Below are 57479 nucleotides of genomic sequence, written 5' to 3' on the forward strand. Positions count from 1 at the left end.
CCGCCCATGAAGATTCCGGCATGACTCTCCTTGCCGCGGATATTGAAGAATACCACGTCACCAGGCTGTAACTGCTCCGGTGGCACGCGGTTCCCCTGGGCCAACATCTGTGAGGTGGTGCGGGGCAGTTCCATGCCAAAGGCTTCCTGGTAGGCCTTGTTAATAAAACCCGAACAGTCGAAACCCCGGGCGGTGGTACCGCCGTACCGGTAGGGGGTGCCCTCGTAACGGGCGTACACATCCTGCAGTCGGGTGACGCGGTCACTGTCGGCATCGGTGACGGGCTGGTACACCGGCGTGTATTCCTGACCACTCCTGTGGCCGACGTCCGGTCCGGATGCACAGCCCGTCAAAAACAGGGCAAGCATCAGCAGAAGGCCTGTGGGCTGGTGGAACAAACGCATCGGTCGAATCCTCGAAACTGCTTCAGTAAAAACTGTACAACCTGCCGGCTGGCCTGTCAGGCGCCGGATGCCAGATTTGCGCCGTATTTACAGTTCCGGCGCCAAATACCGCTAAAACCGCAAAGCCAGCCCCGCGCTGGCCTCAACCTGGCCGTAGCCGCTGCTGTCGAAGCGCACGGCGCAGCCGCCATCGCAGAACACCGCGCCGCCGCTGTCGAGCACAGTATAGAGTCCACGCAGGTCGAACCGGGCCAGCAGGTTGTCCGTCAGTGCCAGCTTGTAACCACCGCCGATGGCAATGGCGGCACGATGGTGGTCATCCAGCCCGGAGGGCTTTGGCTCCAGACGCGTCACACCCAGTACGCCCGACACGAAACCACCGGTATTTCTGCCACCCGGAAAATAAAGGCCTCCGAACTGTAGCTGGTAGATGGTGACATCCACGGAATAGCTGTTTTCCGTCAGCAGACGGTCCGAAGTAGAGGCTGTGGTTTCCTGGCGGCCAAAGTACAGTTCCGCCTGTTTGCCCGCTTCTTCCAGGTCAAAGTTCATGACCACGCCAAAGGCTTCCGAGTCCTTGAACTTCAGCGTATCCGACTCATCGGTGTCCCGGTCGTTCACACTGAACTCACCGCCCATCCGGAAACCGGCGAAGGGAGCAATTTCCACCTCGGCACGGGCCTGGGTGGCGGTCGCCACGAATACAAGGATAAGCAGGCAACGGACAATCGCTGACATGGTTCAGGTTCCTGTTCAGGCGCTGATGAGACCGGACAGAGTATAGCGGACCGGGCATTGCCGGTCCGGTCCGCACTTGCTGACAGATCAGCCCCGCAGCGCACCCATCAGCTTGTCGACGGATTCCTTGGCGTCGCCAAACAGCATCAGGCTGTTGTCCTTGAAGAACAGGGGGTTTTCCACACCGGAATACCCCGTGGCCATGCCCCGTTTGAGGATCACCACCTGACGCGCTTTCCACACCTCCAGTACCGGCATGCCGGCAATGGGGCTGGTCGGGTCCTCTGCCGCGGCCGGGTTGACGGTGTCGTTGGCGCCGATCACCAGTACCACATCGGTTTCCGGGAAGTCGTCATTGATCTCATCCATTTCCAGCACGATGTCGTAGGGCACATGGGCCTCGGCCAGCAATACGTTCATATGCCCGGGCAGCCGACCAGCCACCGGGTGTATGCCGAAGCGGACCTTTACGCCCCTGTCCCGCAGCGATTTGGTGATTTCGCTGACACCATTCTGGGCCTGGGCCACGGCCATGCCATACCCGGGCACAATGATGACCGAGTCGGCGTTGCGAAGCTCTTCCGCCAATTCATCAACGCTGGTCTCGTGCACGGTCTGGTCGCCGTCGCTGGCGGTGGAGCTGGACGAGGTCTGGCCAAAACCGCCCAGGATTACACTGATGAAGGAGCGATTCATGGCCTTGCACATGATGTAGCTGAGAATGGCACCACTGCTGCCCACCAGGGCGCCAGTGACAATCAGCAGATCATTGCCCAGCATGAAGCCGATGGCGGCGGCGGCCCAGCCGGAGTAACTGTTGAGCATGGATACCACCACCGGCATGTCGGCGCCACCGATGGCCATGATCAGGTGAACACCAAGCGCGGCGGCGATCAGCGTCATCACCACCAGCAGGATGATGCCAACGACCATGCTGTCAGTGCCCAGGAACCAGCCACCGAGAATGACAGCAACCACCACGGCAGCCAGATTCATCCAGTGGCGTCCCGGCAGGGTCAGCGCCTTGCTGTCGATGCGACCATCCAGCTTGCCGCAGGCTACCAGCGAACCGGTGAAGGTCACGGCGCCGATAAAGATGCCGAGATAGACTTCCACCAGTTTGATAACGTGCTCGGCACCCACCATGATGACCAGTGGTTCAATGTAACTGGAGAAGCCTACCAGTACAGCGGCCAGCCCCACAAAGCTGTGCAGCAGCGCCACCAGCTGGGGCATCTGGGTCATTTCCACCTTGTTGGCCATGGGCAGCCCGATGGCAATGCCCAGCACCATGGCCACGATGACTGCGGTCAGATCCCCCAGGCCAAAACCGGCGATGGTGGCGCCAATGGCAATAATGATGCCGGCCACTCCGTACCAGTTGCCCCGGCGAGCGGATTCCTGGTGGCTGAGGCCACCCAGGCTGAGAATAAACAATATGCTGGCCGCCACATAGGCGACACTGATCAATCCTGGACTCATGTTGGTCGCCTCCTTACCTGTGGAACATCTTGAGCATGCGATGGGTGACCCGGAAGCCCCCGGACACGTTGATCATGGCAATCAGTACCGCGATAAACGACAGTACACTGACCGCTGCGTTTTCCGCCTGTGCCAGATGAAGCAGGGCGCCGATTACGATGATGCCACTGATTGCGTTGGTCACACTCATCAGCGGTGTGTGCAGTGAGGCGGTCACGTTCCAGATCACCTGCCAACCGATAAAACAGGCCAGTACAAAGACCGTGAAGTGGCTGAGAAAGCTTTCAGGCGCATAGGCGCCGACACCGTATAGCGCCAGTACCGTTACCGCCAGAAGGGTCAGTTTGCCCGCAAGCTTGCGACCAGGGGAGGGCGCCGGCTTGGCTTGCGCTTTCGGTGACGGTTCCTCGGTACCTGGTGCTGGCTTGTTGGCTGGCTCCTCCGGCTGGGGTGGTGGCCAGGTGACGTCTCCCTGATGGCTTACGGTCAGCCCCCGTATGACCGCATCGTCCATATTGACCGACGGCTGGCCATCTTTCTCGGGGGTCAGTTCCGTCATCAGATGGACAAGGTTGGTGGCGTACAGGTCACTGGCTACCTTGGCCATGCGGCTGGGCAGGTCGGTGTAGCCGATCAGTTTGACGCCGTGGTGTTCTGATACTTTGCCCGGCTCTGTCAGTTCGCAGTTGCCCCCGCGTTCCGAGGCCAGGTCCACGATCACGCTGCCGGGCTTCATGGATTTCACCATATCGGCGGTGATCAGCTTGGGGGCCGGCTTGCCGGGGATCAGCGCCGTGGTGATGATGATGTCCACCTCTTTCGCCTGCTCGGCGAACAGGGCCATCTCGGCCTTGATGAACTCGTCGCTCATCTGCTTGGCGTAACCGCCGCCACCGCTGCCTTCCTCGTCGCCGAAGTCCAGTTCCAGGAATTCGGCGCCCATGCTTTCCACCTGTTCCTTTACCTCCAGCCGCGTATCAAAGGCACGCACCACCGCACCCATGCTGTTAGCGGTGCCGATGGCTGCCAGGCCGGCCACCCCGGCGCCAATCACCAGTACCTTGGCTGGCGGTACCTTGCCCGCAGCGGTCACCTGGCCGGTGAAGAAACGGCCAAACTGGTTGGCGGCCTCGATCACAGCTCGGTAACCGGCAATGTTGGCCATGGCGCTGAGAGCGTCCATCTTCTGGGCCCGGCTGATGCGGGGCAGGGCGTCGATGGCGAAGCTGGTCACCTTCCGGTCTGCCAGCCTCTGTAGTAGCTCGGGGTTCTGGGCTGGCCATATATAACCTGCCAGATGGGCACCCTCAGGGATCATGTCCAACTCGTGCTTATGGGTGCCCGGGTGGTCCATGGGGGCACGTACTTTCAGCACGATGTCGGACTCCTTCCAGAGCGCCGTGGTATCCAGCGCAATGGCCGCGCCTGCCTCCCGGTAGGCGTCGTCGCTATAGTCGGCCGCCTCGCCGGCACCGGTTTCAACGGCCACTTCATAGCCCAGCCTGATCAGTTTCTCGACGGCGGCTGGCGTGGTTGCCACCCGCCGTTCGTCCGGGAAGACTTCTTTGGGCACACCGATTTTCATGGTTATGACTCCTGTCGAGCGCTATTGGGATTACTTCGCTTGTAATGTCAGTATCAGGAACGCTGTATCAGCCAGTCTGTCAGGTGATTACATGGGCACCGGAGGTACACCGATCAGCCACTGGTGAATCCACAGGACAAACAGCACATAGATCACCAGCCCGCCGATCACGGCAATGGCATCATTGGCGGGGCTGGCAGGAAGCGTGGGAACCGGGTGGCCTGTCCGGCGCTTGAGGGAGATGCGGTCAACCACGGCCCAGGCGAGGAAGGCACCGAACAGCACTACGTCGTGGAGCATACCGTTGGCCAACAGGTGAGCGACGGCCCAGAGTTTTACCGCCACCAGCATGGGGTGCTTCAGCGTACGGCTGATCCGGCCGGGAAAATAGGCGGCTACCAACAACGGGAACACCGGCACCAGTAACAGCATGGCCACATGCCGCAGCCAGGTGGGTGGCATGTAGAGTACAGTGGGGTCTGTACGGGCCATGCCGTAACCCACAACAATCAGTACGAGACCAATGGCGGAGACCAGCGAGAAGACGCCCTTGAAGGCCCCTTCGCCCATGGAACCCAACAGGCGGTTACGAAACGGTTCGTTGACGATGGAGAGCGAGTGAACGCCCAGGAAAATGACCAGTCCAAGGATCATTATCAGCATAGATTCCGTTCTCCCTGAATTATTTACAGCGAGTATAGTGCCCCGTTCGGGGAATATGCCAATCTGGCGAGTCATTATTGAACGTATCAAACGTTTTGAACGCATCGAAGTGGGACGGTTCAGGTTAGCGAGTTGCCTGGACAGCACACCAGTCCACAGCCATGGCATCTGCGTAACCAGCCGCGCCACTTCGGCCCGGATTGACTACACTGACAGTGTCTCTGTCGTTGTCTGACAGAACGGCAGGGTCCTCCGTCGCCTTATCGGGAGCCATACCATGCAGATTGCCTACCATGCCCGGGACCTTCCCGAGGCCCACATCATCGCCGGATTGCTGCGTGCCAACGGCATCGACAGTCATGTTGGCGGTCATTATCTTCAGGGAGCCCTGGGGGAAATCGGCGCCGCCGGCTTCACCAACGTGCATGTGGATGACGACGACTATCTGGAAGCCCGGCGCCTGATTGCCGAATACGAGGGCGCTGCCACCAATAATGGGGACCGCATACCATCGGGCAATGACTCCGGCGAGTTCTACGCTCGCTGGTTCCTGCTGCTTGTGCTGGCGGTGGCACTGGGGTTTGCCCTGGCATTCTGACAATGGCGTTGCTCGTCACATCCCTGTCCATCGTCCTGCTGGTAACCGCTTGTGGTACCGTAGATGGTCGTTATCCCGGTGATGCCAGTGAGTGTGATAGCCTGCCTCTGTATGAACGGATGGAGTGCCGCGAACGGCACCCCCCACTCCATGACCCCATCGATCCGGGAAGGTAAGCCGTGCGCATCAGGGTTACCCACCAGAGAATCACCTTTTTCCTGCAGTTTGTGCTTTTCCTTGAGGTGATGGCTGCGATGTGGACCGGACGCTGGTTCACCGGTTTTTTCACCGCGCTGATCATCGTTGTCACCTTTCTCCCGGTGCTGTTGGAGCGGCGCTTCCGGATACATATACCACCGGAGCTCCAGCTGATGGCCATCGGTTTTGTGTTCGCGTCGCTGTTCCTTGGGGAAGTGCGCGACTACTACACCCGTTTCTGGTGGTGGGATATTGCCCTGCATATTTCCTCCGGTGTTCTGCTGGGGATCCTGGGTTTCCTGCTGGTGCACATCATGAACGAAGTCGAGCGTATCGAGGTCCACATGAAGCCTGGCTTCGTGGCGTTCTTTGCGTTCCTGTTCGCTCTGGGCGTGGGCGCCCTGTGGGAGATCTTCGAGTTCACAATGGACTCACTGTTCGGTATGAACATGCAGAAGGCCATGCTGGAGGACCCGTCGGGGCTGACCGACACCATGTGGGACCTGATTGTCGACGCCCTCGGCGCCCTGGTGATTTCTCTGCTTGGCTGGCGTTACCTGAGGAATCCACAACAAGCCTCTTATCTGGAACGATGGATTGGTGGGTTTGTCGAACGTAACCCGAGGTTTTTCAGTCGATAGGACAAGGAGGGACACAGGGTGCAATCATCACTGCCGGATCAGTCCGTCATTCGCCGGGCTGATGACCGAATAGGGGACAAGATCGTCCGGACCCCGCTCTGGCAGTCGGTGGATCTGGATCAGGCCACCGGCCATTCCCTGTTACTGAAATGTGAGAACCTGCAACGCACTGGCAGCTTCAAACTCCGGGGCGCACTCAACTGGGTAATGACAGCATCGGAGGAGGAGCTGGCGGGTGGCCTGGTAACGGTGTCCGCCGGCAACCATGCCATTGCACTGGCCCGGGCCGCTGCCAGCACCGATACACCACTGACGGTGGTGATGCCGGAGGGCTCCAGTGAAATGAAAATCCAGCGCACCAGAGCGCTCGGAGCCGAGGTGAAGGTTCACGGTCACATTCAGGATGCCGTCGCCCTCTGTCACCAACTGGTGGAAGAGCGGGGTCTGACTCTGGTGCATCCCTACAATGATCTGCGCGTCATGACCGGACAGGGCACCGTGGGGCTGGAGTTGCTCGGGCAGTGCCCGGATATGCGCCGCATACTGTGCCCGGTGGGTGGTGGTGGCCTGATATCCGGGCTGGGCCTTGCGATCAAGGCCAGCCGGCCGGACGTGGAGGTCATTGGTATCGAACCGGAAGGTGCGGCCGCCATGGGCAATGCCTGGCAGCGGAATGACCCCGCTGCAAGCCTTGCCACCGTGGATACCTGGGCGGCCAGTCTGGCCCCGGCGATTGTGGGTGAGCATACCTTTGCTGCGACCCGCCAGGTGGTGGACCGGATGGTGACCGTGTCGGAACCGGCAATCCGGGAGGCCACCCGGTTGTTGCTGACGGAGGCCCGGCTCTACGTGGAACCCGGTGCTGCCGTTGGCCTGGCAGCCCTCTTGGACGGGGTGGTGGAACCATCACCGGCAAGCGCGGACCTGCTGGTGATCACCGGCGGTAACCTGGATCCGGACCAGGTTCATCACTGCGAGTCGTCGGCATGATCTGGCAGTGGCTGGCGGATGGGGTGCTGGCCCTGCATATGGCCGTGGTCGTGTTTGTGGTGCTTGGGCTTGTGCTGGTGCTGGCGGGCAACGGGTTAGGCTGGCACTGGGTGAACCACCTATGGTTTCGGCTGGCCCACCTGGCGGCGATTTTCGTCGTTGTGGCCCAGGCCTGGCTGGGCGTGATCTGCCCGCTCACCACCCTGGAGATGTGGTTGCGGCGCCGGGCCGGACAATCCGGCTACGAGGGCAGCTTTATTGAACACTGGCTGCAGCAGGTGCTTTACTACGACGCCCCGGCCTGGGTCTTCATTGCCCTGTATACCGGCTTCGGACTGCTGGTACTGGCCAGCTGGTGGTGGTTCCCGCCACGTCGACATCCGTCCTGAGGAGATTGCCTTGCCACGAGTGTTTCTGGGGCTGGCCCTGCCCGAACCGGTGAAAGACTGCCTGCTGACCTGGAATGCCGACATTGTCGGCGCCCGCTGGCAACGGCGGGACCAGCTACACCTGACATTGTGCTTCCTGGGTGAGGTGGCGCCAGAACGAATGCCGGTGGTGTTCCGGGCACTGGAGGATCTGGATGCCCCGGCGTTCGTCCTGGAGCCGGCAGGTGTGGATTGCTTCGGGGATCCGGGCAAACCCCGTAACCTGTGGGCGGGGGTAAGGCCCGAAGAGCCGGTGCGGGCCTTGTATGAGGCGCTTTGCCAGCGTCTCGGCCGGTCCGGCTTCCCGATGGACACTCGCCGCTTCCACCCGCACATTACCCTGGCCAGGTTTGGTCGACGTCAGGCCGGTCCCGCCAATGCTTTTCTGGACCAGTATCGTGATCACGTGGCACCGGGTTTCACGGTTGACGGGGTAAGTCTGTTCCTCAGTCAACCGGGGCCGGATGGGTCCCGGTATCAGCGGCTGGCACTGTTCCAGTTGAAAGACACCAGAACGTGACCCATCAATAGAAGTAAGAGGGTAAGCCACGGCTACCAGAGGAGGCACCATGGTGGATTCCAGCGACAGACTTCGCGTCTACTACGACGGCTCTTGCCCGAGTTGCATCCGTGATCGTCAGCAATATGAAAAGCTGGCCGGCAAGGCCGCCGACAACGTGGAGTGGGTGGACATCACCGGCCGGGACGAAGAGCTCAAGGCCGTTGGCATTGATCCCGACGCCGCCCTGCAGGAGTTGCACGTGCAGGACGGCGACGGGCGCGTACACCGGGAGCTGGACGCCTATATCCTGCTGATGTCCCGGGTGCCCGTGCTCAAGCCCCTGGCATGGCTGATTGGCCTGCCGGTGATCCGGCCCCTGCTGGCCAAAGCCTACCACCGGATGGTGACCCGCCGCCTGGAACGTACCGGGCGTATGCCGGGGAAGTAGGCGTCTGCACGGCAGAAAGACCCGGATTCCCGGGCCTCAGCCATCAGTCGGTCCGATGGCTGCCAGCGCCTGACGCAGATTGTCCACGGTGCGGTCGATATTGTTGAGCTTCTCCAGCCCGAACAGGCCGACACGGAAGCTGCGGAAATTCTCCGGCTCGTCGCACATCATGGGCACGCCGGCGGCGGTCTGGATACCCTGTTCCCTAAACAGGCGGGTGTTGTGGATATCGATATTGTCGGTATGCAGCACGACCACCCCGGGTGCTTTGAACCCTTCGGCGGCAACGCTGCGAAACCCGGCTTCATTGAAGAGTGCCCGCACCTGATTGCCAAGGTCCCACTGTCTGGCCTTGAGGGTGCCGAGCCCTGTTCTCTCGGTCTCCTTCATGGCATCGCGCAGAACCGCCAGGGTGTCCGTGGGCATGGTGGCGTGGTACGCGTGGCCGCCGTCCTCGTATGCCCGCATGATGTTGAGCCATTTCCTGAGGTCGGCGGCAAAGCTGCTGCTTGTGGTCTGCTCGATACGCTCCAGGGCACGGCTGCCCAGGCCAATCAGCGCAGCACAGGGGGAAGCGCTCCAGCCCTTTTGCGGGGCACTGATCAGCACGTCCACGCCGCAGGCTTTCATGTCCACCCAGAGCGCACCGGAGGCCACGCAGTCCAGCACGAAGAGCCCGCCGATCTGACTGACCGCATCACCGATTGCCTTCAGGTAGTTATCCGGCAGAACCATACCCGAGGCGGTTTCCACATGGGGAGCAAAGACCACCTCCGGCTTTTCCGAAAGGATGGTGGCCACGACCTCATCGACAGAGGCCGGGGCATAGGCAGCCTGATGACCGTCGCTGACGGGTGCGGCTTTCATGACCGTTGCCCGTGCGGGAATGCGCCCCATGTCGAAGATCTGGCTCCACCGGTAGCTGAACCAGCCGTTGCGGATGACCAGGCAGTGGCGGTCATGGGCAAACTGACGTGCCACCGCTTCCATGCCAAAGCTGCCACCGCCGGGCACAACCACGGCACCATCGGCCTGGTAGGTGCGTTTGAGAGTGGCCGAGATGTCGCGCATGACCTGCTGGAACACGGTTGACATATGATTCAGGGAGCGGTCATTGAAGACCACCGAATATTCGAGCAACCCTTCCGGGTCAACCTGCGGGACCTGTCTGGACATGGAGGATCCTGTGTTTGGCGTGTCCCCGGGCTCAGGCACACGGGACAACAGCTTGTTGTTTATCAGCTAACAATAACAATATTTTCATTTCTTCTGCCCATGACGCAATCCGCATTTCCACGGGCCTGACAGATTCTTCATGAGCAGTCCTGTCGGTGCTGGGGACGGAGGCTGTAAAGTCAGTCAGAAATGTGTTGTGAATGCAGGGGGCAGGCTTGCGCGTATACCCCTGTCTCAATCAATCGATTTTCGGTGCAGGTGACATGAAGCGTCTGGTCATTCTGATTTTCATTCTGAACGCGCTTCTGCTGGCCCTGGTGGTGCCGGGTGGTGCCAGTGTGCCGTGGATTGCCATCGAGGGGCTGGTGCTGGCGGGGCTGTTCCTGTGGTTACCAGCTCCCTGGCTGAGGCGCGGGCTGGCGTGGGGGGCTGGGCTGCTATACGGCCTTTCGGCCATGTTTGTCATGCTCGACACCTTGGTCCGGGCGAGCCTGGGCCGCCCACTGAACCTGTACCTGGATACGTCGATCATGGGTGCCAGTGTTGACCTTCTGGAAGCCAACCTGGGTTGGATGACCACGCTGCTTGTCTTCATTCTGGCCCTTGCCCTGTGCTTGGTGCTGGCGTCGCTGGTGGCGGGCCTGTTAGTGCGAATTGGTGATCTGGGCCATCATGTGGCCGGTCGTCATCTGGCGGCCGGGCTGGCCGGTATGGCCGTTATTGGTCTGATACTGCCGGTACAGCTGGTGGGGGCAACCGCAGTAAGGATCGGAGCCGTGCATGCCGGCGAGGCACTGGATGCCCGTCAGGCCAGCCAGCGTTTCCGGGAGCGGATAACCACAGGAACCGGGGGGCAGGCTGGCGATGCCATGGCGCTTGCCGGCCTTGCCGAGACAACGGTTGTGCTGGCTTTCGTGGAGTCCTATGGCGTATCGGCGTTGTTTGACGAGCGTTATCGCCCGATGGTGCAGGAATCCCTGACCGGCCTGGAAGCTGCCGTGGAAGAACGCGGGTTTCATGCTGTCTCCGGTCGTCTGCGCTCACCGGTTCAGGGCGGTCAGTCCTGGCTCGCCCATGGCACTTTGCTGAGCGGACTCTGGATTGACAGTCAGCAGGACTATGATGCGCTGCTGTCCAGCCAGAGCCCGACCCTGATCAATGACTTCCAGGCGACCGGACACCAGTCCGTTGCGGTAATGCCAGCGATCACCATGGCCTGGCCGGAAGGACGGGCACTGGGCTATGACCGGATCCTGGACGCCGATGCCATGGGCTACCTGGGGCCGGCCCTTAACTGGGTGACAATGCCCGACCAGTACACCTGGTCACGGCTGCACGACACCATCCTGGGGCCGTCGCGGGAGCCCGTCTTTGCGGAGCTGTCGCTGATCAGCAGCCACGCTCCATGGGTGCCGGTACTGCCAGTGCTGGAAGACTGGCAGTCCATCGGCCGGGGCGAAGTGTTCGAGCCCTGGCGGGGTGCCGGTGAAACGCCGTCGTCATTGTGGCAGGACCCGGAGCGGGTGAGGGCGCAGTATGCACGGTCGGTCGCCTACAGTATCGACGTAGTGGCCAGTTACCTCGAGAACCGCATGGATCAGCGAACACTGCTGGTTGTGCTCGGGGATCACCAGCCAGCACCTCTGGTGACCGGAGAGGGCGCGAGCCGGGACGTCCCGGTGCACCTGATCAGTGCGAATCCTGCGCTGATCGAGCCATTTGTGGGCACTGAAGACGAGCCGGGAAACGGCCTGGAGGGGTTCCGCAGGGGCATCTGGCCCGGTGATCAGCCGGGCCCCGCCATGGATGTCTTGCGGCCGTTCCTGCATCGGTATTTTGGGGTGCGTGGCAATATATCGCACCCGTGAGGCTTGCCCGCGGTAACCGTTCAGGGAACACTGGCGCCTGACTTCAGACAGACCAGGAGAGTATTCATGTCGCCCAAAGCCTGTATTCTGGCCCTCGGATTTCTTGCCCTGTCAGCACCCGCTCTGGCCCAGGATTATCAGCATGGCAGTCTGACCATCAGTCAGCCGTGGTCCCGGCCCACACCGCCGGGTACTCCGGTTGGCGTGGGCTATATGGCCATCAGCAACCAGGGACAGGTGCCCGTCACCCTGGTAGCGGGCCAGACGCCGGCGGCGGCGCGGGTTTCCATTCATGAAACCACCATGCAGGATGGCGTGATGAAGATGCGGCCGCTCAAGGAAGGCCTGACCGTGCCCGCCGGCGAAACCGTGACCCTGAAGCCGCACAGCTACCACCTGATGCTGGAGCAGCTGGAACAGCGCCTGAAGGAAGGCGACGAAGTCCCGTTGTCACTGACCTTTGACGGCATGGATCCGATTGAAGTCAAGCTTCAGGTACAGCAGCGCTAGTGTGCGGTGCGGTCGTTGATGGTTGCGATGCCCCGGCGCCGACCGGGGCTGGCTCCCCCCTGACAGAAGCCCGCTCCGGGTTCCCCCTCTGCTGATGCGTCACCAGTGAATGTGATGAATATCTCATAACCTCGCAGTCATGTTCTGTTGGTAGCATTAAAAGTGCTATTAAAACATGTGTTTATGCCTTCCGGTGGGCTATCTATACATTGCTGCGACACGTTGATGATGCCGCAGATAGGTGCGCATAATAGTTGCTCTTCCGGTCGCCGCAAGGCCTTGGAAATCAAGGCCGGCAGCGTGTCTGCGAGTGTGTGATCAGATCGAGTTCTTACCCGGGTCCGGTCTCCACGGGCCCAGCAATTGCATGGAACAGCTCAGGCTTGGCCGCCCGGCGCGCCTGACGTGCTGACGCTCCAACAAGGGATGGATTGGGATGATGAAGAGCATGACTTTCCGGAGACTGATTCCGGTCGTGGCCCTGATGCTGCTGACGGCCATGATGGCTCAGGCGCAGGACGCCTACGAACTGGGGATCGGTGACCGGGTGGATATTTCCGTTTATGGCCAGGATGACATGAGCACCACCACGGAAGTGGCAGCGGATGGCACCATCACCATGGCATTGATCGGGCGTGTGAACGTGGAGGGCCTGACGCCGCCGGCCGTCAGCCGTCTGCTGGAAGCCCGACTGGAAAACGAAGGCTACCTCCGCAACGCCAACGTCAACGTGGTGGTGGAGGAATACCGCAGTAACACCGTATCGGTACTGGGGCATGTCAACCAGCCGGGCAAGATCGCCCTCAAGGGAAACACCAGCCTGACCGAGATTCTGGCCCTGGCGGGGGGCATCAAGAGTGGCGGTGGCGAACGGCTGGTGCTGATACGTGAGGACGAGGACGGCCAGCAGACCCGCCAGGAGTACTTCCTGACCGAACTGCTGGACGGGCAGGCGGGCAACAGGCCTGCGGTCCGGGTTCGCAAAGGAGACACTCTGTTCGTACCCAAGGCGGAACAATTCTATGTTCATGGCCAGGTCCAGAAGCCCGGCACCTATACCCTGGACCGGCCTCTGAACGTCATGCAGGCCCTGTCGGTCAGCGGGGGCTTCAATCCCCGGGCCAATACCCGCGGTGTCGTGCTATACCGCAAGCAACCCGATGGCACGGTAAAAACGCTGGATGTGGATCTGTCTGATCCGATCCGCGACGGCGATGTTCTGTTCGTCAAGGAAAGCTTGTTCTGAAATCGCTTCCAGGGAGAGAGGCATGAGCCTGAGCAGTCTGTTGAGAATCCTGTTGGCTCGATGGTGGATCACCGCCGCGCTGGTTGTCGTGTGCGTTGGTGCCATCAGCGTGGTATCCATGTTCATGCCACAGAAGTACGTTGCGACCACCGAGCTGATCATGGAGGGCAAGGTACAGGACCGGGTGACCGGCGAGTCGGTCTCCGCGCGCTCGGGTTATATGTCGACCCAGACGGAGATCATCCGCAGCCGTCGGGTATCTGCACGCGTCTACGAATACCTGCCTGAGGACATCCGCGCGCTGGTGGATCAGCGGGCAGCTGAAGAGCAGAGTGAAGGCAGCGTGAACCCTGCTGGCTGGTTGTCAGGCTACATTCGCCGGAACCTTACCGTCGAACCCGGCAAGGACAGCAGCGTGATGACCATTTCACTGATGGCCGAGGATCCGGAGGTGGCCGCTGGGGCTCTCAACAGTCTGTCAGCAGCCTATATCGACACCAGTATTGAGCTGCGCACAGACCCGGCACGACGCTTTTCCAGGTGGTACCAGGACCAGCTGGACGTACTCAGGGCCAACCTGAGGGAGGCCCGTCAGAAGTTCTCCGGGTTCCAGCAGGAGCATGGCATTGTCGGCATGAATGAACAGCTGGACCTGGAGAATACCCGGTTGGCGGAGCTGTCTTCCCGCCTGGTGGAAGCCCAGGACCAGAGCACACAGGATCAGTTGCGCCAGGGCGAGGGAGCCGATTCGTCGATTCCCAACGGTGCCACGATCCAGAAGCTGCGGTCTGAACTGTCCAGCGCCCAGGCGGAACTGGAGGACATGTCAACCCGCTATGGCGAACGCCACCCTGAATACCGTCGCCAGCTTTCCGAAGTGCAGGCCCTGCGTGGGAGTCTGGCCAGAGAGCGCGGCATCGCTGCCCGTAGTCTCGAGTCGACAGCTGACGTATCGGAGAGCCGGCTGCAGGAACTGCAGCAGGCATTTGACCGGCAAAAGCAGCGGGTGCTGTCGCTGAAGGCCAAACGGGACGAACTGGATCTTCTGCAACAGGAGGTCCAGATGGCCCAGGAGGCCTACAACGCCGCCTCTGGCCGGGCCCAGTCGAATTCCCTGGAAAGCCGGCTGGCGGAGACCAGCGTGACTGTGCTCAATGAGGCTATTCCCCCGTCGTTGCCCTCGTCACCCAACATCAAACTCAACCTGGTCATTGCCACGGTACTGGGCTTTTTGCTGGGTGTTGCGCTGTCGTTGCTGCTGGAGCTTGCCAATCGCCGGGTGCGGAGTCGCTTTGATATCGAGGAAACCCTGGGCATCCCGGTGCTGGCCTATCTTCCTGATACCGCAGGGACCTATCGCCAGAAAGAGGCTCGAACAGTATGACTGAAATAGCGCTTCCGCTGTTCCGGGACGGCTCCCATATCCCGAATCACACCGATCTGATGGGACGGCTGATGGTTCAGAAGGGCCTGATCCATGGTGATGAACTGGACCGGATTCTGGGGCTGCAGAAACAAAAGGGCATTCGCTTTGGTGAGGCGGCCCAGTCGCTTGGGCTGGCAACCGCGGAAGACGTGAAGGCGGTGCTTGCCGAGCAGTTTGCCTACCCTGTGGTGGCGCGACCGGCCAGCGAGGTGAGCCTGCACCCACGGGTGATTGCGGCCTATCAGCCGACCCATCCCCGGGTTGAGGCTCTGCGAAGTCTGCGCAGCGAATTGATGCTGCGCTATTTCAACCAGCCCGACAACAAGGTGCTGGCCGTGGTTGGCGTGGATGATGAATCCGGTATCCGGGACCTGGCAACCAACCTCGCGGTGGTTATCGCGCAGACGGGAGCCCGTACCCTGCTGATTGATGGCAACCTGCGCGACCCGTCGCTCCATGAATGGTTCGGTCTTCCGAACCTGCGAGGGTTGTCGGATGCCCTGGCCGGGCGTTCGTCCGCCATTCCCCGTCACTGCCCTCCGCTGGATTCCCTGTGGCTCCTGAATGGCGGCACGGTAGCGCCAAACCCCCAGGAACTGCTGGCACACAAGCGTTACCAGACCCTGATGACCCAGCTGGTGCCGAAGTTCGATGCGGTACTGATCAACACGCCAGCGCTCGGCAGCAACCTGGATGCCCAGCTGGTGGCAGCGCGTTCGGGCGCGGCCCTGATGGTCGCCCGCGAGAACCATACGCCCCTGAGGGCCCTGGACAAGGCCACACATCGCCTCAGGGACCTGGGGGTCGCCATTACCGGCGTTGCCCTCTCGCACTGATGTCAGGCCCGGAAGCCGCGCTGTAGCCGGGGTAACAGGTAACGGGTTCCGCCGGATCGGCGGCCGCCCAGACAGGAACGATCATGCCAGCAGAGTATCCGGCTCAACATGTGTTGCTGAGGCCACTTGGTGTGGCCATTGTCGTCGGTGCGGTGTGCTACCAGGTGGTGTTGTGTCTGGTTAATACGCATCTGTTTCCTGCGTCGAGGGCGATGGTAGGCCTCGCCGAAGTCATGCTGATGCTGGCCTGTCTTCCGTTACTGTTGCCCCGGCTGCTGCCCGGGGTGGTGATTCTGGCATCGTTGACCGGGGCAGCCCTGTGCCTGCTGGCCCTGTTTCGTGGTGGCCTGGACATCAAGGGGTTTCGGGATGTTCTGATTCCGCTCTGGTTCTTCTGGCTGGGCAGGAATGTCGGTGATATCAGGCTGGCGGACCGGGTGCTGAAGATAGTAATCGGGGTGGTGCTGGTCGTGGGCTTCTATGAGCTGTTTGCTCTGGAGAGCTTCACCGGTTTCCTGGATATCTTCGGTTATTACGTCAACATTGGCAATCTGCAGGAAATCACCGAATACGATCGCGAAAGCCGGCTGCAAATGAATGGCATACGGCCCGAGGATATTGGCCGCACCCTGCTGCCATGGTTGCTGGACAACCATCGGGTGTCATCGGTCTTTCTGGAGCCGGTGTCGCTCGGTAACCTTGCCACCCTGGTGGTGGCCTGGGGGCTCAGCAAGGGCCGTGATGAGAATGCCCTGATGTGGCTGTTCGTCGGTGCCGGCCTGACCATGATGGTACTGGCAGATTCCCGTTTCGCGCTGCTGTCGGTCAGCCTTCTGATCATTGTCCGGGTTGCCTTCCGGGACTGGATGCTGTACCTGCCAGCTGCCATGCCATTCATTGTTATCGGGGCTCTGGTGGCCCTGGGCATGTTCAGCAACATGGGCTACAGCGACAGCTTCATCGGTCGTCTTGTCATCAGTGGCCGGGCATTGATCAGCTTTGATGTACCGATGCTGATGGGTGCTGACGGCGGCGCCTGGTTCCCGGACCAGGGCTATGCGCACCTTCTCTCCAGTTTCGGCATTGTGCTGGTACTGGGGTTCTGGCTGACCATCTGGATGATGCCAGTGCCGGATGAACGGGCCGCCCGGTTCCGCTGCTTTGCGGCCATTTATATTTCACTGATTCTTACGGTCAGCGGAACCTCGTTGTTTGCCATGAAGACGTCGGCGCTGCTGTGGTTCCTGTTTGGTGTCATTCTCGCCGATCCCGCCCGTCTGCCGGTGCCCAGGTATCTCAGGTCGGGCTGGGCCGGCTGGAGTGGCGTGGTGACTCATCGCAAGGAGGCAGACGCATGAGTCTGAATGTTGTGCATGTAATCCGGCAGTATTATCCGTCCGTGGGTGGCATGGAGGATGTGGTGCGGAATATTGCGTCCTGTCAGCAGGCGTCCCGGCGGCAGAATGCGTCCATCGTCACTCTGAACCGCCTGTTCCGCAATTCGGACGAGTTACTGGCTGCTGACGATGTGGTGGACGGCGTTCCGGTCACCCGGCTTCCTTATCAGGGTTCCAGCCGCTATCCACTGTGCCCATCGGTGCTGAGCAAGATTGACCGCGCCGACGTGGTTCACGTCCATGGGGTGGACTTTTTCTTTGATTACCTGGCGCTGACCCGGCTGATGCATCGCCGGCCCTTGCTGGTATCGACCCATGGCGGTTTTTTCCATACCGAGTTTGCCAGCCGCCTGAAGGAACTCTGGTTCAACACCATTACCCGGGCTTCCTCCTTCGCTTACGACCGTATCGTAGCCACCAGTGAAAATGACGGCCGCCGTTTTCGTGACATTGTTCCCGAAAGCAGGCTGGAGGTCATCGAGAATGGCGTAAACACTGACAAGTATGCGGACAAGGGCTGTCGGGAGCTCAACCGTACCCTGATCTATTTTGGCCGCTGGTCGTCCAACAAGGGGCTGCTCGAGGCACTGAATCTCATGCAGGCACTGCGCAGGCAGGATCCTCGCTGGCAACTGATCATTGCCGGTCGTGAGTACGACTTCAACCTGCAGATGCTGGATCAGGAGGTCGGCCGCCGGGGCCTCACGGGCGGCGCGGTGATCCTGGAAGCCAGTCCCTCCGACCAGCGGCTGTCGGAGCTGATCGGGCAAGCCGCCTGGTTTCTGTGTCTGTCACGCCACGAAGGCTTCGGACTTGCAGCGATTGAAGCCATGAGTGCGGGGCTTACGCCGGTGCTGAGCGATATACCCCCGTTTCGCAAACTGACGGAGGCGTCGGGTGTTGGTATCGCCGCCGACGCTACGTCACCGGAAACTCTGGTTGCACCACTCCAGGGGCTCTATGAGCAGGGGCAGGCTGCCCACGAGGAGCGGCGGGAAAGGGCGATGGCGTTTGCCCGTCAGTACAGCTGGCCACGCATTGCCGACCGCTACATTCAGCTTTACGAGACACTGGGAGAATCCCGATGATCCCTGACAGACTTCCCCGCGTGATCAGCTCCCGATGGGCTGCCCGGCATCTGCTGCCCTGGTTTGCCGGGCTTGTGCTGGCATTCTCCGCTCTATCGCCGGCATCAGCGATCTGTCTGCAGGAGGCGCCTCTGCGTGGGGTCAACCTATCGGGTGCCGAGTTCAACAGCAAGAGCATTCCTGGCCAGTTGTTCACTGATTACACCTACCCGTCGCCGTCGGATTTCGAGTACTTTGCCGAAAAAGGGGCCAATCTGATTCGCCTTCCCGTGCGCTGGGAAAGGGTGCAGCGAGAGCTGGGCGGCGAGCTGCACGATGGCGAGCTGAACCAGATACGCAAGGCGGTGGCCAATGCCCGCAACAATGGGCAGTGCCTGTTGATAGATCTGCACAACTACGGCGGTTATGAAGGGGATATTATCGGAAAGGGCAGGGTAACCACCGCCCATCTGGTGGATGTCTGGTCACGACTCGCGTCGGCGCTGAATGATACCGGGCATGTTGCCCTGGGCCTGATGAATGAACCCTTTACCATGGATATTGCCGACTGGGCCACGGTTGCCCAGGACACGGTGACCGCGCTGCGCGATCAGGGTGCTTCACACCTGATCCTGGTGTCCGGTGGTCGCTGGAGCGGTGTGCACGAATGGTTCAAGGACAAGACCGGCAGCAGTAACGCGGTGGAGTTCGCCGATTTCAGCGATCCGCTTGATCGCAGCGTACTCGAGGTTCACCAGTACCTGAACGAGGGATACTCCGGGACCAGGGCCGATTGCCTGCCCCCCGAGCACTTTGACGACATGTTCAGCAATATTTCCCGGTGGGCGGATGACAATGAACAGCGGCTGTTCCTCGGCGAATTCGGTTCGCCGCCACGGGAAGAATGCCTGGCATCGCTGGAACGGCTTCTGGAGCTGAGCAATGATCCTCTGACGTGGCGGGGTTGGGCTTACTGGGCGGCTGGCGCATGGTGGGGCGACTATTTTCTGACCGTACACCCCGACAATGGCCAGGACCGTCCGCAGATGAGCGTCCTTGAGGACTACTTCCAGGGCTGGTCATGCGCCGATGTCGACAGTGGCCGCTGCCCCAAGCCTCCGGAAAACCTGGCTGCGGACTGAAACAGAAAAAGGATACATACGCCATGGAATCAGCAATACACAAACCTGTTGCGCGTGCGGGCAGTAACGGAACACCATCCGGCCCGGCCCGGGCACGACATATTGGCGCAGGCCTGCGCTACCTGGTGCTCTCGGCTCACGACTACCGCTCGCCCCGCAAGGCGAATATTCACTTTATTGCCCGGGAACTGGCAAAGCGCGGTGAGACCCGTTTCTTCTCGCTGCGTTATAGCCTGTTGTCCCGTCACAAGAGGGATCCACGGTTATCGCTGGACGACCACGCCAACCGGGTCGAGAAACGCGACGGTGTCGAGTGCTACCTGTGGAAGACGCCGATCCATCCGTTCAATACCCGCCGTCCCGATCTCCGCAAGCTCGAGGACCTGATGTTCCGGGGCTATGTGGCGCTGGCCAGCAGGGTCCTTAAGCGCTGGCTGTCGGAGGCCGACGTCGTGGTATTCGAAAGTGGCGTGTCACCGGTGTTCTTCGAGCTTGCCAAACGCCTCAACCCCCGTGTCAGAACCGTCTACATCGCGTCCGATGATCTGGATACCATTGAGGTGGCAGACTTCGTCAAAGAGGCATTCCGCAAGGCGGCAACGCGCATGGACACCATTCGCGTGCCCTCCCGTACACTGGTGGATACGATACCTTCGCAAGGCAATATTGCCCTGGTTCCCCATGGAATTGACCATACCCTTGCCTCGAATGGGGCTCCATCACCCTATCGGGATGCCCTGAATGCCGTGTCGGTGGGATCGATGCTGTTTGATTCCACGTTTTTTGCCGAGGCCTCTCACCGGTTCCCCAATGTGCATTTTCATATCATCGGATGTGGCCAGCCCCACCATCCCTCCTATGGCCCCAATATAACCGTGTACGACGAGATGCCCCACGAGGAAACTGTCCGCTATATACGCCACGCGGATATCGGTATCGCCCCCTATCGGTCGGAGGCGGTTCCGGCCTATCTGGCGGATACGTCCATGAAGCTCATCCAGTACGATTTCTTCGGTGTGCCAGCGGTTTGCCCTCACGCGGTGGTCGGGGGCTATGCCAGCCGGTTCGGCTACAAGCCGGGAGACGGCGTGTCGGTAGAGCAGGCCATCAATCAGGCTCTGCAGGCGCCCCACGAGTCGGCCCGTCAGCATCTGAGCTGGTCCGAGGTAACTGACCGGATTCTGGCCCCTGCCGAGTTTGACGATGTCCGGGTAGCACCATGACCGCTTACCAGAAGCCTGACCTTTTGCCACTCCTGCCGCTGGCCGGCTATCCGGTGGCCGCACTGACCACGGAACAACTGAAAGCGCAACTGATTCAGGATCTGGATCAGGGCCGGACACGGATGCTGTTCTTCGTAAACACCAATTTTGTCAACCAGTGCGCGGCCCTGAAGGCAGACCTCAAGCGCCCCGAGGTCATTCTGGTGAATGATGGCATTGGTATGGATATCGCCGCCATGCTGATTCATCGGCGCCGCTTTCCGGATAACCTGAACGGGACCGATTTTGTACCAATACTGCTTGAGACCCTGGTGGCTCGTTACCACAACCAGGCGCAACGACCTGTTGCCTTGCCTTCGGTATTTCTGCTGGGTGCCGGGCCGGATGTGGCACGGCAGGCTGCAAAGGTGCTGGAGGGCATGGGCGTGGTGGTCGCCGGTACACTGGACGGTTATGGGGAGTCCGCGGATAACACCCGGGTGATCGAGACAATGAGGTCGACTGACGCTGACATTATTCTGGTTGCCACTGGTAATCCACGTCAGGAAACCTGGATTCTGGAAAACGCGTCGTCACTGGATGCCCGGCTGCTTATCGGCGTCGGCGCTCTGCTGGACTTCCTGGCCGGTGACAAGCCCCGGGCGCCGGAGACCATTCGCCGCCTGCACCTGGAGTGGCTTTACCGCCTGAGTCTGGAGCCACGGCGACTGGCCCGTCGCTATACCGTCGACATCGGCCACTTTCTGATCCGTTGTTTCCGGGAAAGAGAGCAGGGGAAATAACCGGACCAAGGTGGGGCCCGGATTCACGTATTGCCCCGGCAGCCGCTGACGTTCTCAGAGTGTGAGATTCAGTCCCACCTTCACGATGGTTGCGTCGAACTCCCGCTCATCCAGTGGGGAACTCCGGCTTACCCAGGTACTGCGAAGGTAAAATGCCAGAGCTTCGTTCATCTGATAGCGGGCAATCAAAGGGTTGACCACCTGGAGTTCCTCGGTCCGTGAGTTGCGGAGGGCGTTGCCATCAAAACTGCTGTTCGCCCAGGAATAGCCGCTGCTGAGAAGGATCTTCGGGGTGACCTGCCAGTCGAGGTCCAGGTAGAGGCGCTCGATTTCGGAGGGGCTGTCCGAAGTTTCGCCGATAGGGGGTTCGGTATACTGTACACCGGTGGTCAGTCCGGTCTTGTAGGTGGGCTTCCAGCGCGCCTCCACCAGGGCGTATCCTCCTGAGCCGTCGTTGGCCTCACCGTCCCTTTCAAAGAATCCCAGGCGTCCTTCCAGCTGGGTTTTCGGGCTGACCACCCAGTTGGTTTCGAGTTCCACGGTCACATAGTCGTAATCAAGGTCGTCCCGCTCCGGAATGTCCTCCGGTCGCGTTCGATCCTGGTTGGGGTAGCCCCGATCACCGCTGATCAGGTTGATACCCGCCGTGGAATTGCGGTCACTGGTATAGGATGCCCCGATGGAAACCTGCTCGTCGACATAGTTCAGCGCCGTCTGGCTGTCGTTGGAGTGCTCCTGCTCAAGACGTTGCGCTCTGACGGGGATGTTCCAGTGTGGTCCCAGCGAGTAGACCAGGCCACCGCGGATAGTCTCGTCCGTGAGGATGTCTCTTTCCTCGAACTCGGCGCGATCGACCAGGCGTTCAGTCTGGCTCCAGGAAAGATAGGGTTTCAGTCTGCTACCGATGTTGCCCTGCCAGCCCAGGCCACCGGTCCAGGTAGACGTGTCCAGCTCATCCCGTTCATCAAACCTGTAGCGGGTAACGGCGGCCCTCGCGTTGAAGTCCTGTCGGCTCAGAGTCTGGTTCAGGCGCACACCTACCGTTCCGGTTGTAATCTGTTCCGGATCGTCGTCAGGGAGACGGTCATAATTGCTGTCGCGGGTGTGGCCGAGGTCGGCATTGAACCGGAACCGGTCCGGTCGCTCCGATTGCTGGGCGATAACCGGGAGTGACATACCCAGGAGCATGACCACCATCAGCAGCGGGTGACCACAACGTGCAGCGGCAGAGAAACCAGACAGCGGTTGAGGCATGTTCGTCCGTGTACCCATATGGAAAGTCCTTTACCTGACGGAAAGTCGGCTGGAGGGACCTATGCTTGCCTGCGGGGCGCAGCTCAGTGGTGAACGTCCCGGAGGCCGCTTGCCGTCGCCCAGCCAGCGAAAAGGAACTGCCGCCGCGGTGGCAGTCGCCCTGGGCGACCGCGCAGGTGCCGCGGACAATCAGTAGGCCTGCTGCCCCGCAAACCCCCGGAATACCGTCCACCACAGGATCTTGATATCCAGCCATAGTGACCAGTTACGGATGTATTCCAGGTCGTAGGCAATCCTTCCCACCATCTTGTCCATGGTTTCGGTTTCGCCCCTGAAACCGTTGACCTGAGCCAGCCCGGTGATACCGGGTTTGACCTTGTGACGCAGCATATAGCCCTGGATGTGGTTGCGATAGAACTCATTATGGGCCACAGCGTGTGGACGCGGGCCGATCAGTGACATGCTGCCGCTGATCACATTGAACAGTTGCGGCAGCTCGTCCAGCGAGGTGCGCCGTAACATGGCCCCCAGGGGCGTGATACGTGGGTCGCCCCGCCTGGCCTGGGGAACGTCCGGTCCGTCCTCGCACACCGACATGGAGCGGAATTTCCATACCTTGATTTTCTCGCCCCTGACGCCGTAACGGGTCTGCTTGAAGAACACCGGTCCAGGAGAACTGAGCTTGACGCTCATGGCGATGGCCAGCATGGGGATGGCAACAATAGCCAGGATCGCCAGACTGCCAAAGAGGTCGAACAATCGTTTGGTCCAGGCCTGATCGGCCAGGGGTGAATCATAGATGCTGACGGCCGGAATGCCCTGAATGCCAGTCAGACGGGAATGCAGCAGATCGAAGCTGAAGATATCCGGTATCAGGTAGGCGGATACGGTGGTATCCGCCAGATCATGCACCAGTTCGCGAACCCGGCGCTCGGCCGCCATGGGCAGGGTAATGAATACCATGTCGATGTCACCGTTGCGGGCGGCCTGCTTGAGCTGTTCGAGATTGCCTGATACCTGCACCTGATCGTCATCGAGCCGCCGGCTCCGGTCTTCAGTCAGCAGGCGGTCATCGTAGTAACCGGCAATCTGGTAGCCCATCCAGGGCAGGTTGCGGATGGCCTTGGTGACCCGCTGGCTGAGGGAGGTGGCTCCGACAATGCCCACCCGTCGCTGGGCCGACTGTCGGCGAAAGCGCGTCAGCACCAGCCGCCGCAACCAATGGCAGACGATGATGGTGATGGGGGTCAGGGCAAGCCACAGGGCAACGGCGCGGACATTGATGCTGGCCAGCAGTTCCATGGCCGCCGCGAAGGCACCGAGAACCATGGCGGTGCCGGCCCATGCCAGGGTCAGTCGGTGGGCGAGGGCGGGTGTCGAGAACCCCTGCCAGAGGTGATAGACCTCATTGTTTTCGGCAAAGAATACGAAGGCAATAATGGCCAGTACCCCCAGCCAGGTATAGGCATGGCTCCAGGCCGTACCCCAGAACTGGAGAACCCCCCATAGAACGAGGATGACCAGCAAACTGTCAAAAGCCCGGAAAAACGCCAGGATGTTGGAGCGCTGCAGACGAATCGAGGCTGTGGTCCCGGAAGCTGGCGGAAGCACGGTGGCCTTCTGCTCCTTTTGCTGACTACCCATAAATCCCTCCGTGAATATCCCTGGGTCACCAAACAGCCAAAGACGATTCAGTCCTGCATTAAGCGGGCCATGAATCATCAGGTGGAAATCCGTATTGGTATGTCCTTGGGATTCTAAAAGAAAACCTCCGGCAAAAGACATGTAATTAAGATGGATACAATGACGTGAGGGGGTCTGAGTTGCACCGAAATAAAGCAACTATTTCAATAACGCACAGGCTTGTGGCGTACTGCCTCGGGTGTCATTCCGATCGATTAAAGTATTTTAAGATTCTGTTTTTATGCCATTTAATTAAATCGTCAACAAGGATGAAGTATTGTTTCTGACTTTTTGGTTTTCATGGCTCTGGTTTCATGAGTTAACACGCCATTACATATATCTTTATATATATGTAATGGTAATGTCCACATACTGCCATTTATGGTATGTCAATTTTCTGTTGCGATTATGGTGGACGAGTCCCACGCGCGGTAACAAAAGTGCCAGAAGAGGGCATGGAAGTATGGCATATCAGCTTCGTGCTGAAGATCAGTGCGTATCCTGCTGTATCAGCGTGTTTAGAATTGTAACATGACGGGTATATGGGCACATTTGTTCTGGCTATTCTGTGATCTGTTGTTATCTTTGGGGTTAAATTCAAGAAATATGTATGGAACCTGGACGGATAAAGTGTCATGAGCAGCCAAACACCCTCTGATAACAACGTTTCCCAACAAACCGCCGACGATCAGGAGAGCCAGTCCGCTGTTGCGTCTGACGCGAGGGTGGTCAAGAAATCCGGGGATGCCCGAAACGGAGCCAGGAACGCCGATGGAAGGTCACGGACCAGGGCTGCAACGCGAAAAACCTCGCGGACACCGGCCACAAAAAAGGCGGTTTCGGACGCTCAGGAGTCCTTCATGTATTTCACTGAGCGGGACCTGGACCAGATCCTGTCCAATCTTGACCATCTTCGGGAGTCTGTCTTCCCCAGGGTGTTTTCAGACAGCCAGAGAGACGAGGGCAAGCAGCAGTTCTTCCCGTCGGTGTGTCTGATCGGACTGGGGCGCTGCGGCTCCAACATCGCCCTGGATGTGGCCGAGCTGGTGCATAGTGCCCGTGCCTACTATCTGCAGGAGCTGGACAACGAGCAGCGCCGCAGCCGGGAAAAGGAAATCGGCCCGATGCGCTGGATCCGCAAGAGTCTGAATATGCCCAAGGCCAACAGCGTGAAGCCGGTGTTCCTGATCGAGCCCATGGTGATGCTGGGGGACCTGGACAAGGACATTGAGGGGCGCATCCGTTTTTCCCGCCGGGCGGACGAAAGCACCTTCCTGGAAGACTACAACAAGATGAAGATCATGGACCTCTCCGAGGTCCATGCCGGTGGTGCCGGTAACGCGCCGATCCTGGGCCAGTACCTGGCGCGGATCATCCTCAACAAGGATACCGACCACTTCTCCAACGAAGACTGGAAGTTCATCCACTCCTATCTGATTGATTCCTGTGGCATCAAGGCCAACCAGTCCCGGCTGTATTTCTACATCTTCAGCGCTGGTGGCGGTACCGGTTCCGGCATGGCCTCGGAGTTTGGTCTGGCGCAGCAGTATTCCTACATGCGCAAGACCTTCGATCCGAAGCTGGAAGACCGGGAGATGGAAAACCGGGACCATTCCTTCGTGTTCGAGCCCATTTTTACCAGCGGCATCTGCATTCTGCCCAACATCCAGGACAACCGGGTGGAAATGTCCGAGGCCCTGCACATCAACGCCGGCCGTCTGCTGTGCAAGTATCTGGCGGAGGAGTGGGACTTTTCCTATAACTTTGACGCCGACGAGACCCGCGATGCTGACATGATGCATCGCATCCGGCCCTGGAATGCGATGATGCTGATTTCCAACGACATCATGCGCTACGCGGAGCAGCAGGACGAAGGCAAGATCCGCGACGTGGATGTGAATGCCATGGAGAAGTACGCCAACCAGTACATCTCCCAGCAGATCTTCAACATCCTGACCGCCCAGGCAGTAACCACGGACTATGACGAGGACTACTTCCGTCGCGCCGGGGTGGATATCGGCGAGACCATTCGCCTGGACGCCAACGACCTGTTCATGAGTCTGGCGGGCCCGGTGGCCGTGGCCTATGCCGAATCCGTGGTGCCCACCGAGGCCCATGCCACCGAGTTCCGCAGCATCAACGAGGATTCGCGGCTGGATATCGATGACCTCTTCTTCCGTTCCATCGACCTGCCGCACTTCAACAAGGTGACCGAGGCCATCGAGGGTGTGAGCCTGCTGCCCATCGAGGCGTCCCGCTACCGGGATGCCCTGAGGCAGTACAAGGAGTCCGGTTATGACGCCACCCAGCTGAAGGACCTGCACTTCTTCAAGAATTGCTCGTCCATTGTGTCCATCGTGTCGCTGCCCAAGGACTACAAGCTGTCCTATATGGACCTGAACCGGTTGAAGACGCACCTGAATGCGCTCTTCCCCAACACCACACTCAAGCGTTATGCGCTGGTAATCGGGGCTTCAGCGAACCTGTCACTGACCACCCTGGTGGTGAAGAGCCCGTGCCTGAGCGATGATTTCCTGACGTTGATCGTGGCCTATATCAAGCGCTGTTTTGCCAACGACCAGACCCGTTATGACGACAGTCTGGACGAAGCCATGCTGGACTTTATCCGCTCGCCGGAACTCGATGAGGAGCTGATCGACAGCATGCTCAACGAGTTCGAGAATCCGGCCAAGATCCTGGATACCAACTGGTATGCCATCAAGCCCATGTACGAGAAGAAGTACCGTGAAATGTGCCACGACCAGAACAACTTCGTGTCCATCAACGACATCCGCCTGACCAGGGACAATGTCAAGAAGTCGATCAAGTACCTGCGGGAAATCTACCGTCACCGGATCAGCAAGACCCGGATGATAAGTCTGAACGGCGGTGACGGTGGGCGACCTGGTCTCACGCTGTCCGGGGAGGAGTAATCCGCCGGATCTGATTGCAGGCGGATTGCAAAAAAGGGGCCGGGGCACCGCCGAAAACCTGGAATCGGTGGGCCCCGGCCAGTTGCTACCGGGCGTAGCAATAAAGCGTCATCTGCCTAAACAAGGTTGTACAGGAACACCACGGCAATGCCTGCCGGGGTCAGGTATCTCAGCACTACCATAAAGGCCTTGTAGGCGCCGCCCTGCAGGCCGATATCCTCCGCTAGTCCTTCACGTTTCATGGCCCAGCCGGCAAACAGGGCAATGGCCAGCCCACCCAGGGGCATCATCAGGTTGGAAACCAGGAAGTCCAGCAGGTCGAATACCGTCTTGCCTTCGAAGAAGGCGATGAATCCCAGGGGATGGAAGCCTTCCCAGAGGTTGAACGACAGCACCGTGCCGATGCCGATAAACCAGATGGCGAGCCCGCCACCGATGGCGCTCTTCACGCGGCCGACCCCCTTGTGCTCCTCCAGCCATTCCACCACCGGCTCCAGCATGGAGATAGCGGAGGTGATGGCGGCTACCAGCAGTAACGCGAAGAAGAGGGTGCCGAAGATGGCCCCGCCACTCATCTGGCCGAAGGCCAGGGGCAGGGTGACGAATATCAGGCCGGGGCCGGCGCCGGGTTCGAGGCCGTTGGCAAACACCAGTGGGAAAATGGCCAGTCCGGCCAGCAGTGCGACGCTGGTATCCAGCACGGCGATGGTCATGGCGGTGCGGGCAATGTTGACGTGCCTGGGCAGGTAGGAACCATAGGCCATGAGCACACCGATGCCGATGCTGAGAGTGAAGGCGGCGTGGCCCAGGGCGGTAAGCACACCTGCGGTGGTGAGGTTGCTGAAGTCCGGGGAGAACATGAAGCTGACGGCGCGCCCGAAACTGCCACTGTTCATGGCGTAGAGGACCATGACGACGAGCAGCAGGAACAGCAGGGGCATGAGCATGTTGACGGCCTTTTCCAGGCCGGAGCGAATACCGCGGCCGACGATGAAGACGACGATGGCCATGAAGATGGAGTGCCACATCAGCAACTCCCACGGGTTGGCGAGCAGGGTGCCGAACTGGCTGCCGATGGTTTCTGCATCGGCGCCGGTGAACAGGCCAGCGGCCGCTTTACCGATGTAGACCAGGGCCCAGCCGCCGATTACCGCATAGAAAGAGAGCACCAGGAAGGAGGCAATGACGCCGTTCCAGCCGATGGCACGCCAGCCCGCGGCAGTGCCTTCGGTTTGGGTCAGGGTGCGCATGGTGGCTACAGGGCTCTGGCCGCCACGTCGGCCGATCATGGTTTCGGCGATGAGTACGGGTACGCCGATGAGGAAGATGCACGCCAGGTAGATGAGTACGAAGGCGCCGCCGCCGTTTTCGCCGGTGATGTAGGGGAATTTCCAGATATTACCCAGGCCGACGGCGGAGCCGGCTGCGGCCAGGATGAAGGCCATTCTGGAGGACCAGAGGGTGTTGGCCTGCTGGTGTGGCTGGGTATTTTGAGTCATTGGGTTCTCCGCTTCGTTGTTTTTGTCGGATTAATTTGCCGGTAGCTTTTAATGCCAGGCCTGTTGGTCCGTGCCGGCAGCAGGGCCGGTATGCTTTTTCAGGACACGCCGTGAATCCATCCCTGGAGGACCTTCGAAAACGTCCCTGTTTTCGAAGGTCCTGAAAAAGCATCCCGGCCCCACTGCGTCGAACCTTGTTGCTGGCTGCTAGTACTATTTCGAATTTTGTGTTCTGGCTTTAGAGAACGCTCCTGATGGCGTCCGCAACTCGCGGCAACACCTTGTCGTTAAGCCCCGCCACGTTTACCCGGCTGGAATCCAGCATGTAGATACCGTGCTCTTCCCGCAGCTGTCGCACCTGCTCCGGAGTGATCCCGAGGAACGAGAACATGCCCCGTTGTCGGGCGATAAAACCGAAGTCGCCGGCCGGGGCCAGGGCGTCGGCGAAGGCGTGGCGCAGGTGGAGGATGCGTTCGCACATGCCGTTCAGTTCGCGCTGCCATTGCTCAGTGAGGTCGTTGTCTCCCAGTATGATCTCCACAATCGCAGCGCCATGGGCCGGGGGCATGGAGTAGTGGGAGCGGATCACGCTCAGCAGCTGGCTGGTGGCGGCCTGGTTGATGCTGACGGTTGCCGAGATCAGCATCAGGGCGCCGGTGCGTTCCCGGTATAAGCCGAAGTTCTTGGAGCAGGAGGCGGCCACCAGCATTTCCGGTACCTGGCTGGCCAGGTGTCGGAGACCGGCGGCGTCTGGCTCCAGGCCATCGCCCAGGCCCTGGTACGCCATGTCCACGAAGGGCAGCAGGCCCTTGCGCTGGATCAGGGCGGTGACTTCCTGCCACTGTTCAAAGCTCAGGTCGGCCCCGGAGGGGTTGTGGCAGCAGCCGTGGAGCAGTACCACGTCGCCGGCCTTTGCCCGTTCCAGGCTTTCCAGCATGGACGCGAAGTCTACCTGTAACGTGTCGCGATTCAGGTAGGGATATTCGCGAATGGTCAGGCCGGCGCCGCCCAGCAGGGGCAGGTGGTTGGCCCAGGTGGGGGTGCTGACCCAGACGGTGGTGTCGGGGTTGCACAGGCGCAGGAATTCCGCGGCCATGCGCAGGGCGCCGCAGCCGCCAGGGGTCTGGACCACCGAGGTGCGCTGGCAGCCTATCAGGCTGCTGTCATCGCCCAGGATCAGTCGGGCCATGGCCTCGTTAAAGCCTGCGGAGCCCGCGGGACCCACGTAGCTTTTGGTCGTCTCACCCGCCAGCAGGCGCCGTTCGGCTTCGTGGACGGCTGCCATGATGGGGGTGTTGCCGGCGTCGTCCTTGTAGACGCCTATGCCCAGGTCCACCTTGTCCGGGCGCGGGTCGTCCCGGAAGGTCTGCATCAGTTGCAGGATCGGGTCCTGGGGCAGGGGCTTGAGAGTCTCAAACATGGTCTGTCTCCTTTTCCTCGGCCTGGTGGGTGCGGATCAGGGTGGGACGGCCTGTATCCAGAGCCTTGTAGAGCTGTTCCTGCTTTTCCCGGATGGCCTCGGCGGCCTGTTCCCGCACCGGGCCGTAGCCGCGCACGTCGGCGGGCAGTTCCGCCAGTTGCAGGAAGGTGTCGTAGTTGTTGGCGTCAAGTTCTGCCTGGATCCGAGTCACCAGCGCCTGGTAGTCCCTCAGCAGGTCGTGGTCCAGCCTGCGGTCTGCGGAATAGCGGAACGGGTCGATGGGGGTGCCGCGCAGGCTGCGGAGTTTGGCCAGTAACCTGAAGGCACGGAACATCCAGGGGCCGAACTTGCGTTTCTTCGGGCGGCCCTGGGCATCGGTGCCCTTACCCATCAGAGGTGGGGCCAGGTGGAAGTGAACCTGGAAGTCCCCCTCGAAGGTGTCGTTTACTTCCTTCATGAAGTCGGTTTCGGCGAACAGCCGGGCGACTTCATATTCGTCCTTGTAGGCCATGAAGCGGTACAGCTGCTGGGCTACGGCCTGGGTTAGCAGGCCGTTGGTCTGGCCGAGGTTCTCTTCCGCCTTGCGAACACTGGTAACGCTGGCCCGGTAGCGGTCCGCCCAGCGTCGGTTCTGGTAGGCGACCAGGTGGTTATAGCGAGTGTCGATGGACTGGTCCAGGGTGGGTTCCGCTTTCACTTCCACGGCTTGCGGCTGGTTGTCTGCCAGCAGGTCGGTGATGCCCTGCGGATTGACTGCCGCCAGCCGCCCCCAGCCAAAGGCTTCCTTGTTGCGGTCGATGGCCACGCCGTTGAGTTCCAGGGCCTTCATCAGGGCGGCCTCGGACAGGGGCAGCAGACCCTTCTGCCAGGCAAAGCCCAGCATCATCACGTTGGAAAACACTGTGTCTCCCATCAGTTTGTCGGCAATACCGTTGGCGTCCAGGCGGGCGAACTGGTCGCCACCTACGGCGTCGCGGATGAGGTCCAGGCGTTTGTCTGACTGCATGTCAGCGTCCCGGAAGAGCACGTAGTCGGCGGTGGGCAGTTCCGCCTCATTGGCGACAACCCGGGTGTGGTTGGGACGCAGCACACTCAGGGCTTTCTGGGACGAGGCCACTACCAGGTCACAGGCAATCATGGCGTCAGCCTGGCCGTTGCTGATGCGCACCTGGTGCAGTTGGTCCGGGGACGGAGCCATGCGTACGTAACTGAGTACGGTGCCGCCTTTCTGGGCAAAGCCCATGAAGTCCAGTACCGACGCGCCCTTCGATTCCAGGTGGGCGGCCATGGTGATCAGCTGGCCTACGGTGACCACGCCGGTGCCGCCGACGCCGCCCACCAGCAGGTCCCAGGAACCGGTCATGGTGGGCAGATCCGGGGCCGGAACGTCAGCCAGTTTGCGGGTGAGCACTGAGCCTGTGTCCATACCCCGGCTCTTGCGCAGTTGGCCACCCTCAATGGTCACGAAGCTGGGGCAGAAGCCGTTCAGGCAGGAGTAGTCCTTGTTGCAGGAGGACTGGTCGATCCTGCGCTTGCGACCCAGTTCGGACTGGCGGGGTACCACCGACAGGCAGTTGGACTGCACCGAGCAGTCACCGCAGCCTTCGCACACGTGATGGTTGATAAAGGCCCGCTTTGCCGGGTCCGGGAACTGCTTGCGCTTGCGGCGACGGCGCTTCTCGGCGGCGCAGGTCTGGTCGTAGATCAGCACGGTGCAGCCCGGGATGTCCCGCAGTTCCCGCTGTACCTGGTCCAGCGCGCTGCGGTCGTGGAAGGTGACGTCATTCGGGAACCGGTCCTTGTGGTCATCGTACTTTTCCGGCTCGTCGCTCAGCACTACCACCCGTTTGACGCCCTCGGAGGTTACCTGCTGGGCGATGGCGTCGACGGTAATCTGCCCGTCCACCGGCTGGCCACCCGTCATGGCCACGGCGTCGTTGAACAGGATCTTGTAGGTAATGTTGATGCCCGCTGCCACGGCCTGACGGATGGCCATGGAGCCGGAGTGGAAGTAGGTGCCTTCCCCCAGGTTCTGGAAAACGTGGGGGTTGCCGGTATAGCGGCTCTTGCCGATCCAGTTGACCCCTTCTCCGCCCATCTGGATCAGGGACTCGGTGTTGCGCCCCATCCACGATGCCATGAAGTGACAGCCGATGCCGGCCAGGGCCTTGCTGCCTTCAGGGACCTTGGTGGACGTGTTGTGGGGGCAGCCTGAGCAGAAGTAGGGCAGGCGCTTTACACCCCCAGGGTCCTGGGCGGTGGTCATGATGTTGATGGCCGCCACTTGCTCGCTGAAGTCGATGGCGAAGAAACGGCCCAGGCGGGCGGCCAGGAAGCCGGCCACCAGTTTGGGGCTGAGCTCACCCACGTAGGGGATCAGGGAGCGGCCCAGCTCGTCCTGTTTGCCGGTGATCAGTACCTCGCCCGGGCGGTCCGGCTCGGCCATGGCTTCCTTGATCTGGCTCTCGATGATGCCGCGCTTTTCTTCGATTACCAGCACTTCCTGTTTGCCGTGAACGAAGCCGAGCACACCTTTGCGCTCCAGGGGCCACACCATGCCGATCTTGTAGATGTCCAGGCCCATCTCCCGGGCCCTGGCTTCGTCGATGCCCAGCAGGTTGAGGGCTTCCAGCAGGTCCAGGTGGCCTTTGCCGGTGGTAACGATGCCGAAACGGGCCTGCTCGTTGTTGTAAAGGCAGCGGTCGATGGGGTTGGCGCGGGCGAAGGCCTGTACGGCCGCCAGCTTATGCTCAATGCGGGTTTCCAGCTGGGGCCCGGGCAGGTCCGGCCAGCGGTAGTGGAGGCCGTCTGCCGGCGGGGTGAAGTCATCCGGCGTGGCGAATTCCGGCAGCGGCGGCAGTTCCACCGAGGCAGCGCTCTCAACTGTCTCGGAAATGGCCTTGAAGCCCACCCAGCAGCCGCTATAGCGGGACAGGGCATAGCCCCAGAGACCGAATTCCTGGTACTCCGCAATATTGGCCGGGTTGATGGTGGGCATGAAGAAACTCATGAACGCCACGTCGGACTGGTGGGGCATGGAGGAGGACACGCAGCCATGGTCATCTCCGGCCACCACCAGCACGCCACCGTGAGGCGAACTGCCATAGGTGGTGCCGTGCTTGAGGGCGTCGCCGGCCCGGTCCACACCGGGGCCCTTGCCATACCAGAGGCCGAATACGCCATCCACCTGCCGGTCATCGTCGGTTTCCACCTGCTGGGTGCCCAGCATGATGGTAGCTGCCAGGTCCTCGTTGATGGCAGGGACGAAGTCGATCCGGTTCTGTTCCAGCAGATCACTCGCCTGCCACAGGGCCTGGTCATAGGCGCCCAGGGGCGAGCCCCGGTAACCGCTGACCATGCCAGCGGTGTTGAGCCCCTGCCTGCGGTCCAGAGCAGCCTGCATCAGGGGAATGCGCACCAGGGCCTGGGTGCCGGTCAGGAATACGCGACCGGATTCCCGCAGGTAGCGATCTTCCAGCTTGTAGTCGTCCAATGGGGGGGTATCGGCGGACATGGCGCCCTCCTTTTGTTGATTTTGTAAACAAAATTCTAGAGGGGATACCGCAAAATGTGCTTGCTTTTTGAGCAGGGGTTAATTGGATTTTCGAAAGGAAGTTTGATAAATAACAATCAGAAGAAAGGAAATTAATTAAAATGCAGGTGTTACCAAATGAAACAGGTTGTTCTGGATAAACTGGACCGTCGCATTGTAGCAGTGCTGCAACAGGATGGTCGCATCAGCAACCAGATGCTGGCAGAACAGGTGGGACTGTCACCTGCGGCCTGCTGGCGTCGGGTGCGGGTCCTGGAAGAGGGTGGTGTCATTATCGGCTATAGCGCCCGGCTGGATCCGGACGCCATGGGGCAGGGGTTGTGCGTGCTGGTGAACCTGTCGCTGCAACGCCACACCATTGACAGCACGGCGGAAATCGAGCGGGAGGTGAGCAGCTACCCGGAGGTATTGCAGTGTTTCGCGGTGACCGGCAATGCGGACTTCGTGCTGCGGGTAGTGGTAGCGGACATGGCCAGCTACGATCGTTTCCTCAATGAAAAAATCTTTACCCTGCAGGGCATCGCTCAGGTCAATTCCAACTTTGCATTGCGGGAGATAAAGAATACCCAGATCCTGCCTGTGACAAGGGTTGGAGACTAGAGCTAGAAGCCGGGGCGCTTGGCTTTGACAGCAATCAGGCTGGAATAGTGAGTATTAAATGTTGGTCAGGAAGCGACTGATTTCTTGATTTTTCCCGTTCACTGTCAATGGTAAATAGCAGTATCCGGGTTCAAATCGCGTTGGCACCTTTAATAAATGAAGGAGGCCGACTCCAAGGAGGAAACGATGCTCTATTGGGCTGTTGTGTGTCTGATCATTGCCATCATCGCCGGTGTGCTGGGCTTTGGTGGTATCGCCGGTACCGCTGCCGGCATCGCCAAGGTTCTGTTCTTTATTTTTCTGATCCTGCTGGTAATCTCGCTGGTGGCAAACGCCATGAAAGGGCGTAAGCCCTGACTGGTTGCGAATCCGGGTAATCCAGGCCGGCGCGGTTCGGGCCTGGCGAAGGTTTCCATTTGCCAAAAGCATGTTTTTTCCGCTGGCGGACACAGGTTGTTTCGCCAAGCTTCTCGGACCAGGCCCTGGCCTTGCTGCCTCCGTGAGGGCGTGAATCCCCTCTCTTGCCGCCGCCCTGTCGTGTACAGCTTTTCCTCTCTGACGTATCCTGTGATGCCACTGGTGTGCCCGGGCATTGCGGTACGCCAGTGTCTTGATCCTGGCGGGACCCTGCCCGCTCTTGTGACTTGCAACCGAAACCAACGGAACCGGATCTCTATGAGCGTAAGTACCGTTCTCGTACTGGCCAGCATTGGCGTTGCCTCTCTCTTCTGTCAGTGGCTGGCCTGGCGGGTGCGAATGCCGGCGATCCTGTTCCTCCTTGCCGGCGGGTTAGCGGCAGGCCCGATGTTGGGTTGGCTGCAGCCGGAACCTCTGTTCGGCGACCTGCTGTTCCCGCTGATATCCCTGGCGGTAGCGGTGATTCTGTTCGAGGGCAGCCTTACCCTCAAGTATCGGGAGATCAAGGGCCATGGCAGGATGGTCCGCAACCTGATCCCGGTGGGATCAATCGTCACCGCGTTGATCGGTACGCTGGCGGCCAAGTGGATACTGGATGTGTCCTGGGCGGTGGCGCTGTTGTTCGGTGCCATTTCCATTGTCACCGGCCCCACGGTGATAGCGCCCTTGTTGCGGTCGGTCAGGCCCAAGCAGAATCTGGCGAATATCCTGCGCTGGGAAGGGATCATCATCGACCCGGTCGGTGCGCTGCTGGCGGTACTGGTATTCGAGGCCATTATCTCCTGGGGCCAGGGCAACGTGTTCTGGCACTCTGTGTACATCTTCGGCAAGACGGTCATGGTCGGGCTGGTGCTTGGTGCGGTGGCCGGGTGGCTCAACGGTGTGGCGCTGCGCAAGCATCTGTTACCTCAGTATCTTCATAACGCCGGCACCCTGACCTTCATGCTCGGGGTTTATGCCTTGTCCAATGAGCTGGCCCATGAATCCGGCCTGCTGACGGTCACCGTGATGGGCATCTGGATGGCCAACATGAAGATGGTGCCGATTGACGACATTCTGGAGTTCAAGGAGTCACTCAGTGTTCTGCTGATCTCCGCATTGTTTATTATCCTGGCGGCACGGGTGGACTTCGGCGCCATTGCCGAGCTGGGTTGGGGGCTGGTGGCCGTACTGGCGATCCTGATGCTGGTGGCCCGCCCCCTGAGCATCATGTTGGCCGCCATTGGCACGAAGCTGAACTGGCGCGAAAAGCTTTTCCTGAGCTGGGTTGCGCCGCGGGGTATCGTGGCTGCCGCCGTGTCTGCGCTATTTGCCTTCCAGTTGCAGAACCAGGGCTACGAGGATGCCGGCGCCCTGGTGCCGTTGGTGTTCATGCTGATTATCGCTACGGTAACCTTGCAGAGTCTTACCGCGCGCCCCATTGCCAGGGTCCTCGGGGTGGCCGAGCCGGCCGCCTTCGGCTTCCTGATTCTGGGAGCGAACAGCGGGGCCCGAGCCATTGCCCAGGCGTTGCAGAAGAACGAGATTCCCGTGGTACTCACCGATACCAACTGGGAGAATGTACGACAGGCGCGCATGGATGGCCTGAAAGTCTATTTCGGCAATCCCACTTCCGAGCATGCCGCCACCCACCTGGATCTGACCGGAATCGGGAAGTTGCTGGTGATATCGCCCTACAAACAGCTCAATTCACTGGCCACCTACCACTTCCTGGACTGGTTCGGCGCCAATAGTGTTTACAGCCTGTCGGAGGGGGAGCAGGACCAGAAGGCCAGCCACCAGACTGCCGAGAAGATCCAGCAGACCCGTGGCCTGTTCAATGGTTTGTCGTATCCCAAACTGGCCAGTCTGGTGAGTCGTGGCTATTCGGTAAAGACCACGCAGCTCAGTGAATCTTTCACCTACGAGGACTTTATGGCCCGGCACGACGGGGAGGCCAGAGTGCTGTTTGTCATCAACGACAAGGAGAAGATTCACCCGGTAATGAAAGGCGAAGAGGTTGAGCCGGACACGGACTGGCAACTGATCAGCCTGGTGCCTCCGAGGCCTGACAGGGATCGCAAGGCCGGGGAGGAATCCTCGCAGACCCGGTCTGGCAAGGCCTGAGGGTGGAGGTTGATATGGATACACCACAGTACGCGTTGGTGCTTTTGATGTTGGGTACCTTGCTGTCGCTCAGCATTCTGGCGGATTTCATTGCCGGCCGGACGGCGATCCCCCGGATATCGTTGCTGGTACTGATCGGCGTGGGGGTCGCCGTGGTCCAGCAATGGGTGCTGGGCCAGTCCGCTGGCGTTCTCGAGGGCCTGTCCGAGCCACTGATACAGCTGGCGCTGGTGATGGTCGCTTTCCTGCTGGGTGGGGAGTTCACCTGGGACAGACTGAGAACCCTGGGACCGGTGGTCGCCGTGTTTTCGTTCTCCGTGGTGCTGGTCAGTGGCCTGGTGGTGGGCGCAGGTCTCTGGCTGTTGGGGTTCCCGCTGATCCTGGCGGTCACCCTTGGTGCCATCGCGGTGGCAACGGATCCGGCTGCCGTTACCGAAACCATCCATGAACAGAGGGTTGCCCACACCCGTACTGGTCGGCTTTTGCTCAGCACGGTTGCGGTGGATGATGGCTGGGGTATTGTCGTGTTTGGTCTGGCGATGGCTTTCCTCGGCTGGCACGGCAGTGGTGAAGGGGCGCAGGCGGTGTTGACCGCATTGTGGGAACTTGGCGGCGCGGTGGTCCTGGGCGTGATTGTGGGGGTGCCGGCGGCCTGGCTGACCGGTCGGCTGGCGGCCGGTGAACCCACCCGTGTGGAAGCCATTGCGCTGATCCTCCTGCTGGCCGGTGGCGCTGCTTTGCTGCATGTCTCGGAGTTGTTGGCAGCGATGGTCGCCGGGGCGATGGTCGCCAACCTGGCTTCTCACCATACCCGGTCCTTCAGCGAGATCGAGTATCTGAAATGGCCGTTCCTGGTGTTTTTCTTTGTGCTTGCCGGGGCCAGCCTGGACCTGGGCAATCTGCAGGTGGCCGTCGGCATCACTCTGGCGTATATTGCTCTGCGCCTGCTGGGGCGCCTGCTGGGTGGGTGGTTCGGTTCCACACTGGTGAATGCCCGTCGGGGAGCATTGCCCAGGGGGCTCGGCATGGCCCTGACCCCCCAGGCCGGGGTGGCCATGGGCATGGCGCTGCTGGCCGGAGAGCGTTTTCCGGAGTTTGCCAGTACGCTGATGGCAGCGGTTGTGGTGTCCACCGTCGCTTTTGAAGCGGTTGGGCCCTGGCTGGTTCGCATGACCGTGGCCCGGGCTGACTCATCAGACAACGACAACAAACAGGACGGAGATATAACCCGTGATTGATACCCTGAAGACCTGGCACCGTCTGATGCAGGATCGTGATGTGAACGGTCTGGACGATTTGCTGGCGGATAACGCCGTTTTCCATTCGCCGGTGGTGCATACGCCCCAGGAAGGCAAGGCCATCACCAAACAGTACCTGGCGGCCGCGTTCCACGTGCTGGGCAACGATCAGTTCGAGTATCTGCGAGAGATCAAAGACGGCAACAATGCGGTACTGGAGTTCCACACCGAACTGGATGGCATCGTGATCAATGGCATCGACATGATTCAGTGGGACGAGGAAGGCCGGATATCGGATTTCAAGGTGATGGTGCGACCGCTGAAAGCGGTCAACAAGCTCCATGAGAAGATGGCCGCCATGCTGGAAGCGCGCAAAAGCGGTAGCTGAAGGGCATGCTCCGGAAATCGCAAAGCCTGGCGGCACGTCATTTCTGTAGCGTCTGCCACGGGGGATCGCTGGCGGACTTTGCCCGGGTGGGCCCGACGTTATATCGACGCTGCAGACACTGCGGTGCGACCCTGATGGACCCGGACGGGTGGCTGCCACTGCGGGATGAGCGAGAGGTTTACCGCCTCCACGACAATGCTGTAGGAGACCCGGGTTACCGGCGCTTTCTGAACAAGCTGGCAGAACCCCTTCTGGAACAGCTCACTCCGGGACAGCAGGGACTCGATTTTGGATGTGGCCCCGGTCCGGCACTGGCCGTGATGCTCGAGGAGCAGGGCATGGACGTCACCTGCTACGATCCGGCTTTCTTTCCCGATGACTCGGTCTTCCGCAGGCGCTGGGATTTCATTACCTGTACCGAGGTTATCGAGCACCTGAGAGATCCGCTGGGTGTATTTCACCAGCTGGACGCCATACTCGGGCAGGGCGGGGTGCTGGGTGTGATGACCTGCTTCCAGACCGACGACAGCCGGTTCATCAACTGGCATTACCGGCGGGACCCCACCCATATTGTGTTCTACCGGGAGCAGACCCTTCACTGGCTGGCCGTTCACCTGGGGTGGTCGCTGGAGATCCCCCGCAAGGATGTGGCGCTCTTCCACAAGCCCCGGCTCGCCGATGATGCCAGAATCCGTGTGTCCTGATGTAACTGACCCATGTCGTCTCACTGGGTAGGTTCAATAGTTCATGACCGGGTTTCAAAGACTTGCTGAAGTCGCTGTTTAAAAAGAAATATTAAAATTGTAAAGATGTGCTGAAAAGCGACCTGAGCCATGGATTGAACCGCCCCAGACGGTTTAGCATTGCGGCCTTATTCCGCGATCCGGCCAGGCCTGGGAACCATGGGACACCCGTCAACCAATACACATCGCCTTCGAGGAGCCGTCATCAGCCTGACGGTAACGGCGCTTTGTATGCCGGTGGCGGCGACCGGGACGCCCGGGCAGGAACCGCAGCAGCATCAACGCACCCTGAACCTGTTGCACGAGAGCCTGTTGTGGATCCGGCATCGTCACCATGAGCCCGTTGCGGCGTCGCCGTCGGCGACCGTGCCGGTTCCTGTCCTCGCCAATGGTTCGTCAGCGCCGATTCCCATTTCATCCGTGGCCGCCCGTGACCGCTGGATCGGACAAAACTTCTTCGTGCAGGGTGAGGACCACGAGGCCAAACACGCCGACCGGGTCAGGGTAGGGTTCGAAACCGACCGGATTCCCGGTTTCAGCCAGAATCTTTCCGTGAACTATAACTGGTCTACTTCCCAGCAGCCGGGTGACACCACCATGGATATGGGCATTGCCTGGCAGGTCCCGCTGGGGGACAACCAGCTGTCCTTCCGCGGCCGGCTGCACCAGTACCAGGACGAAGTGGACTCCGCTGATGTGAAACAGGTTGGCGGTACCCGTCAGACCCTGGAAATCGATATGGCCCGCAGCCTCTACCAGGGAAGCCATGGCGGGCTGGATGCACGGGTGATTACCACGGATGTCACCAGGCACTGGTATGAGAACGGTGACCTCTCCGCTGAAGCGCGCCGGAGCTATTCCCTGATCCGGCTGGACGGATACCTGGAGCGCCATCTGCCGGCCATTGATACCTACGGCGATCTGGGGCTGACCATAGAGGGCTGCGTGGCCCTGATGGATGGAGCCGATCAGCAGTCCTGCGGCGAGCAACTGGGCGCTTTCCAGCGCTATAACCTCAACGCCAGCCTCCGGCGCCAGTGGCTGAACATGGACTGGGGCCTCCACGGAGAATATCAGTTCACCCCGGATGAGTTGCCTTCCTGGCGGTATATGGAAGTGGGGCCGGGGATGATTCACGGCTTCGGTGGCCAGGTCATGCGAGGGCGTGAGGGGGGCTGGCTGCGGCTGGACGGCGAGACCCGCAACCGGTTGTTGTGGTCGCCCCTGGAGGTCTATACCAACCTGCGCTTCTCGTTGCTGAGGGGCTGGACCGATGCTGCCGGTGACCCTCATCTCACCAGCCGTGCCAGTGTCGCGGAAGTGCGCTGGCAGGTCAGCGGCGACAACCTTTCCGGCGGAGTGCGGGCCGGCACTTTGCTTGGCAGCACGGGCCCCGGCATCGTGGCCACCCATGTGCCAGACGTCTCGGTCAACCTGTCCTGGACGCTCTAGTATGCCACCCTGAACCCGCCAGGCCACTGTTATTCCGCCATTGATCACGGCTGGCGCCAGCGTCTGCCAGACCTTCCCTGCATACTGCTTACGAAGCCTTCACTTGCTGCCAGGCCCGCCCGGGGCTACAAAAGTACTGTTGTTCAGTCGTTCAATCACTTTGCACCCGGGGAACCCTGATATGCTGCGTCCACTGGCAGGACTGTTTTGCCTGTGTCTGGTAGCCACTGATGCCACCGCTGCAGAAGGTTTCGGTTTTGACGATGTCGCAGGCAAGGCCCACCAGCTGTCACAGAAGAAGTGGTCGGCACCGCCGGGCGTACCCGATTTCCTCGCCGATATCGAGTACAGCCGGTTTCAGGAAATCCGTTTCCGCGAGGAACGCAATCTGTGGCGTGGCACCGATTCTCGCTTTCAGGTCATGCTGACTCCCGCCGGCCATTATTTCTCCCATGCCGTCGCTCTGAATGAAATCCGCGCCGGTGAAGTGAAGCCGATCCCCTTTGTGCGGGACAATTTCACCTATCCCAGCGAGGAGTTCGCCAAGCGTGTTCCCGCCGATCTTGGCTATGCCGGATTCCGTCTGACCTATCCCCTGCGGGGGCCGGACATCAACAACCAGTTCCTCTCATTCGCCGGTGCCAGCTATTTCCGGGGTGTTGGCCGTAACGACGGGTTCGGCCTGTCGGCCCGGGGTGTTGCCATTGATACCGGGCTGCCCAGTGGGGAGGAGTTTCCTTCCTTCACCGAGTTCTGGCTGGAGAAGCCGTCTGCCGGCGCCGAACAGGTGGTGGTCCATGCCCTGCTCGATGGACCCAGCCTGACCGGGGCCTACCGCTTCACCGTCCGGCCCGGGGATGCCCTGGAGATCGACGTCAAGGCCCGGTTGTTCTTCCGCAAGAGCGCGGAACTGCCTGGCTACGCGCCGTTGACCAGCATGTTCTACTACGGTGAGAACACGCTGCGGCCGGACGGCGAGTGGCGGCCCCAGACCCATGACTCCGATGGTCTGCTGGTGGTGGCGGGGGACTCCGGCGAGTGGCTCTGGCGCCCGTTGATCAACCCGGCGTCATTGCGCATGAGTTATCTCAGGGCCGACGACCCGAGGGGGTTCGGCCTGATCCAGAGGGACCGGGACTTCCGGGACTTCCACGACCTGGAAGCACGCTACGAACGCCGTCCCAGCGCCTGGGTCCGACCGGAAGGGAACTGGGGCCAGGGCAACGTGGTGCTGGTGGAAATACCCACCCGGTCGGAAGTCAATGACAATATTGTGGCGTTCTGGTCGCCGGAAGAGGCACCCGCATCGGGAGAGCCAGTCGATCTGAGCTATACCCTGACATTCGGGCCCCCGGGAATCAGTGGTCACCCCTCGGGTATGGCAATGAATACCTTTCTTGGCGATGGCAACCGCATTGGTGGCGGTGATCAGAAGGGCGCCTATCGCATTCTGGTGGATTTTGCTGGCGGCCCTCTCGATGACATCGATGCCGGCGCGGACGTGGTGAGCCAGGTCAGCGGGATTGACAACACCGAGGTGCTTGAGCATTTCGTGGAGTATTCGGAGCCCACCGGGCAATGGCGGCTGTCCATGCTGGTCCGCCCGGCACCGGACCGGAACCTGGCACTTCGCGCCTTTCTTTCCCGGGGCGGAGAACCACTGACTGAAACATGGACGTATGAGTTGCCTCCGGGGGTCGACATTCGCTCCCAGTGAAATCAAGGCGGATCGCCGTATCCGCTACTGACTTATGGAGCCGAGTCATGGACAAAGCGATCTGCCAGCATGCCCTCGACCGGGTGATGCTGTACCTGCAGAGTTACGGGCTGGAGCCCACGCCTTCCGTGTGCCGTCGAGCCCTGGCCCTTATCGACGATTGTCTGGCGGAAGCCGGGGTTGCTGACATGGATGCCTGCGATACCGGGCTGCTTCCCGGTGGTGTGCTGGCCATGGTTTTTGACCGCCTGCCACAGGTGTTTGATCTTTCGGAGCCGGATCTGCCGATCCAGCGGCCACCCATACTGCGCGGGAGTATCGGCTATGGGCCTCCCGTATGAAGTGGATGGGCGCGAGCTGAGGTCGGCAGCAGGGTCCGGTCCTCGCCAGTGGCGGTCGGTTGCCATGGTCAGGCGCTGCCTGCTGGCGGTGGTGGTCCTCGGACAGACCCTGGTTGCCACCTGGTTCATGCTGCAGGTGTTGCCCTATCACGGCGGTACCTGGGTCGAGATGAGTCTGGCCGGTGTTTTCTCCGTGCTCTATGCCTGGATCGCCGTGGGCTTCTGGACGGCGGTCTATGGCTTCCTGATTCGTCTGGCGGGTGGCGACCGCTGGTCGCTGGCGAGCCGGCATGACGAACAGGCCCTGGCGTCAACGCCCCTGGTCCGCACCGCCGTGGTCATGCCCATCTACCACGAACCCGTGCAGCGAACGCTGCGGGGGCTGCGGGCCATCTACCGGGATCTTGAACGGGCCGGGCAGATCGACCATTTCGAATTCTATATCCTCTCCGACAGTCGCGATCCGGAGGTATGGCTGGAAGAGCAGGCGGCCTGGCAGAGCCTGTGCACGGAACTGAACGCCAATGGTCGCCTGTTTTACCGCCGGCGGACCGTCAACCTCAATTACAAGAGCGGTAACGTGGCGGATTTTCTGCGCCGCTGGGGGCGCCGGTGTCGCTACACGGTGGTGCTGGATGCCGACAGCCTGATGGGGGGCGACACCCTGATTCGCATGGTCCGCCTGATGGAACGCGAGCCCCGGGTGGGCATACTGCAGACCAATCCCGGTGTGGTGCGGGGGCGTTCCCTGTTCGCCCGTATACAGCAGTTTTCCAACCGTTTGTATGCGCCGCTGTTTGCCAGTGGCCTGGCGGCCATCCAGATGGGTGATGCCGCCTTTTGGGGGCATAATGCCATCCTGCGGACCGAGGCCTTCATGAACCACTGTGGGCTGCGCAAACTGCCCGGTGCCGGCCTGTTTCGCGGTCCGATCCTCAGCCACGATTTCGTCGAGGCGGCGTTAATGGGGCGGTCAGGCTACGAGGTCTGGCTGGAGCCAACCCTGGGCGCCAGCTATGAAGAGTCGCCCCCCAGCCTGGCGGACGAACTGTCCAGGGACCGGCGCTGGGCCAAGGGTAACCTGCAGCACCTGTGGATCATGCTGACGACGCCCGGGTTGCGGTTTGCTCACCGCATGGCTTTTTTCAACGGCATCATGGGGTATCTGTCCTCGCCGTTGTGGCTGCTGTTCCTGATATTGACCACCCTGGAAGCGGCGCAGCTCGCGCTGATGCCGATCGACTACTTTCCCGGCGATCAGCCCGGACTGTTTCCGCTCTGGCCCGAGTGGCGGCCAGGTCTGGCATTGTCCCTCGCCCTGACCACCATCTCGATGCTGTTTGCGCCCAAGTTCATCGCCTGGCTGGACGCATTGATTCATGGCCGGGCAAAACGCTTTGGCGGGGCCGTGAGAACCCTGGTCAGCGTGCTGGTGGAAACCCTGGTATCGGTACTGCTGGCGCCGATCAAGATGCTGACCCATTCCGCCTATGTGCTGGGCGCCCTGGGCAACCTGTCCCTGAGCTGGGCGGGTCAGAACCGCACCGAGGAAACCCGCTGGAGTGAGGCATTGCTGACCCAGGCTCCGGGTATGGCCATCGGCCTTGCCTGGTCAGCCTTTGCCTGGTACCTGGACCCGCTGTTTTTCCTGTGGTCTCTGCCGGTGGCCATTCCCCTGATAATGGCAGCACCCACCTCGGTCTGGCTCAGCCGCATCCGTGCGGGACAGCGCCTCCGGCGGGCGGGTATCCTCTGTACCCCCGAGGAAACCGGCCCCAGCGACCTGCTCCGGGATACCGATGACGAAGAGTCCCTGCTGCCACACCTTGGCCAGCTGAACCGGTTCGAGGAGGCGGTGCTTCTACCCGGCGTCAATGCCATGCACTGTAGCCTGGCCCGGAGTCATCGTGGCCGGTTACGGCGGGAAACCCTGCATACGATTGCCAGGCGGTGTCTCGACGAGGGCCCTGAAGCCCTTAGCCGTTCGCAACTGAGCCACCTCTGCCGTGACAGCGATACCCTGGCCTGGCTGCACCAGGCGGCATGGCGATCCGACCCCGATACCTGGTGGGGGCGGAAGCTGTCTCAGGTGGTGTCCGCCTGAGCGCGTTCAGGGTTCCTGGCCCAGCAGGTCGATCACCAGCCGGTCTTCCTCGTAGGTATCCTGGCGATACCGGACCTGGCCCTCCGGGCCGGCTTCCGCTGTCCAGTAGGCCATCACCAGCCTGAGTTGATCCGGCAGGGAGACGTTTCGGGTGTCTCCGGAGCGGCGCAGATTCCCGATCCGCTCCAGGGTGTGTTCCGGGGCTTCCCGGAATAGCCATTGGGTCAGTTGCATGGCGTTTTCCACCCGCACGCAACCGGAACTGTAGAAGCGGTCCGGCCTGTCGAACAGCCGGCGGGATGGGGTGTCGTGCAGGTAGACCGCAAACGGGTTGGGGAAGCGAATAACAACTTCACCCAGGGCATTGCCGGGTCCGGCGGCTTGTCGCAGCAGCAGGTTGCCCGGGCTGCTCCAGTCCACTTCCCGGGGGTCCAGCTCGGTACCACTGTGGTCCAGTACCGTCAGCTGGTTGCGTGTGAGGTAGTCCGGGTCGGCCTGTATGGCTGGCAGGGTGTCCTCATGGAATACCGTCGGGGGAATGGTCCAGGTTGGGTTGACGGTAATGTGGCTGATAGTGGAGGTCAGGGCTGGGGTTTTCCGCTCCGGGCGACCCACCTGGGTGTTGCCGCGCCAGACTTCCCGCCCATCGCGAACCAGTTGTACCTGTGCGCCGGCAATATCCACCAGCACCATGTTGTCGGTGTAATAGGGGGCAATCCAGCGCAGCCGTTCCAGGTTGGCCCGGGTGCGGGCACTCCAGACACCGGGTGGAAGGTTCAGTGTCTCCAGGGTTGATCGTCCTGCCAGTCCGTCGGCTGTCAGCCCGTGGTTACGTTGAAAGGCCGTCACCGCCTGCTCCAGCTGGTCATCAAAAAGCGTCGCACCCGGTTGGTCAGGCCGGGGTTCACCGCCTTCTGTCGATTCCGGGCCGGGCACAGTCAGATAGCCCTGGATAGCCAGTCGCCTGGTCAGAGCCGTTACCCGAGGGCCGCTGTCTCCCTGGCGCAGGGTGGGGCCGGGTGGCACGGTTGGCCAGCTTTCCGGCCAGTTGCGCCGCTGGTCCCGGAAGGCGGCTCGCAGTGCCTGGTATGGCCGGATGGATGGCCGCGCATTGCGGTAGGCTTGCCGCAGACCCTGCTGATGATAGAAATCACGATGAATGTTGATGGCGAGTCGTTCAGCGTCCGGGCGTTGTCGGCCCTTGTGCCACATCAGGCCCAGTTCCTCCGGATCCAGCCGACCGTGGGTCAGGTCCGACAGGGACCACGCCAGGGCCAGGGATGCCAGCCGTGACTGGCAGGGTGTGGGCGGCATGCCGGCCCTCAGCTGGTCGGCGATGCGGGCGAGGTCCGAGACCAGGTAGTCCTGCGGGTTGAGGCCATCCAGTCGTAGCCGGTCCAGCTCCCGTAGCAATTGTTGCCAAGGCAGGGGTTCACGCCAGCGTTCAGTATGGGGTTTGATACTGCCCAGTTCGTCGACGGTGTGGGCAACGAATGCGGGTGCTTCCGGTGGCAAGGGGCAACCGGCTTCAACGTCCTGTGCCTGGCTGGTTGTGGCAAGCGTCAGGCATAGCCCGGCGATACCGAGGAACTGACCGACGGTGGGCCTTGGCAGGTTACCCCTGTTGCCGTCCGTCATCCTGACTGCCCTCCACAAACCGGTTATCAGCCTGTTGCGACGCGTAAGCTGTGTTTCAGTTTGTTTGAAATTTGTACAATTCGAACCATTTCCCACATTACCGCCGAGGATTTGTTGCACAATAGCGTCCAAAGGCGAGTCAGCGCCGTTTTTTATCTTCCGGTTGTGGCATCGTCCCGCCCCGGTCCGGCACGAGGAATGATCAATGGTAATCAGAGGCCTCAAACGCGCTCTGTTGATGTCGGTTTGTGCATTTACGCTCAGCCTGTCTTCCCCCACCAGTCTAGCAGTGGTCTCACCGAACGACCTGTTTTCAGACCTGTCCGGCGCTGCTCCCGATCTTGATCCACAGGTATTACGCTATGCGCTGGAGGCCACACAGTGTGCGGTGCGCAATGGCGAGAGTTATCCGGATCGGCTCGCAGTGATCGACTTTTCACAACCCTCCAGCAAAGAGCGTTTGTGGATCTTCGACCTTGGCCAGAAAATACTGCTGATGCGCGACCTGGTCGCCCATGGCCGTAATTCCGGCAATCTGGAATCCACCCGGTTCTCCAATATCGAAGGCAGTCACCAGTCCAGCATCGGGCTGTTCCGGGCCGCGGAAAGCTACCGTGGCAAGCATGGCTATTCCCTGCGCCTGGACGGGCTCGAGCCGGGTTTCAATGACCTGGCGCGCCAGCGAGCCATCGTTATTCATGGCGCGGACTATGTGGACCCCTCCTGGGTTGACGCCTATGGTCGTATTGGCCGTAGCCTGGGCTGCCCGGCGGTAAGTCAGGACGTCAGCGATCAGGTGGTGGACTCCCTGAAGGGCGGACAGCTGGTCTTCAAGTATTACCCGGACGAGGAATGGCTGGCCCGCTCCGGCCTGCTTAATTGTGGTGACGCCACCGTAGCGGGTGCTGCTTCCGACGAGAGCGGCGACGCCCGCGGCTCCTGATACACCCATGTCAACATGAACGGGGCTTTTACGCCCCGGTGGTTTCTCGGCTATTCTGACTGCGAACTCACCAACGCAGCTATGCAGCCTGTCGGACTTGGGCGTCGGTAGTAGAACAGACCTGAGTCCGACAGGCTGCTATGGCAGGAGAAACCGTAAATGTCAGAACAATCCCCTCAAGGTCTGCTGCTGGCGGGCAAACGCGTTCTGGTCACCCAGGCCGATGCTTTCATGGGCCCTGTGCTTTGCGAGGTACTGGAGGAGCAGGGTGCGACCGTCATCGCCAGCCACGACGATATTGCCGACCCGGACACCCCGCAGCGAATCGTTGATCAGGCCGGCCAGATTGATGCCCTGGTCGCCAACCTGGCGGTACCGGCCCCGTCCACCCGCGTGGGGGACGTATCTGCCGACGAGTGGCGCGATACCTTTGCCTCGCTGGTGGACCCCCTGCCGCGGTTGATCAAGGCCGTGCTGCCCGGTATGCGTGAGCAGGGCCATGGCCGAGTGCTGGTGATGGGCAGTGCCTCGGCCCTGCGTGGCATGAAGCGGGCCTCCACCTACAGCGCTGCCCGGGGCGCGCAGATGGCCTGGGTTCAGGCGGCGGGTGTCGAGCTGGCCCCCGAGAATATCCAGGTGAACCTGATCGCCCAGAACTTCGTCGATAACCCTACCTATTTCCCACCCGAGATCCAGGAGAATCCCCGCTTCCAGGAACGTCTGAAACGGGAGGTGCCCCTGGGCCGGCTGGTCAGTGCCCGGGAGGACGCCCAGTTTGCGGCCTACCTGTGCAGTGACGCGGCAAGCTGCTTCGTGGGACAGGTCTTCCCGGTCTGCGGAGGATGGGTGAACCGTTAGTGTTCCTTGACACGAGTATCCCGGCGCTATAGAGCACCGGGCCGGTGGGTCCGGTATCATCCATAACCGATGCAACGAACAGGGAGGCGTTCATGGAAACCGGAATCATACTGTCGGGGGGCGGCGCCCGCGCCGCCTACCAGGTCGGTGTGCTCAGGGGCATCTCCGATATGTACCCGGACTGGGAGAACCCGTTCCGGGTAATCGTTGGCACCTCGGCCGGTGCCATCAATGCCGTCGCCATGGCCGGCGGACACCCTATCTTCCGGCACAATATCAGCCATCTGGAAAGTCTGTGGTCGGAGATCTCGGTTGAAAGAATCTACAAGAGCCAGACCCTGGACCTCTTCCGCAATATGACCGGTGTTGCCCGTCGGCTGTTTGTCGCACAGAAAGGCGCGTCCCCGGTCGCTTTGCTCAACAACAGCCCTTTGCGAAAAATGCTGGAAGATGAGGTGGATTTTGACGCCATTTCGTCAGCTATTGATGAAGGGCGCCTGTCTGCGCTGGGCATCAACGCCTGTGGCTACTCCACCGGTCAGAACCTGTGTTTTTTCCAGGGGCGGGACGATCTGAAGAGCTGGACCGTGGGTCAGCGTGCCGGCTCACGGACCCGTTTGAAACTGGATCATGTGATGGCCTCCGCAGCCATTCCCACGGTGTTCCCGCCGGTACTGATCAACCGGGAATACTTTGGTGACGGGGTCACGCGTCAGATGGCCCATATCAGTCCGGCCCTGAGACTGGGCGCGGAGCGGGTGCTGGTAATCGGGGTCAGCGCTAACAGCATGTGCCCCGTCGAGCGGCCGGAGCCACCGGGAAGCCCGACCTTCGCACAGGTGATTGCCCAGGTCTTCAATGGCATGTTCCTGGATACCCTCGACTACGATATTGATCGCCTGAGGCTGATCAACCGGCTGCTGGAACTGATCCCGGCGGACCGGCAGCAGGAGGCCGGGCTCGACCTGAAGCCGGTCAACGTGCTGGAGATCTCCCCCAGCCACCAGATCAACGACATTGCGGCGAAGTACATCGATGGCATGCCGCTGGTACTGCGTAATCTGGTGGGGGCGACGGACCGGCATCATGGCACTGCCGCCAGCCTTGCCAGCTACCTGTTATTCGACCCCCGTTTCTGCCGGGAGCTGATCACCCTTGGCTATCATGATGCCCAGCAGCACGCCAACCAGATTAACCGTTTTTTCCACGAACAGCCGGACGGCCAGCCTACAGCGGAAGGCTGATCAGAAGGTGGAGAAGCCGGTGGCTTCCATGAAACGGTACTGCCAGTATCTGAACCTGGATTCGTCGGCATTGGCCGGGTAGGGCAGGCTGAACACCGGAGTCGAGCCCGGACCATTCCGCCATAGCCGCTCGAACAGCTCCGTTGTCGTGGCCATGGCCGGCTCCTCTGCCGGGCCATTGACCAGCATGGAGGTTTCCAGGTTGTCGTTGTCGATGTTGCGCCGGGTCAGGTTGGCGGAACCCAGCAATAACCTTGCCTGGCCAGCACCGTCGCGCAGCATCAGCAGCTTGTTATGGCACTGCTCGCCGTGTGTATTGCACCAACGCACGTCAATTCCGGCCTGGTGGAGTTCAAAGGCCACCTGGCGGTTGGGTATGCCGTTTTTCTCGTGGCCAAAGGCGTCCTGGTTCTGGTCGAGCAGTATGCGCAGGCTGGCCCCCCGCTCATGGGCCGCCTTGAGGGCCTTGATGCTGCCCCGGTGAGACAGATAAAACATGGCCAGGTCAAGCTGATCGCCCTGGCGGGCCCGGTCGATCAGTTCAATGGCGGCCTTGCGGATGGCCGCCTCGGTGAGCACCTGGCCTTGCAGCTCTGCAGTCTGGTCCGGGCCAGGGTAGATGGCTTCCGGCAATGACCAGTCCGGAACCGGTTCGCCGGACAGCGCCAGCACAGCTTCTTCCGTGGCCAGCAGATCCAGGGCGGCTGGTCCGGTAAAGCTGATGGCTGTGTTCCAGTGGCGGCTGCTGCCGGCATGGGGATTGGCGGAGGTGATCAGGCCGCGGAGCTGGTCACCTTCATCCACCACCATTGTCTTGCGGTGGTTGGCCTTGAAGTTGAGTAGTGCGAGGTAGCTGCGCAGGGTGACCTTGCCATCGCCCAGGGCATTGGGCAGCCAGCCACCGTCCGGACTGTTGCCAAACCACTGGCAGCATACGCGCCACAGGGCGGACCAGGTGGGGTTCGGGTCCCGCAATGGGCGCAGGTCGGTTTCCACCAGCGTGATGCCGGCCTCGCGCAGCTGCTCGAAGTGCGCCAGGCGCCTACCGCCGTAGACGGTATTCAGCGGGTCGGTAATCACCACCACGTCGAGTTCCGGCACCGCCTGCTTGCGCTCGATCAGCGCCCGGGTCAGTTTTTCGGCGAGCGGTTCGAACTCGCCATCCGGTGCCGTGTCATTGAACAGAAACATGTCGATGACAATCATCCTGCGGGCCTGGGCGATCAGGTCAAACACCTCCTGAAAAATACCCTGGCTCTGGAAGCGTTCGCCGGCGGCCGTTCGCCAGGTGATGTCCGGAATCAGACGGACATCGTACAGTGGGCGTACCGGCGCCGTTTTCGACAGCCCTGCCGGCATGGGTTTGAACGTGTTATAAATGCCCGTTGCCAGTATCAGTGCGATTACAATGGCAGCGACAAGCTTGAACGACATCAGGTGCATCCCTGCGGGGTCTCCTGTAGAAATGTGGTCGGTATCCGTTCGTGCATTATAAACAGATAAAATAAAAAGGGTTTTCTATATGATAGGTTACGTAACCATCGGTGTCAGCGACATGGCTCGGGCAAAGGCGTTCTACAGTGATCTGCTGGCGGATCTGGACGCCAGGGTTCTGATGGATCTGGATCGCATTGCCTTCTTCGGTCAGAGCATGGGTAAGCCCATGCTGGCGGTATGTACCCCCTATGACAAGCAGCCGAATCATCCGGGCAACGGTAACATGGTGGCCATCAACCCGGGCTCGAAGGAGCTGGTGGACAAACTCTACCACAAGGCTATCGAACTCGGTGCTACCTGTGACGGTGAGCCTGGGCAGCGCATTCCGGACCGTTTCTACGGGGCTTACATCCGTGATCTGGATGGTAACAAGGTGGCGTTTTTCCACTTTGGTTAAGTGACACTAAGGGAGGCACTATGTCCGATCTGGACGACCCCAGGGTATTGTTTGCGGCGGAGCGGACCATGCTGGCGTGGAATCGCACCAGCGTGGTGCTGATTACGTTTGGCTTCATGGTCGAACGGGCCAACATACTGATGACAGTGCTGGCTCCTGAGCAGTCGGACCCTGTGGGTAGTGCCATGACGTTCTGGCTGGGTATCGCGTTTATCTTGCTGGGAGCCTTCAGCGCAGCCTACTCGTCGAGGCAGTACCTGGTGGTACTGCGAACCCTGACGCCCAGCGAGTTCCCCTCAGGTTACCGGGTAACCTGGGGGCTGATGGTCAACGTGGTGGTGGCCGTGCTGGGGATGGCTCTGGCCATGGTTCTGGCATTTGGTCGCTGAACCAAACGGGACATTTGCCACTCAGTCGTCAGAATCGGGGATGCTCAGGTCGGCCGGTTCCTCGTCAATAATGAGGCGGTTGCCGTCCGGGTCCTGGGTCTGGTCATCATCCTCCGAGAACGTCCTATCGATCACTTCCTCCGGGTCTTCGGAAATTAACCTGACGCTGGTCTCGTTGCCCTGGTACCGGCGTTCCACATCGTCTGTCCACTGCGTCAGCACCAGTGACAGCGAACGCCGCCCTTCCGGGGTTCCCATAATGTACTCGTCGTAGCTTCCGGTCTCGATAAACTGCTTTTCCGTCAGCCCCACCTGGTCGCGGTAGAAGTCCCGGGCCGCATCAAGGTCGCTGGCACCGATACCCACGGCGCCAAGCGTGATGAGGGAGACGTCGTCGGTCTCGGCGATCTCAATCAGGTTGTTGTCCGGATCCCGACCGAAACCCACCATACCGACTCCCGGCCGTTCTTCAGGAGGCCTGGTAAGGTTGCCGCCGGCGTTAGCAAACTTGTTGGCCAGTGCCTCCGTATCGGGCGTAAAGAAAACAATCTTTCCGGGGTTATCCTGCAGGTTGCGACCGAGTCCGTCAGTGTATTCGATCAGCGTGAGGGTGGCCTGCAAACTGCTGCCCGGGGATTCCAGAGTAACCCGGCGGCTGTTTTCTGTGGTGACGTCGCTTACAATTCTCATATCCAGTCCGTGCCGGTAGATCGGCACGGACATGTACACATCGCTTACTCCCAGTTCCAGGCCGGTGACCTGACTGGTTACCGGATCCAGCTCATCATCGTCCCCATCCTTGCCATCGCCCAGGTTGAAGAGCTCCCATTCACAACCGCTCAGCAGCAGAACAAGAAAGAAAGCCAGAACTGACGTTAGCGGGACACCCCGTTTGTGAATTGCACTTGCCATCTCAAGATCCTTTTGTTGTTGCGACTACCCTGATCATCGCACGATGCACGGGGAAATTTGCACAGAGGATATTCTGCCACCTCCTCAGAAGGACGCCAAATCGCTTCGGCACGCGAAAGTTACGGCATGGCACATGCCCAGCAGGCGTCACGGGCATCGGTTATGTCTTTATCCGAGAGCTCGATAAGCCGGCGCGGACGAGGTATTTGACCGCGGGGATTTTTCGCTTCATCCTAATCCGGTTTTGTAACGCAACCGAAAAATAGGGAGATGCTACTTTGAGTGACTACAAGAATCGTGCTGTCGTACTGAAGAAACGCCCCCAGGGCGAGATTCAGGACGGCGACCTGGAGATTGTCGAGAAGTCCGTTCGTGAGCTGAAGGACGGAGAAGTGCTGGCGAAGACCCTGTGGCTGTCCCTGGACCCGTACATGCGCCCGCGCATGAATGATAGCAAGGGTTACATGGACCCCATCGGCATTGATGAGACCATTGTCGGTGAAGTGGTCGCCCGCATCGTGGAGTCAAAATCCGACAAGTATCAGGTTGGTGATCTGGTGACCTGTTATTCCGGCTGGCAGGAATACGCGGTATTCCCGGACACGGCGGATATGGTCTACAAGATCCAGGAGAAGCCGGGCGTACCGCTGCAGGCGTATCTGGGTGTGGCCGGCATGCCGGGGCGTACCGGTTATTGCGGCCTGATGTACGTGGGCAAGCCCAAAGCCGGTGAGACGGTAGTGGTTGCAGCGGCATCCGGTCCTGTTGGCACCGTGGTCGGCCAGACTGCCAAGAAAGAAGGTTGCCGTGCCGTGGGTGTGGCCGGTGGTCCCGAGAAGTGTCGCTATGTAGTGGAAGAGCTGGGCTTTGATGCCTGCGTTGACTACAAGGGAGGTAATCTGGAAGAGGACCTGAAGGCGGCCTGCCCGGATGGTATCGATATCTACTTCGAGAACGTGGGTGGTGCGGTGACCCGCGCCGTCGCGCCGCTGCTGAACGAAGGTGCTCGTGTGCCCATCTGCGGTTACGTGTCGGCCTATAACGCCGATGATATGACCAAGGTGGAAACCCCGTTCCACGTATTGAAGGCACTGGATCCGGTACCGGAGCATCGCTTCTTCCTGGTCACCGAGTGGCAGGACAGGCACCAGGAAATCACCGGTATCCTGGCGGACCGTGTGGCCTCAGGGGACCTGAAGTACAGTGAAACGGTAGCCGAGGGCCTTGAGAGTGCCCCCGAGGCGTTCAAGGGCATGCTGAAGGGCAAGAACTTCGGCAAGCAGTTGGTGCATGTAGCTGACTGAACTGATCTCCTCGCTTTCTCGAACTCTGGGGAGCGAGGCGATTGGGTATCGTTTTTCAGGACACGCCCGGCAAGTACGTCCATGTAGGGCTCGACGAACGCCATCCCTGGCGTTCGACGGTCCTGAAAAACGATCCCCAATCCCCTCTATCGCACTTTGGCATTGCCTACCTCTTACAACTCTGCGTTATGGTAAACGTTCTGCACATCGTCCAGATCGTTGAGCATGTCCAGAAACTTCTCGAACATCTCCACATCCTCACCCTGAACCGGAGTCGTGGTCTGGGGCAGGAACTGGATGTCGTCTACCTCGAATTCCAGGCCCTCGAAGGCGCTGGTCAGTGCCTGCTTGGCCTTGGCGTATTCGGTGTTGGGGGCAAACACGGTGATCAGGCCGTCTTCGTTCTCGATGTCCGTGACATCCACGTCCGCTTCCATCAGCGTTTCCAGCACCAGATCCTCGTCGTCGCCATTGAAGGCCAGAATGGCGCAGTGGTCGAACATGTGGCTGACGCTGCCGGGAGTGCCTATTTTCGATTTGGTCTTGGTGAAGCAGACCCGCACATCGCCAAAGGTGCGGTTGGGATTGTCGGTCAGGCAGTCCACGATCACCATGCAGTTGCCGGGGCCGAAACCTTCGTAGCGGGCCGTGGAGAAGTCCTCGCCGGCACCACCCCGGGCCTTGTCGATGGCTTTCTCGATAACGTGGGTTGGCACCTGGTCTTTCTTGGCGCGGTCGATCAGACCCCGCAATGCCAGGTTGGCGTCCGGATCGGTACCGCCGGACTTGGCGGCGACATAGATTTCGCGGCCATACTTGCTATAGACACGGGTCTTGGCGGCGGCCGTCTTGGCCATGGAGTCTTTTCGGTTCTGGTAGGCTCTGCCCATGGTTCGGGTCCTGTGGTTCGTGAGGAAAGCGAATATTACACGCACACACCCCGACGAACCACTGACCTGTGTCACGGTCTGGTTTCACGTGGCGGCCTGAGCCGGCAGGGATCCCGGGTCAGGCCACAACCACCCGGTTACGGCCGCACTCCTTGGCCATATACAATGCCTGATCGGCCCGGGCCACCAGCCGGCTGGCGGATTCCCTGCCGTCGTATATGGCAATGCCGAAACTGCCGGTTTGCGATACCGGCGGCGCGTCGCCGATTTCGAACGGGTGTTGCTGGAGGGCTGTCCTGAGTTTCTCGGCGGCTGTCATCGCGCCCTGTTCACCCGTGTCGGGCAGCAGCATCAGAAATTCCTCGCCGCCCCAGCGGCCCACACAATCCTGTTGGCGGGTATGCAATTTGAGGCGGTTGGCGACCTCCCGCAGCACACGGTCGCCGGCCTGGTGGCCAAAATTGTCATTAACACGCTTGAAATGGTCCAGATCCAGCAGGACGACCGCGAAGGAATGACTCAGACGGTGGTAGCGTGCGCGCTCCGAGTCGAGGCGTTCAGTCATGGCGCGCCGGTTCATCAGCCCGGTGAGGCTGTCGATGGTGGACATTTCGTTCAGTTTTTGCCGGGCAAGGAATTCGGCGATTCGGCGATGATAGAGCACATGGGTAACGAGTACTGCAATGACAGTGGCCGAAATAAAGCTGAGCAGCTTCAGCAACAGCTCCAGGGGCGGATGTCCCTGGTAGAGCATCACCACCACAAATGTACTCAGGGGCAGGAATAAGGGGATCACGCACCCACGAACGCCCCGCAGGCTGACCAGCGCGGCGCAGAAGATGCTCAGAATGGCCAGTTCGGTCATCATCCTGAAGGCGGAACCGCCCTGGTCGTAGGCGAAGACCAGGCTTCCGAAAATGCTCCACATGGCACTCAGGGAAATGAGGCGCAGCATGGGCATTGACCAGGAAGACCCGGGAAAGCGACCGTAATGCATTGCCAGGGCGAGGATCGAGACCACGAGTGGCGGAAGCCGCAGGGCAAGGCCCCAGGTCGGGTCGGCTTCTATCAGGGACCTGCCGCGGATCAGCACTGAGCCATTGGTGATTGCACTGACAAAGAGTACGACCCAGGCCCCCTTGACCATCACGTCCCGGATGAGCCCTTGTTCGGAACGGGCATAGGCGTCGCGGAAGCGCTGGGGGATATTTGCAGGTGCGAACATATTGCCCGGGATTCTCATTGGCCATTGGAAGTGTCACTGATGCACTTCGTTTGGTCATTTGTGTGACTGGAAGCACAACTATACGGGTGATTAACTGGTTGCAATATGCCGGAACGAGCGTTCGCCTCAGATATTGCAATCTGTGACATTCTTGCAGGATAAAATGAAAAACGCCGCTTTCCCGGTTCGGGAAGGCGGCGTTTCCGGTCGACGAAGAATGCGGGTGGGGGCAGTCTCTACACGAAATCCCTCGGTGGTCGGTAGTTGTCCTGTTCCATCAGGTCAATGCCGCAGTCCACGGAAGATACCCACTCCAGGAACCGGCTGACCATCTCCGGCCCTTCGAATCGCTTGCCGTGCTGCGGCACGATCTTGTCCACATCCATGCCCTGTACCATGTTGGCCCAGAGCTCGCATACTTTGCGGGAACCGATGTATCGACGGTGGAAGCCTTCCATGAACGGGATATGCCGGTCGAAATCGGTCACCGGCTTGTGATCCTCACTCGCACCCATGGAGGCGCCCAGGTCGCCGGAAAACAGGATACGGGAGACCGGATCGTAGAACTGCAGATTGCCTACGGAGTGCATGAAATGGGCCGGCAGGCATTCGATATGGCTGTTGCCAAAACGTACTTTGGCGCCACGATCGGGAATGGCGATGATCCGGTCAAAAACGCTGCTACTCAGCTGGTTGGTGACATAGCCGGATGCCAGGTGAGGCAGGAAGCGGGCCCAGAGTTTCGAGGTGACAATGTTGGCCCGGGTATGGACCAGCCAGCGGTCGATGGCGCCGATGATGTCCGGGTCCTGGTGGGATGCAAACACATAGGACATGTCGCGGATATTCATATAGCGGGATGCAGCGACAGACAGGGGCGTGTAGGTCAGGTCACCACCCGGATCAATCAGCGCCTCCTGCGTACCATCCACAATGAGGAACTGGTTGGACTGGACGCCCTCGCCGGTGACCAGTGAATCGAACATCAGACATTTGTGATGGCCATCGTCAAACAGGATGATGGGTTCGGCTGCCATCTCATACTCCTCGTGAAGCATTGGGGAAACAGGATCGCGGTGAGGGTACGGGGCTGTGGCGGGGGTTGCCTTGCGCCAGGTCAAACGGACTGATCTTTATCAAGAACCGGGAGAGGCCAGTGTCTCGTCAAGGCGTTTTATGCCGCGAACAAGTGCACGTTTTGTGGCCAATTCCAGGACGCTGCCGGAAAAGGGGATGGTTTCGTCAAATTCCACGGTGTAGTGAATCCGGGTGCCGACACCCGGTAATTCCGACAAGCGGATCCTGGCCCCATGATTGCGGAAGGCACTGAAGCTGGTTACCGCATATTCGATCAGGTGGTCGGGTTCAAAGGTGAGGATGGTTT

51 protein-coding genes (2 of these 51 only partly in view) are annotated in these 57479 nt (G+C 60.5%); 33 read left to right on the forward strand and 18 right to left on the reverse strand.

The annotated features are described in order from the left end of the window. The 5 genes from IE079_RS08035 to IE079_RS08055 all read right to left on the reverse strand — a co-directional run. Window positions 1–404: the 5' portion of a C40 family peptidase gene (locus IE079_RS08035; protein WP_189575246.1), read on the reverse strand. 103 nt of this gene lie to the left of the window's left edge; the window shows 404 of its 507 coding nt (coding positions 1–404); the start codon lies at window positions 402–404; the stop codon falls past the left edge of the window. A 111-nt stretch (window positions 405–515) separates the two neighbouring features. Beyond that, a complete protein-coding gene (locus IE079_RS08040) occupies window positions 516–1142 on the reverse strand; it encodes a porin family protein (protein ID WP_189575248.1) in 627 nt (208 codons plus the stop codon). Between the two features lie 87 nt (window positions 1143–1229). Then, window positions 1230–2624, reverse strand: coding sequence for a Re/Si-specific NAD(P)(+) transhydrogenase subunit beta (gene pntB, locus IE079_RS08045; RefSeq protein WP_189575251.1), 1395 nt, complete (start codon window positions 2622–2624; stop codon window positions 1230–1232). 13 nt (window positions 2625–2637) lie between these two features. Then, window positions 2638–4209 (reverse strand): Re/Si-specific NAD(P)(+) transhydrogenase subunit alpha, encoded by a 1572-nt coding sequence (locus IE079_RS08050; RefSeq protein WP_189575253.1) that lies wholly within the window; start codon window positions 4207–4209, stop codon window positions 2638–2640. 87 nt (window positions 4210–4296) lie between these two features. After that, on the reverse strand, window positions 4297–4872 hold the full coding sequence (locus IE079_RS08055) for an NnrU family protein (RefSeq protein ID WP_189575255.1): 576 nt from the start codon (window positions 4870–4872) through the stop codon (window positions 4297–4299). Window positions 4873–5149: 277 nt separating this feature from the next. Here IE079_RS08055 and IE079_RS08060 point away from each other — a divergent pair, with 277 nt between their 5' ends. From IE079_RS08060 to IE079_RS08085, 6 genes are all read left to right on the forward strand, one after another. Further along, window positions 5150–5470, forward strand: a complete 321-nt coding sequence (locus tag IE079_RS08060; RefSeq protein ID WP_189575257.1) for a putative signal transducing protein — start codon at window positions 5150–5152, stop codon at window positions 5468–5470. A 179-nt stretch (window positions 5471–5649) separates the two neighbouring features. Next, complete coding sequence (locus IE079_RS08065; protein WP_189575259.1) at window positions 5650–6309, forward strand: DUF2238 domain-containing protein; 660 nt, start codon at window positions 5650–5652, stop codon at window positions 6307–6309. 18 nt (window positions 6310–6327) lie between these two features. Then, complete coding sequence (locus tag IE079_RS08070; protein WP_189575261.1) at window positions 6328–7299, forward strand: threonine ammonia-lyase; 972 nt, start codon at window positions 6328–6330, stop codon at window positions 7297–7299. Next, window positions 7296–7688 (forward strand): DUF2784 domain-containing protein, encoded by a 393-nt coding sequence (locus tag IE079_RS08075; RefSeq protein WP_189575263.1) that lies wholly within the window; start codon window positions 7296–7298, stop codon window positions 7686–7688. Before IE079_RS08070 ends, IE079_RS08075 begins: the two co-directional genes overlap by 4 nt. A gap of 19 nt (window positions 7689–7707) precedes the next feature. Next, window positions 7708–8247: an RNA 2',3'-cyclic phosphodiesterase gene (thpR, locus tag IE079_RS08080; RefSeq protein WP_227712411.1), complete on the forward strand. Its 540-nt coding sequence runs from the start codon at window positions 7708–7710 to the stop codon at window positions 8245–8247. A 49-nt stretch (window positions 8248–8296) separates the two neighbouring features. After that, window positions 8297–8677, forward strand: a complete 381-nt coding sequence (locus tag IE079_RS08085; RefSeq protein ID WP_189575268.1) for a thiol-disulfide oxidoreductase DCC family protein — start codon at window positions 8297–8299, stop codon at window positions 8675–8677. A 36-nt stretch (window positions 8678–8713) separates the two neighbouring features. Here IE079_RS08085 and IE079_RS08090 read toward each other — a convergent pair whose 3' ends face one another. After that, window positions 8714–9853, reverse strand: a complete 1140-nt coding sequence (locus IE079_RS08090) for an aminotransferase class V-fold PLP-dependent enzyme (protein WP_189575270.1) — start codon at window positions 9851–9853, stop codon at window positions 8714–8716. 263 nt (window positions 9854–10116) lie between these two features. Here IE079_RS08090 and IE079_RS08095 point away from each other — a divergent pair, with 263 nt between their 5' ends. From IE079_RS08095 to IE079_RS08140, 10 genes are all read left to right on the forward strand, one after another. Then, complete coding sequence (locus IE079_RS08095; protein WP_189575272.1) at window positions 10117–11721, forward strand: sulfatase-like hydrolase/transferase; 1605 nt, start codon at window positions 10117–10119, stop codon at window positions 11719–11721. A gap of 66 nt (window positions 11722–11787) precedes the next feature. After that, window positions 11788–12231 carry a copper chaperone PCu(A)C gene (locus IE079_RS08100; protein ID WP_189575275.1) on the forward strand — a complete coding sequence of 148 codons (444 nt, stop codon included), beginning with the start codon at window positions 11788–11790 and terminating at the stop codon, window positions 12229–12231. A 448-nt stretch (window positions 12232–12679) separates the two neighbouring features. Continuing rightward, on the forward strand, window positions 12680–13477 hold the full coding sequence (locus tag IE079_RS08105) for an SLBB domain-containing protein (RefSeq protein ID WP_189575277.1): 798 nt from the start codon (window positions 12680–12682) through the stop codon (window positions 13475–13477). 22 nt (window positions 13478–13499) lie between these two features. After that, on the forward strand, window positions 13500–14861 hold the full coding sequence (locus tag IE079_RS08110; protein WP_189575279.1) for a Wzz/FepE/Etk N-terminal domain-containing protein: 1362 nt from the start codon (window positions 13500–13502) through the stop codon (window positions 14859–14861). Then, the gene (locus IE079_RS08115) at window positions 14858–15739 is read left to right on the forward strand and encodes a CpsD/CapB family tyrosine-protein kinase (protein WP_189575281.1); all 882 of its coding nucleotides are present in this window, start codon (window positions 14858–14860) and stop codon (window positions 15737–15739) included. The genes IE079_RS08110 and IE079_RS08115 overlap by 4 nt, the downstream gene beginning before the upstream one ends. 83 nt (window positions 15740–15822) lie before the next feature. Then, window positions 15823–17097 carry a polysaccharide biosynthesis protein GumE gene (locus tag IE079_RS08120; RefSeq protein WP_189575284.1) on the forward strand — a complete coding sequence of 425 codons (1275 nt, stop codon included), beginning with the start codon at window positions 15823–15825 and terminating at the stop codon, window positions 17095–17097. Then, window positions 17094–18224, forward strand: coding sequence for a glycosyltransferase family 4 protein (locus tag IE079_RS08125; RefSeq protein WP_227712382.1), 1131 nt, complete (start codon window positions 17094–17096; stop codon window positions 18222–18224). The genes IE079_RS08120 and IE079_RS08125 overlap by 4 nt, the downstream gene beginning before the upstream one ends. Continuing rightward, window positions 18221–19345, forward strand: coding sequence for a glycoside hydrolase family 5 protein (locus IE079_RS08130; protein ID WP_189575286.1), 1125 nt, complete (start codon window positions 18221–18223; stop codon window positions 19343–19345). The genes IE079_RS08125 and IE079_RS08130 overlap by 4 nt, the downstream gene beginning before the upstream one ends. Before the next feature lie 23 nt (window positions 19346–19368). Continuing rightward, window positions 19369–20568 (forward strand): GumK N-terminal domain-containing glycosyltransferase, encoded by a 1200-nt coding sequence (locus IE079_RS08135; RefSeq protein WP_227712383.1) that lies wholly within the window; start codon window positions 19369–19371, stop codon window positions 20566–20568. Continuing rightward, complete coding sequence (locus IE079_RS08140) at window positions 20565–21350, forward strand: WecB/TagA/CpsF family glycosyltransferase (protein ID WP_189575288.1); 786 nt, start codon at window positions 20565–20567, stop codon at window positions 21348–21350. The genes IE079_RS08135 and IE079_RS08140 overlap by 4 nt, the downstream gene beginning before the upstream one ends. 54 nt (window positions 21351–21404) lie before the next feature. Here the strand turns inward: IE079_RS08140 and IE079_RS08145 are convergent, their stop codons facing one another. Together IE079_RS08145 and IE079_RS08150 are read right to left on the reverse strand one after the other, a co-directional pair. Then, complete coding sequence (locus tag IE079_RS08145) at window positions 21405–22604, reverse strand: hypothetical protein (RefSeq protein ID WP_189575290.1); 1200 nt, start codon at window positions 22602–22604, stop codon at window positions 21405–21407. A gap of 189 nt (window positions 22605–22793) precedes the next feature. Then, a complete protein-coding gene (locus IE079_RS08150; protein WP_189575293.1) occupies window positions 22794–24248 on the reverse strand; it encodes an undecaprenyl-phosphate glucose phosphotransferase in 1455 nt (484 codons plus the stop codon). Between the two features lie 899 nt (window positions 24249–25147). Here IE079_RS08150 and IE079_RS08155 point away from each other — a divergent pair. Continuing rightward, a complete protein-coding gene (locus IE079_RS08155; protein WP_227712384.1) occupies window positions 25148–27220 on the forward strand; it encodes a hypothetical protein in 2073 nt (690 codons plus the stop codon). Window positions 27221–27336: 116 nt separating this feature from the next. On the opposite strand, the gene IE079_RS08160 is transcribed toward IE079_RS08155, so the two are convergent. The 3 genes from IE079_RS08160 to IE079_RS08170 all read right to left on the reverse strand — a co-directional run bounded on the left by IE079_RS08160 (window position 27337) and on the right by IE079_RS08170 (window position 33653). Continuing rightward, the gene (locus tag IE079_RS08160) at window positions 27337–28719 is read right to left on the reverse strand and encodes a sodium-dependent transporter (protein ID WP_189575295.1); all 1383 of its coding nucleotides are present in this window, start codon (window positions 28717–28719) and stop codon (window positions 27337–27339) included. Window positions 28720–28957: 238 nt separating this feature from the next. Then, entirely contained in the window at window positions 28958–30139 is a 1182-nt protein-coding gene (locus IE079_RS08165) for an amino acid aminotransferase (protein WP_189575297.1), read from the reverse strand. Then, complete coding sequence (locus IE079_RS08170) at window positions 30132–33653, reverse strand: indolepyruvate ferredoxin oxidoreductase family protein (RefSeq protein WP_189575299.1); 3522 nt, start codon at window positions 33651–33653, stop codon at window positions 30132–30134. The genes IE079_RS08165 and IE079_RS08170 overlap by 8 nt, the downstream gene beginning before the upstream one ends. A gap of 156 nt (window positions 33654–33809) precedes the next feature. Between IE079_RS08170 and IE079_RS08175 the strand changes: the two genes are divergently transcribed. The 10 genes from IE079_RS08175 to mdoH all read left to right on the forward strand — a co-directional run bounded on the left by IE079_RS08175 (window position 33810) and on the right by mdoH (window position 44798). After that, window positions 33810–34292: an Lrp/AsnC family transcriptional regulator gene (locus IE079_RS08175; protein ID WP_189575300.1), complete on the forward strand. Its 483-nt coding sequence runs from the start codon at window positions 33810–33812 to the stop codon at window positions 34290–34292. A 186-nt stretch (window positions 34293–34478) separates the two neighbouring features. Continuing rightward, on the forward strand, window positions 34479–34649 hold the full coding sequence (locus IE079_RS08180; protein ID WP_091849020.1) for a DUF1328 domain-containing protein: 171 nt from the start codon (window positions 34479–34481) through the stop codon (window positions 34647–34649). Between the two features lie 318 nt (window positions 34650–34967). Next, window positions 34968–36815 (forward strand): cation:proton antiporter, encoded by a 1848-nt coding sequence (locus IE079_RS08185; RefSeq protein WP_189575302.1) that lies wholly within the window; start codon window positions 34968–34970, stop codon window positions 36813–36815. Window positions 36816–36829: 14 nt separating this feature from the next. Then, entirely contained in the window at window positions 36830–38053 is a 1224-nt protein-coding gene (locus tag IE079_RS08190) for a cation:proton antiporter (RefSeq protein WP_189575305.1), read from the forward strand. Further along, window positions 38046–38441, forward strand: coding sequence for a nuclear transport factor 2 family protein (locus tag IE079_RS08195; RefSeq protein WP_227712385.1), 396 nt, complete (start codon window positions 38046–38048; stop codon window positions 38439–38441). The genes IE079_RS08190 and IE079_RS08195 overlap by 8 nt, the downstream gene beginning before the upstream one ends. A gap of 134 nt (window positions 38442–38575) precedes the next feature. Continuing rightward, window positions 38576–39145, forward strand: coding sequence for a class I SAM-dependent methyltransferase (locus tag IE079_RS08200; protein ID WP_227712386.1), 570 nt, complete (start codon window positions 38576–38578; stop codon window positions 39143–39145). A 270-nt stretch (window positions 39146–39415) separates the two neighbouring features. After that, the gene (locus IE079_RS08205; protein ID WP_189575309.1) at window positions 39416–40636 is read left to right on the forward strand and encodes a ShlB/FhaC/HecB family hemolysin secretion/activation protein; all 1221 of its coding nucleotides are present in this window, start codon (window positions 39416–39418) and stop codon (window positions 40634–40636) included. A 181-nt stretch (window positions 40637–40817) separates the two neighbouring features. Then, the gene (locus IE079_RS08210; RefSeq protein ID WP_189575310.1) at window positions 40818–42353 is read left to right on the forward strand and encodes a glucan biosynthesis protein G; all 1536 of its coding nucleotides are present in this window, start codon (window positions 40818–40820) and stop codon (window positions 42351–42353) included. 47 nt (window positions 42354–42400) lie between these two features. Then, window positions 42401–42694 carry a hypothetical protein gene (locus tag IE079_RS08215; RefSeq protein ID WP_189575311.1) on the forward strand — a complete coding sequence of 98 codons (294 nt, stop codon included), beginning with the start codon at window positions 42401–42403 and terminating at the stop codon, window positions 42692–42694. Further along, window positions 42678–44798, forward strand: coding sequence for a glucans biosynthesis glucosyltransferase MdoH (gene mdoH / locus IE079_RS08220; RefSeq protein ID WP_189575312.1), 2121 nt, complete (start codon window positions 42678–42680; stop codon window positions 44796–44798). Before IE079_RS08215 ends, mdoH begins: the two co-directional genes overlap by 17 nt. Window positions 44799–44804: 6 nt before the next feature. Here mdoH and IE079_RS08225 read toward each other — a convergent pair whose 3' ends face one another. Further along, the gene (locus IE079_RS08225) at window positions 44805–46436 is read right to left on the reverse strand and encodes a L,D-transpeptidase family protein (RefSeq protein WP_189575313.1); all 1632 of its coding nucleotides are present in this window, start codon (window positions 46434–46436) and stop codon (window positions 44805–44807) included. A gap of 205 nt (window positions 46437–46641) precedes the next feature. Between IE079_RS08225 and IE079_RS08230 the strand changes: the two genes are divergently transcribed. The 3 genes from IE079_RS08230 to IE079_RS08240 all read left to right on the forward strand — a co-directional run bounded on the left by IE079_RS08230 (window position 46642) and on the right by IE079_RS08240 (window position 49481). Continuing rightward, a complete protein-coding gene (locus tag IE079_RS08230) occupies window positions 46642–47379 on the forward strand; it encodes a murein L,D-transpeptidase catalytic domain family protein (protein WP_189575314.1) in 738 nt (245 codons plus the stop codon). Window positions 47380–47538: 159 nt separating this feature from the next. After that, window positions 47539–48237 (forward strand): SDR family NAD(P)-dependent oxidoreductase, encoded by a 699-nt coding sequence (locus IE079_RS08235; protein ID WP_189575315.1) that lies wholly within the window; start codon window positions 47539–47541, stop codon window positions 48235–48237. Window positions 48238–48329: 92 nt separating this feature from the next. Then, window positions 48330–49481 (forward strand): patatin-like phospholipase family protein, encoded by a 1152-nt coding sequence (locus IE079_RS08240; protein ID WP_189575316.1) that lies wholly within the window; start codon window positions 48330–48332, stop codon window positions 49479–49481. Here IE079_RS08240 and IE079_RS08245 read toward each other — a convergent pair whose 3' ends face one another. Next, window positions 49482–50915, reverse strand: coding sequence for a phospholipase D family protein (locus IE079_RS08245; protein ID WP_189575317.1), 1434 nt, complete (start codon window positions 50913–50915; stop codon window positions 49482–49484). It lies immediately after the preceding gene. Window positions 50916–51003: 88 nt separating this feature from the next. Between IE079_RS08245 and IE079_RS08250 the strand changes: the two genes are divergently transcribed. Both IE079_RS08250 and IE079_RS08255 read left to right on the forward strand, forming a co-directional pair. After that, a complete protein-coding gene (locus IE079_RS08250) occupies window positions 51004–51375 on the forward strand; it encodes a VOC family protein (RefSeq protein WP_189575318.1) in 372 nt (123 codons plus the stop codon). 20 nt (window positions 51376–51395) lie between these two features. Continuing rightward, window positions 51396–51764: a YidH family protein gene (locus tag IE079_RS08255; RefSeq protein WP_189575319.1), complete on the forward strand. Its 369-nt coding sequence runs from the start codon at window positions 51396–51398 to the stop codon at window positions 51762–51764. Window positions 51765–51785: 21 nt separating this feature from the next. Here IE079_RS08255 and IE079_RS08260 read toward each other — a convergent pair whose 3' ends face one another. Continuing rightward, entirely contained in the window at window positions 51786–52676 is an 891-nt protein-coding gene (locus tag IE079_RS08260) for a VOC family protein (RefSeq protein ID WP_189575320.1), read from the reverse strand. Between the two features lie 278 nt (window positions 52677–52954). Here IE079_RS08260 and IE079_RS08265 point away from each other — a divergent pair, with 278 nt between their 5' ends. Next, a complete protein-coding gene (locus IE079_RS08265; protein WP_189575321.1) occupies window positions 52955–53980 on the forward strand; it encodes an NADP-dependent oxidoreductase in 1026 nt (341 codons plus the stop codon). 173 nt (window positions 53981–54153) lie between these two features. Here the strand turns inward: IE079_RS08265 and IE079_RS08270 are convergent, their stop codons facing one another. The 4 genes from IE079_RS08270 to IE079_RS08285 all read right to left on the reverse strand — a co-directional run. Next, the gene (locus IE079_RS08270) at window positions 54154–54870 is read right to left on the reverse strand and encodes a YebC/PmpR family DNA-binding transcriptional regulator (protein WP_189575322.1); all 717 of its coding nucleotides are present in this window, start codon (window positions 54868–54870) and stop codon (window positions 54154–54156) included. 118 nt (window positions 54871–54988) lie between these two features. Continuing rightward, window positions 54989–56095 carry a GGDEF domain-containing protein gene (locus IE079_RS08275; protein WP_189575323.1) on the reverse strand — a complete coding sequence of 369 codons (1107 nt, stop codon included), beginning with the start codon at window positions 56093–56095 and terminating at the stop codon, window positions 54989–54991. A gap of 236 nt (window positions 56096–56331) precedes the next feature. Further along, window positions 56332–57132 (reverse strand): oxygen-binding di-iron domain-containing protein, encoded by an 801-nt coding sequence (locus tag IE079_RS08280; protein ID WP_189575324.1) that lies wholly within the window; start codon window positions 57130–57132, stop codon window positions 56332–56334. A gap of 99 nt (window positions 57133–57231) precedes the next feature. Beyond that, window positions 57232–57479, reverse strand: partial view of an SRPBCC family protein gene (locus IE079_RS08285; protein WP_189575325.1) — the 3' portion only. It continues 196 nt past the right edge of the window; the window shows 248 of its 444 coding nt (coding positions 197–444); its start codon lies beyond the right edge, outside the window; its stop codon occupies window positions 57232–57234.

Source organism: Marinobacter zhanjiangensis, from assembly GCF_014651935.1.
GTDB classification, from domain to species: Bacteria; Pseudomonadota; Gammaproteobacteria; order Pseudomonadales; family Oleiphilaceae; genus Marinobacter; species Marinobacter zhanjiangensis.

Excerpts from the sequence above, each read along its gene's own strand:
- IE079_RS08040 (WP_189575248.1), bottom strand. The coding sequence starts at position 1,142 with ATGTCAGCGATTGTCCGTTGCCTGCTTATCCTTGTATTCGTGGCGACC.
- pntB (WP_189575251.1), bottom strand. The coding sequence starts at position 2,624 with ATGAGTCCAGGATTGATCAGTGTCGCCTATGTGGCGGCCAGCATATTG.
- IE079_RS08050 (WP_189575253.1), bottom strand. The coding sequence starts at position 4,209 with ATGAAAATCGGTGTGCCCAAAGAAGTCTTCCCGGACGAACGGCGGGTG.
- IE079_RS08055 (WP_189575255.1), bottom strand. The coding sequence starts at position 4,872 with ATGCTGATAATGATCCTTGGACTGGTCATTTTCCTGGGCGTTCACTCG.
- IE079_RS08060 (WP_189575257.1), top strand. The coding sequence starts at position 5,150 with ATGCAGATTGCCTACCATGCCCGGGACCTTCCCGAGGCCCACATCATC.
- IE079_RS08075 (WP_189575263.1), top strand. The coding sequence starts at position 7,296 with ATGATCTGGCAGTGGCTGGCGGATGGGGTGCTGGCCCTGCATATGGCC.
- IE079_RS08085 (WP_189575268.1), top strand. The coding sequence starts at position 8,297 with ATGGTGGATTCCAGCGACAGACTTCGCGTCTACTACGACGGCTCTTGC.
- IE079_RS08090 (WP_189575270.1), bottom strand. The coding sequence starts at position 9,853 with ATGTCCAGACAGGTCCCGCAGGTTGACCCGGAAGGGTTGCTCGAATAT.
- IE079_RS08095 (WP_189575272.1), top strand. The coding sequence starts at position 10,117 with ATGAAGCGTCTGGTCATTCTGATTTTCATTCTGAACGCGCTTCTGCTG.
- IE079_RS08100 (WP_189575275.1), top strand. The coding sequence starts at position 11,788 with ATGTCGCCCAAAGCCTGTATTCTGGCCCTCGGATTTCTTGCCCTGTCA.
- IE079_RS08105 (WP_189575277.1), top strand. The coding sequence starts at position 12,680 with ATGACTTTCCGGAGACTGATTCCGGTCGTGGCCCTGATGCTGCTGACG.
- IE079_RS08110 (WP_189575279.1), top strand. The coding sequence starts at position 13,500 with ATGAGCCTGAGCAGTCTGTTGAGAATCCTGTTGGCTCGATGGTGGATC.
- IE079_RS08115 (WP_189575281.1), top strand. The coding sequence starts at position 14,858 with ATGACTGAAATAGCGCTTCCGCTGTTCCGGGACGGCTCCCATATCCCG.
- IE079_RS08120 (WP_189575284.1), top strand. The coding sequence starts at position 15,823 with ATGCCAGCAGAGTATCCGGCTCAACATGTGTTGCTGAGGCCACTTGGT.
- IE079_RS08125 (WP_227712382.1), top strand. The coding sequence starts at position 17,094 with ATGAGTCTGAATGTTGTGCATGTAATCCGGCAGTATTATCCGTCCGTG.
- IE079_RS08130 (WP_189575286.1), top strand. The coding sequence starts at position 18,221 with ATGATCCCTGACAGACTTCCCCGCGTGATCAGCTCCCGATGGGCTGCC.
- IE079_RS08135 (WP_227712383.1), top strand. The coding sequence starts at position 19,369 with ATGGAATCAGCAATACACAAACCTGTTGCGCGTGCGGGCAGTAACGGA.
- IE079_RS08140 (WP_189575288.1), top strand. The coding sequence starts at position 20,565 with ATGACCGCTTACCAGAAGCCTGACCTTTTGCCACTCCTGCCGCTGGCC.
- IE079_RS08145 (WP_189575290.1), bottom strand. The coding sequence starts at position 22,604 with ATGCCTCAACCGCTGTCTGGTTTCTCTGCCGCTGCACGTTGTGGTCAC.
- IE079_RS08150 (WP_189575293.1), bottom strand. The coding sequence starts at position 24,248 with ATGGGTAGTCAGCAAAAGGAGCAGAAGGCCACCGTGCTTCCGCCAGCT.
- IE079_RS08155 (WP_227712384.1), top strand. The coding sequence starts at position 25,148 with ATGTATTTCACTGAGCGGGACCTGGACCAGATCCTGTCCAATCTTGAC.
- IE079_RS08160 (WP_189575295.1), bottom strand. The coding sequence starts at position 28,719 with ATGACTCAAAATACCCAGCCACACCAGCAGGCCAACACCCTCTGGTCC.
- IE079_RS08165 (WP_189575297.1), bottom strand. The coding sequence starts at position 30,139 with ATGTTTGAGACTCTCAAGCCCCTGCCCCAGGACCCGATCCTGCAACTG.
- IE079_RS08170 (WP_189575299.1), bottom strand. The coding sequence starts at position 33,653 with ATGTCCGCCGATACCCCCCCATTGGACGACTACAAGCTGGAAGATCGC.
- IE079_RS08175 (WP_189575300.1), top strand. The coding sequence starts at position 33,810 with ATGAAACAGGTTGTTCTGGATAAACTGGACCGTCGCATTGTAGCAGTG.
- IE079_RS08180 (WP_091849020.1), top strand. The coding sequence starts at position 34,479 with ATGCTCTATTGGGCTGTTGTGTGTCTGATCATTGCCATCATCGCCGGT.
- IE079_RS08185 (WP_189575302.1), top strand. The coding sequence starts at position 34,968 with ATGAGCGTAAGTACCGTTCTCGTACTGGCCAGCATTGGCGTTGCCTCT.
- IE079_RS08190 (WP_189575305.1), top strand. The coding sequence starts at position 36,830 with ATGGATACACCACAGTACGCGTTGGTGCTTTTGATGTTGGGTACCTTG.
- IE079_RS08200 (WP_227712386.1), top strand. The coding sequence starts at position 38,576 with ATGGACCCGGACGGGTGGCTGCCACTGCGGGATGAGCGAGAGGTTTAC.
- IE079_RS08205 (WP_189575309.1), top strand. The coding sequence starts at position 39,416 with ATGCCGGTGGCGGCGACCGGGACGCCCGGGCAGGAACCGCAGCAGCAT.
- IE079_RS08210 (WP_189575310.1), top strand. The coding sequence starts at position 40,818 with ATGCTGCGTCCACTGGCAGGACTGTTTTGCCTGTGTCTGGTAGCCACT.
- IE079_RS08215 (WP_189575311.1), top strand. The coding sequence starts at position 42,401 with ATGGACAAAGCGATCTGCCAGCATGCCCTCGACCGGGTGATGCTGTAC.
- mdoH (WP_189575312.1), top strand. The coding sequence starts at position 42,678 with ATGGGCCTCCCGTATGAAGTGGATGGGCGCGAGCTGAGGTCGGCAGCA.
- IE079_RS08225 (WP_189575313.1), bottom strand. The coding sequence starts at position 46,436 with ATGACGGACGGCAACAGGGGTAACCTGCCAAGGCCCACCGTCGGTCAG.
- IE079_RS08230 (WP_189575314.1), top strand. The coding sequence starts at position 46,642 with ATGGTAATCAGAGGCCTCAAACGCGCTCTGTTGATGTCGGTTTGTGCA.
- IE079_RS08235 (WP_189575315.1), top strand. The coding sequence starts at position 47,539 with ATGTCAGAACAATCCCCTCAAGGTCTGCTGCTGGCGGGCAAACGCGTT.
- IE079_RS08240 (WP_189575316.1), top strand. The coding sequence starts at position 48,330 with ATGGAAACCGGAATCATACTGTCGGGGGGCGGCGCCCGCGCCGCCTAC.
- IE079_RS08245 (WP_189575317.1), bottom strand. The coding sequence starts at position 50,915 with ATGTCGTTCAAGCTTGTCGCTGCCATTGTAATCGCACTGATACTGGCA.
- IE079_RS08250 (WP_189575318.1), top strand. The coding sequence starts at position 51,004 with ATGATAGGTTACGTAACCATCGGTGTCAGCGACATGGCTCGGGCAAAG.
- IE079_RS08255 (WP_189575319.1), top strand. The coding sequence starts at position 51,396 with ATGTCCGATCTGGACGACCCCAGGGTATTGTTTGCGGCGGAGCGGACC.
- IE079_RS08260 (WP_189575320.1), bottom strand. The coding sequence starts at position 52,676 with ATGGCAAGTGCAATTCACAAACGGGGTGTCCCGCTAACGTCAGTTCTG.
- IE079_RS08270 (WP_189575322.1), bottom strand. The coding sequence starts at position 54,870 with ATGGGCAGAGCCTACCAGAACCGAAAAGACTCCATGGCCAAGACGGCC.
- IE079_RS08275 (WP_189575323.1), bottom strand. The coding sequence starts at position 56,095 with ATGTTCGCACCTGCAAATATCCCCCAGCGCTTCCGCGACGCCTATGCC.
- IE079_RS08280 (WP_189575324.1), bottom strand. The coding sequence starts at position 57,132 with ATGGCAGCCGAACCCATCATCCTGTTTGACGATGGCCATCACAAATGT.